General features: G+C 42.5%; 57 protein-coding genes, 1 other RNA gene, 2 pseudogenes and 1 other annotated feature (2 of these 61 running past the window's edge). Of the genes and pseudogenes, 10 read left to right on the top strand and 50 right to left on the bottom strand.

Translation table 11 applies throughout. From position 1 onward, the window contains the following. The 3 genes from NSQ99_RS08730 to NSQ99_RS08720 all read right to left on the bottom strand — a co-directional run. On the bottom strand, positions 1–423 hold the start of the coding sequence (locus tag NSQ99_RS08730) for a M24 family metallopeptidase (protein ID WP_285855650.1). It extends 648 nt beyond the left edge of the window; 423 of the gene's 1071 nt are visible here — the first part of the coding sequence; its start codon is at positions 421–423; its stop codon lies off the left edge, out of view. A 30-nt stretch (positions 424–453) separates the two neighbouring features. Continuing rightward, positions 454–891, bottom strand: a complete 438-nt coding sequence (gene aroQ / locus NSQ99_RS08725) for a type II 3-dehydroquinate dehydratase (protein WP_251666700.1) — start codon at positions 889–891, stop codon at positions 454–456. A 94-nt stretch (positions 892–985) separates the two neighbouring features. After that, positions 986–1483, bottom strand: coding sequence for a YqhR family membrane protein (locus NSQ99_RS08720; RefSeq protein ID WP_251666701.1), 498 nt, complete (start codon positions 1481–1483; stop codon positions 986–988). A gap of 214 nt (positions 1484–1697) precedes the next feature. Here NSQ99_RS08720 and NSQ99_RS08715 point away from each other — a divergent pair, with 214 nt between their 5' ends. Beyond that, on the top strand, positions 1698–2624 hold the full coding sequence (locus tag NSQ99_RS08715; RefSeq protein ID WP_432806912.1) for a DUF1385 domain-containing protein: 927 nt from the start codon (positions 1698–1700) through the stop codon (positions 2622–2624). A gap of 18 nt (positions 2625–2642) precedes the next feature. Next, entirely contained in the window at positions 2643–2948 is a 306-nt protein-coding gene (locus NSQ99_RS08710; RefSeq protein ID WP_251666703.1) for a hypothetical protein, read from the top strand. Between the two features lie 83 nt (positions 2949–3031). On the opposite strand, the gene mntR is transcribed toward NSQ99_RS08710, so the two are convergent. The 11 genes from mntR to NSQ99_RS08655 all read right to left on the bottom strand — a co-directional run bounded on the left by mntR (position 3032) and on the right by NSQ99_RS08655 (position 11563). Continuing rightward, positions 3032–3454 (bottom strand): transcriptional regulator MntR, encoded by a 423-nt coding sequence (gene mntR / locus NSQ99_RS08705; RefSeq protein ID WP_251666704.1) that lies wholly within the window; start codon positions 3452–3454, stop codon positions 3032–3034. A gap of 504 nt (positions 3455–3958) precedes the next feature. Continuing rightward, a complete protein-coding gene (locus tag NSQ99_RS08700) occupies positions 3959–4672 on the bottom strand; it encodes a cytochrome c biogenesis CcdA family protein (RefSeq protein WP_340836211.1) in 714 nt (237 codons plus the stop codon). 24 nt (positions 4673–4696) lie between these two features. Beyond that, positions 4697–5494, bottom strand: a complete 798-nt coding sequence (locus tag NSQ99_RS08695; protein ID WP_445670496.1) for a metal ABC transporter permease — start codon at positions 5492–5494, stop codon at positions 4697–4699. Between the two features lie 16 nt (positions 5495–5510). Continuing rightward, entirely contained in the window at positions 5511–6296 is a 786-nt protein-coding gene (locus NSQ99_RS08690) for a metal ABC transporter ATP-binding protein (protein WP_340836208.1), read from the bottom strand. Positions 6297–6366: 70 nt separating this feature from the next. Continuing rightward, a complete protein-coding gene (locus NSQ99_RS08685; RefSeq protein WP_340836207.1) occupies positions 6367–7428 on the bottom strand; it encodes a metal ABC transporter substrate-binding protein in 1062 nt (353 codons plus the stop codon). A gap of 151 nt (positions 7429–7579) precedes the next feature. Continuing rightward, positions 7580–9541, bottom strand: coding sequence for a methionine--tRNA ligase (gene metG, locus NSQ99_RS08680; protein ID WP_340836206.1), 1962 nt, complete (start codon positions 9539–9541; stop codon positions 7580–7582). Between the two features lie 39 nt (positions 9542–9580). Beyond that, positions 9581–9824, bottom strand: a binding site (T-box leader). Positions 9825–9876: 52 nt separating this feature from the next. Continuing rightward, positions 9877–10143, bottom strand: coding sequence for a membrane protein insertion efficiency factor YidD (gene yidD / locus NSQ99_RS08675; RefSeq protein ID WP_251666710.1), 267 nt, complete (start codon positions 10141–10143; stop codon positions 9877–9879). A gap of 1 nt (position 10144) precedes the next feature. Continuing rightward, positions 10145–10573, bottom strand: coding sequence for a Fur family transcriptional regulator (locus tag NSQ99_RS08670; protein WP_251666711.1), 429 nt, complete (start codon positions 10571–10573; stop codon positions 10145–10147). 70 nt (positions 10574–10643) lie between these two features. Continuing rightward, positions 10644–10868 carry a hypothetical protein gene (locus NSQ99_RS08665; RefSeq protein ID WP_251666712.1) on the bottom strand — a complete coding sequence of 75 codons (225 nt, stop codon included), beginning with the start codon at positions 10866–10868 and terminating at the stop codon, positions 10644–10646. A gap of 14 nt (positions 10869–10882) precedes the next feature. Then, entirely contained in the window at positions 10883–11086 is a 204-nt protein-coding gene (locus NSQ99_RS08660; RefSeq protein ID WP_251666713.1) for a hypothetical protein, read from the bottom strand. Between the two features lie 66 nt (positions 11087–11152). Then, positions 11153–11563 (bottom strand): Hsp20/alpha crystallin family protein, encoded by a 411-nt coding sequence (locus NSQ99_RS08655; RefSeq protein WP_340836203.1) that lies wholly within the window; start codon positions 11561–11563, stop codon positions 11153–11155. A gap of 134 nt (positions 11564–11697) precedes the next feature. Between NSQ99_RS08655 and NSQ99_RS08650 the strand changes: the two genes are divergently transcribed. The 5 genes from NSQ99_RS08650 to NSQ99_RS08630 are packed head-to-tail and all read left to right on the top strand — an operon-like array spanning position 11698 to position 13661. Continuing rightward, positions 11698–11919 carry a spore germination protein gene (locus NSQ99_RS08650; protein WP_251666715.1) on the top strand — a complete coding sequence of 74 codons (222 nt, stop codon included), beginning with the start codon at positions 11698–11700 and terminating at the stop codon, positions 11917–11919. After that, positions 11919–12125 carry a spore germination protein GerPB gene (locus tag NSQ99_RS08645; RefSeq protein ID WP_251666716.1) on the top strand — a complete coding sequence of 69 codons (207 nt, stop codon included), beginning with the start codon at positions 11919–11921 and terminating at the stop codon, positions 12123–12125. The genes NSQ99_RS08650 and NSQ99_RS08645 overlap by 1 nt, the downstream gene beginning before the upstream one ends. Positions 12126–12146: 21 nt before the next feature. Continuing rightward, on the top strand, positions 12147–12974 hold the full coding sequence (gene gerPC / locus NSQ99_RS08640; protein ID WP_340836202.1) for a spore germination protein GerPC: 828 nt from the start codon (positions 12147–12149) through the stop codon (positions 12972–12974). Between the two features lie 9 nt (positions 12975–12983). Beyond that, positions 12984–13190 carry a spore gernimation protein GerPD gene (locus tag NSQ99_RS08635; protein WP_340836201.1) on the top strand — a complete coding sequence of 69 codons (207 nt, stop codon included), beginning with the start codon at positions 12984–12986 and terminating at the stop codon, positions 13188–13190. 48 nt (positions 13191–13238) lie between these two features. Further along, the gene (locus NSQ99_RS08630) at positions 13239–13661 is read left to right on the top strand and encodes a spore germination protein GerPE (protein WP_251666719.1); all 423 of its coding nucleotides are present in this window, start codon (positions 13239–13241) and stop codon (positions 13659–13661) included. 26 nt (positions 13662–13687) lie between these two features. Here the strand turns inward: NSQ99_RS08630 and NSQ99_RS08625 are convergent, their stop codons facing one another. The 5 genes from NSQ99_RS08625 to glgB all read right to left on the bottom strand — a co-directional run bounded on the left by NSQ99_RS08625 (position 13688) and on the right by glgB (position 21426). Beyond that, entirely contained in the window at positions 13688–15652 is a 1965-nt protein-coding gene (locus NSQ99_RS08625) for a glycoside hydrolase family 15 protein (RefSeq protein ID WP_251666720.1), read from the bottom strand. 19 nt (positions 15653–15671) lie between these two features. Continuing rightward, positions 15672–17099, bottom strand: coding sequence for a glycogen synthase GlgA (gene glgA / locus NSQ99_RS08620; RefSeq protein WP_340836200.1), 1428 nt, complete (start codon positions 17097–17099; stop codon positions 15672–15674). 102 nt (positions 17100–17201) lie between these two features. Beyond that, positions 17202–18317 carry a glucose-1-phosphate adenylyltransferase subunit GlgD gene (glgD, locus tag NSQ99_RS08615; protein ID WP_251666722.1) on the bottom strand — a complete coding sequence of 372 codons (1116 nt, stop codon included), beginning with the start codon at positions 18315–18317 and terminating at the stop codon, positions 17202–17204. Next, positions 18318–19478: a glucose-1-phosphate adenylyltransferase gene (locus NSQ99_RS08610; RefSeq protein WP_251666723.1), complete on the bottom strand. Its 1161-nt coding sequence runs from the start codon at positions 19476–19478 to the stop codon at positions 18318–18320. A gap of 13 nt (positions 19479–19491) precedes the next feature. Beyond that, positions 19492–21426 carry a 1,4-alpha-glucan branching protein GlgB gene (glgB, locus tag NSQ99_RS08605; RefSeq protein WP_340836198.1) on the bottom strand — a complete coding sequence of 645 codons (1935 nt, stop codon included), beginning with the start codon at positions 21424–21426 and terminating at the stop codon, positions 19492–19494. Between the two features lie 482 nt (positions 21427–21908). Here glgB and NSQ99_RS08600 point away from each other — a divergent pair, with 482 nt between their 5' ends. Then, positions 21909–22232, top strand: coding sequence for a hypothetical protein (locus NSQ99_RS08600; RefSeq protein ID WP_340836197.1), 324 nt, complete (start codon positions 21909–21911; stop codon positions 22230–22232). An 85-nt stretch (positions 22233–22317) separates the two neighbouring features. On the opposite strand, the gene helD is transcribed toward NSQ99_RS08600, so the two are convergent. The 7 genes from helD to NSQ99_RS08565 form a co-directional block, all read right to left on the bottom strand. Then, entirely contained in the window at positions 22318–24624 is a 2307-nt protein-coding gene (helD, locus tag NSQ99_RS08595; RefSeq protein ID WP_340836196.1) for an RNA polymerase recycling motor HelD, read from the bottom strand. Then, positions 24605–27133: a poly(ethylene terephthalate) hydrolase family protein gene (locus NSQ99_RS08590; RefSeq protein ID WP_251666727.1), complete on the bottom strand. Its 2529-nt coding sequence runs from the start codon at positions 27131–27133 to the stop codon at positions 24605–24607. The genes helD and NSQ99_RS08590 overlap by 20 nt, the downstream gene beginning before the upstream one ends. Then, entirely contained in the window at positions 27106–27888 is a 783-nt protein-coding gene (locus NSQ99_RS08585) for an ABC transporter ATP-binding protein (RefSeq protein ID WP_251666728.1), read from the bottom strand. The genes NSQ99_RS08590 and NSQ99_RS08585 overlap by 28 nt, the downstream gene beginning before the upstream one ends. Positions 27889–28153: 265 nt before the next feature. Further along, positions 28154–30154 (bottom strand): stalk domain-containing protein, encoded by a 2001-nt coding sequence (locus tag NSQ99_RS08580; protein WP_251666729.1) that lies wholly within the window; start codon positions 30152–30154, stop codon positions 28154–28156. A gap of 113 nt (positions 30155–30267) precedes the next feature. After that, on the bottom strand, positions 30268–30723 hold the full coding sequence (locus tag NSQ99_RS08575; RefSeq protein WP_251666730.1) for a hypothetical protein: 456 nt from the start codon (positions 30721–30723) through the stop codon (positions 30268–30270). Between the two features lie 5 nt (positions 30724–30728). Further along, a complete protein-coding gene (locus NSQ99_RS08570) occupies positions 30729–30941 on the bottom strand; it encodes a DUF1540 domain-containing protein (protein ID WP_251666731.1) in 213 nt (70 codons plus the stop codon). A gap of 53 nt (positions 30942–30994) precedes the next feature. Further along, on the bottom strand, positions 30995–31495 hold the full coding sequence (locus NSQ99_RS08565) for a YpuI family protein (protein ID WP_251666732.1): 501 nt from the start codon (positions 31493–31495) through the stop codon (positions 30995–30997). 151 nt (positions 31496–31646) lie between these two features. On the opposite strand from NSQ99_RS08565, the gene NSQ99_RS08560 reads away from it, so the two are divergent. Then, entirely contained in the window at positions 31647–33512 is a 1866-nt protein-coding gene (locus NSQ99_RS08560) for a S8 family peptidase (RefSeq protein WP_251666733.1), read from the top strand. 123 nt (positions 33513–33635) lie between these two features. Here NSQ99_RS08560 and NSQ99_RS08555 read toward each other — a convergent pair whose 3' ends face one another. The 23 genes and pseudogenes from NSQ99_RS08555 to yqfC form a co-directional block, all read right to left on the bottom strand. Next, positions 33636–34157, bottom strand: coding sequence for a DMT family transporter (locus tag NSQ99_RS08555; RefSeq protein WP_340836192.1), 522 nt, complete (start codon positions 34155–34157; stop codon positions 33636–33638). 94 nt (positions 34158–34251) lie between these two features. Then, complete coding sequence (locus NSQ99_RS08550; RefSeq protein ID WP_251671616.1) at positions 34252–35580, bottom strand: IS3 family transposase; 1329 nt, start codon at positions 35578–35580, stop codon at positions 34252–34254. Between the two features lie 94 nt (positions 35581–35674). Beyond that, positions 35675–35983: pseudogene (locus NSQ99_RS08545) on the bottom strand (EamA family transporter); the annotation flags it as partial. A gap of 224 nt (positions 35984–36207) precedes the next feature. Then, an RNA gene (gene rnpB, locus NSQ99_RS08540) (RNase P RNA component class A) lies at positions 36208–36608 on the bottom strand. Positions 36609–36707: 99 nt separating this feature from the next. Next, positions 36708–37826, bottom strand: coding sequence for a Nif3-like dinuclear metal center hexameric protein (locus tag NSQ99_RS08535; RefSeq protein ID WP_251666735.1), 1119 nt, complete (start codon positions 37824–37826; stop codon positions 36708–36710). Then, on the bottom strand, positions 37802–38596 hold the full coding sequence (locus NSQ99_RS08530) for a tRNA (adenine(22)-N(1))-methyltransferase (protein ID WP_340836189.1): 795 nt from the start codon (positions 38594–38596) through the stop codon (positions 37802–37804). Before NSQ99_RS08530 ends, NSQ99_RS08535 begins: the two co-directional genes overlap by 25 nt. Beyond that, positions 38575–39423 (bottom strand): hypothetical protein, encoded by an 849-nt coding sequence (locus tag NSQ99_RS08525; RefSeq protein WP_251666737.1) that lies wholly within the window; start codon positions 39421–39423, stop codon positions 38575–38577. Before NSQ99_RS08525 ends, NSQ99_RS08530 begins: the two co-directional genes overlap by 22 nt. A 79-nt stretch (positions 39424–39502) precedes the next feature. Further along, positions 39503–40633 carry an RNA polymerase sigma factor RpoD gene (rpoD, locus tag NSQ99_RS08520; protein WP_251666738.1) on the bottom strand — a complete coding sequence of 377 codons (1131 nt, stop codon included), beginning with the start codon at positions 40631–40633 and terminating at the stop codon, positions 39503–39505. A gap of 33 nt (positions 40634–40666) precedes the next feature. Beyond that, positions 40667–42499, bottom strand: a complete 1833-nt coding sequence (gene dnaG / locus NSQ99_RS08515; RefSeq protein WP_251666739.1) for a DNA primase — start codon at positions 42497–42499, stop codon at positions 40667–40669. A gap of 40 nt (positions 42500–42539) precedes the next feature. Beyond that, complete coding sequence (locus tag NSQ99_RS08510; RefSeq protein WP_251666740.1) at positions 42540–42995, bottom strand: YaiI/YqxD family protein; 456 nt, start codon at positions 42993–42995, stop codon at positions 42540–42542. Between the two features lie 79 nt (positions 42996–43074). Then, positions 43075–43890, bottom strand: a complete 816-nt coding sequence (locus NSQ99_RS08505; protein WP_432806913.1) for a pyruvate, water dikinase regulatory protein — start codon at positions 43888–43890, stop codon at positions 43075–43077. A 66-nt stretch (positions 43891–43956) separates the two neighbouring features. Beyond that, positions 43957–46041, bottom strand: a complete 2085-nt coding sequence (glyS, locus tag NSQ99_RS08500; RefSeq protein WP_340836187.1) for a glycine--tRNA ligase subunit beta — start codon at positions 46039–46041, stop codon at positions 43957–43959. A 1-nt stretch (position 46042) separates the two neighbouring features. Then, positions 46043–46921: a glycine--tRNA ligase subunit alpha gene (glyQ, locus tag NSQ99_RS08495; RefSeq protein ID WP_251666743.1), complete on the bottom strand. Its 879-nt coding sequence runs from the start codon at positions 46919–46921 to the stop codon at positions 46043–46045. 307 nt (positions 46922–47228) lie between these two features. Beyond that, entirely contained in the window at positions 47229–47972 is a 744-nt protein-coding gene (gene recO / locus NSQ99_RS08490; protein ID WP_251666744.1) for a DNA repair protein RecO, read from the bottom strand. Positions 47973–48012: 40 nt separating this feature from the next. Further along, positions 48013–48162, bottom strand: a complete 150-nt coding sequence (locus NSQ99_RS08485) for a YqzL family protein (RefSeq protein WP_340836185.1) — start codon at positions 48160–48162, stop codon at positions 48013–48015. Positions 48163–48295: 133 nt separating this feature from the next. Further along, positions 48296–49207 (bottom strand): GTPase Era, encoded by a 912-nt coding sequence (gene era / locus NSQ99_RS08480; RefSeq protein ID WP_251666746.1) that lies wholly within the window; start codon positions 49205–49207, stop codon positions 48296–48298. Then, positions 49204–49653, bottom strand: a complete 450-nt coding sequence (cdd, locus tag NSQ99_RS08475) for a cytidine deaminase (RefSeq protein ID WP_445670544.1) — start codon at positions 49651–49653, stop codon at positions 49204–49206. The genes era and cdd overlap by 4 nt, the downstream gene beginning before the upstream one ends. A gap of 21 nt (positions 49654–49674) precedes the next feature. Beyond that, positions 49675–50031, bottom strand: a complete 357-nt coding sequence (locus NSQ99_RS08470) for a diacylglycerol kinase family protein (protein WP_340836179.1) — start codon at positions 50029–50031, stop codon at positions 49675–49677. Beyond that, positions 50031–50528, bottom strand: a complete 498-nt coding sequence (gene ybeY / locus NSQ99_RS08465) for an rRNA maturation RNase YbeY (RefSeq protein ID WP_340836178.1) — start codon at positions 50526–50528, stop codon at positions 50031–50033. The genes NSQ99_RS08470 and ybeY overlap by 1 nt, the downstream gene beginning before the upstream one ends. A gap of 1 nt (position 50529) precedes the next feature. Continuing rightward, positions 50530–52791: an HD family phosphohydrolase gene (locus NSQ99_RS08460; RefSeq protein WP_340836175.1), complete on the bottom strand. Its 2262-nt coding sequence runs from the start codon at positions 52789–52791 to the stop codon at positions 50530–50532. 29 nt (positions 52792–52820) lie between these two features. Next, complete coding sequence (locus NSQ99_RS08455) at positions 52821–53792, bottom strand: PhoH family protein (protein ID WP_340838765.1); 972 nt, start codon at positions 53790–53792, stop codon at positions 52821–52823. Between the two features lie 6 nt (positions 53793–53798). Then, the gene (gene yqfD / locus NSQ99_RS08450) at positions 53799–54992 is read right to left on the bottom strand and encodes a sporulation protein YqfD (protein ID WP_340836173.1); all 1194 of its coding nucleotides are present in this window, start codon (positions 54990–54992) and stop codon (positions 53799–53801) included. Between the two features lie 21 nt (positions 54993–55013). Further along, the gene (yqfC, locus tag NSQ99_RS08445; protein ID WP_251666752.1) at positions 55014–55292 is read right to left on the bottom strand and encodes a sporulation protein YqfC; all 279 of its coding nucleotides are present in this window, start codon (positions 55290–55292) and stop codon (positions 55014–55016) included. Between the two features lie 321 nt (positions 55293–55613). On the opposite strand from yqfC, the pseudogene NSQ99_RS08440 reads away from it, so the two are divergent. Beyond that, positions 55614–57167, top strand: a pseudogene (locus NSQ99_RS08440) (IS1182 family transposase); the annotation flags it as partial. Between the two features lie 146 nt (positions 57168–57313). Here NSQ99_RS08440 and NSQ99_RS08435 read toward each other — a convergent pair. Continuing rightward, on the bottom strand, positions 57314–57671 hold the 3' portion of the coding sequence (locus NSQ99_RS08435; RefSeq protein ID WP_340836170.1) for a hypothetical protein. Its footprint extends 125 nt past the window's final position; only the last 358 of its 483 coding nucleotides appear in the window; its start codon lies off the right edge, out of view; it ends in the stop codon at positions 57314–57316.

Raw genomic sequence — 57671 nt, 5'->3', positions numbered from 1 at the left:
TTCTTGAATAACGCTAATTTCCTGATCATCTTTAATCTCACGAAGCTGCTCCACAAGACCTGAAGTTCCGACTAGCTCCACTCCATGAAAAGCTGCTTCATAGCGTTTATACTGAGCGAAGGAAACGATATCCTGCTCAAACGCAACACGAGTAATACCATGCTTACCGAATAAGCTTTTCAGCTCATCGAAAGGCTGCGTTGCATATATACTTACCTGGAAGCCAGCTGCCTGATCTACCGCTTGTGTTTCGTAGCGAAAGTCAGTCAGCAAATAGCTTTGCTCTAAAGTAATAAGCAAAGTGCCTGCCGAGCCGGTAAATCCGCTTAAATAGCGGCGATTGATGGGGCTGTCGATGATGATTGCTTCAAGCTGCTTTTCCGAAAGCATTTGTTGCAGCTTCTCTACTCTATTCATTATCATCTTAATCCCTTCTTTCGAATAACTTCAATTCTACTGCTCAAGCTGAGCAATTAGTGCTTGTAGCGCTAACCAATAACCTGTTGGCCCAAATCCTGCAATTTGTCCAATTGCAATCGGAGCAACAACGGAATGGTGTCTGAAGGCCTCTCTTTTATGTATATTCGAAAGGTGTACCTCTACTACGGGAAGTGATACTGCTTGAAGTGCATCCCGAATCGCATAGCTATAATGCGTCCAAGCACCAGGATTAATAATAATTCCGGCTGCTTGACCATGTGCAGCGTGTATACGATCGATCATTTCACCTTCATGATTAGTTTGGAAAAAGTTAAGCTGCACGCCTAGCTCCTTAGCCTTTTGCGTCAGCATTTCTTCAATTGCAGAAAGCGATTGACTGCCGTAAACGCCTGGCTCGCGAATGCCCAGCATATTCAAATTCGGTCCATTAAGCACTTCGATTCGATGCATGTCCAGCACCTCCCAACTTGCATATCTTAGCTCATACGATAAGCCTTTGACATTTTACCACAATCCATGCAGTTTGAGAAGTGCAAGTTCAAGCTTACGTAGAGCTAGCAGGCTCACGTGAAGCTTCATCTGTAAATTCGAAAGCTATCGAATAGCCTATGAACATCCCCCAAATAATAAAGAAGCAAAAATCTGTTGCGGCGATTGTAAATGTAACGTTCGTTGTGAGCTTCGTAAAGCCAAGTATAGGCCCAAGACCGAAAAGCAATCCCCACCATCCAAGTCCATACCATATACCAGGCCATGGTCCTTCCAGCGTTCTAAAGAACCACATATAAATAAATGATGCAAGCATCGAAAAGATGATAAAGGATATCGTACCAACCGTATGAGCGAATGGCGTATTCAGCTGATCTTCTGCAATCCACATCTTAATTAGAAATGCTGCAGGCTGGTTGGTGAAATTACAATAGTACGCAATTAGCCTTAAAGCTCCCCATATGAGTCCTGCAAAAAAACCGATTTTCAAGGCAAATGGAAGCGGCTTTGTCACACCTGTTTGCTGCAAATTTTTAAAGATAAATTTATTCATTACGAATATGGCCTCCCTTCATTCTTATAGCAAGCTGTAATGGTAGTATAAACAAGATGCGCTAGCCTTATCCGTGTCGTTGGCTTTCCATCTGCCATAAAATCAAGTACAATAAAGCTATAGAAGCGAAAGCAAGCATTAAGGGGAAGGAGATTTATACTTGTCAGACAATTCTCGTAATATATATGGTGGTCAAGCTGTTATTGAAGGGGTTATGTTCGCCGGAAAAACAGTCAACGTTACTGCTGTTCGACGCAAAAATAATGAAATAGAATATCTCGAAGTACCTAAAACGACGATACCTTGGGTACAAAAGCTCAAAAAGATACCTTTAGTACGAGGTGTCGTAGGCATAGTTGAATCCAGTGCGAAGGGCTCCGTGCATCTTAACTTCTCTGCAGATAAATACGCTGAGGACGAGATGGAGGATATGACCGAGGAGGAACGCAACAAGGAGCTTGAGAAGGCAAAGAAAAAAGAAGGAAAATGGGATTTGACGATGATTTTCAGCGTAGCTGCCATCGGGGTGCTTTCCTTTATTTTCGGTAAGCTGATTTTCACTGCAGCACCTGCTGCGGTAGAGGAGCTGCTATTCAGTAATCTTTTTACGAATAAAGTTGCTCATAATTTACTTGAAGGACTTATCAAAATTATTTTTCTACTTGTTTATTTATACCTAATGACACTAACACCGATTATTAAACGGTTGTTTCAATACCATGGTGCCGAGCATAAAGTCATCTCAGCTTATGAAGCTGGAGTTGAGCTTACTGTAGAAAATGTGCAGCGCTTCAGCAGACTGCATTATCGCTGCGGCTCAAGCTTTATTATTTTCACGGTCATTATCGGTGTAGTCATCTATTCCATGCCATTCTTTACTTGGGATTCCATCTGGGAACGGATATGGATTCGTATTGTACTACTGCCAGTTGTATTAGGTGTTTCCTATGAGGTACTACGTGCGACGAATGCTGTACGTGATATTCCTGTTTTACGCTTTCTAGGCTTTCCTGGTCTTTGGCTACAGCTGTTAACAACAAAAGAGCCACAAAATGATCAAGTCGAAGTATCAATTGCTTCATTTAATCGTATGCTAGAATTAGAAAAGCAAAATGCTAACGGTACGATTCAACCATCGTAAGGAAAGGAGCAACGCAGCATGAGATCCAAAGTGATCAGCTACATTGTCCTAACACTGATAGCTTTACTGATATTGATTGGTATTATCCAAACATGGCAGGATAACAAAATGTTTATCATTATTCCAATCGTGCTATTCGGATTAATCTTTTACTTCCTTAAACGGCCTCCTGCTTTCCTTAGCAAAGAGTCAAAAACTCGCGGTACGTATCAAAGCGCCGTAAGACAAAGCAAAGCAAAAAAGGAGCGCCCTCGTTCAAAAACGGTACCTTTTAAAGTCATTGAGGGCGGAAGAGACGATAGCGACACACCACGTTACCACTAAAAGCATCAGCCTTCACAGCAAAAAGCCGAGCGATTGTATCGCTCGGCTTTTTGCTGCAATTAAGTCTATGACTACCTATGCCATTATTCTGTATCCATTTCCTTACGAATTTGCTGCAGCTCTTCCAATCTCGTAGCATCTCTTCGGAAATATTCTACTAAAGATTCAATACATGTAATAGAGTCCCAGCTTAAATGATGCTCGATGCCTTCAACATCATGATATATATTTTCATCCTGTACACCAATCGTTGTTAAAAAAGCCTCTAGCAGCTGATGTCGTTCCATCAACCGTTTGCCCATTTTCTTACCTTTGGGTGTTAAAATCAATCCACGATACTTCTCATAGATTAAATAATTATCCTTGTCTAGCTTCTGAATCATCTTGGTCACAGAAGAAGGATGTACGGACAAACCTTCTGCAATATCCGATACACGAGCATATCCTTTTTCTTCCATAAGCTTATAAATTCGTTCCAAGTAGTCTTCCATGCTCGGAGTGGGCATTGAAGAACCCCCCATCATTGCTTCATCACCGTTGTGTTGGTGTCACTTGATCTATCATACACTTATACTGTATAAAACTGCAACTTTTTGTAGGAAAAAGCTGGATACTGTAACCAGTTAAACGCTCCGGAACAAAGAGTTCTTACACTCTCGTTTTCCAGATTCTCTTTCTTCCTCCGCTGAGGGTCAGCTTCATTGAGACACCCACAATTACCCCACCAATCCTGCTTTGCTTGAGCAAAGCAAGACTCACACAGCTTCCCTGTACTCACTCACTCAAGCTCTACATCAAGCGGAGCAGCGGTGCTTGGCGGAAAAGCGCCAGCGGGCGGCCTTGTTCGAGGATTTTTACCACTCGGTATAAGTTTAAAAAAATCCGAGAACAAAAGCCGCTTGGAGCCAAGCAACGATGCGCAGCGTATGTGTAAACAAAACAAAATGCTCCAGCGAATTACATATGTAAGCTTCTTTGCTTATTGCTACGTTCGAGCAAAGCACCACAACCTAGAACTTCAGCCATTCCGGTGTAATCATATTTAGCCAAACCGTAATTCTCGTCATCTGATCTGTAAACAACAAAATCCCCATAAGAATCATAACGGCTCCACCGATTTTCATCACGCGTTCTGAATACTTTAACAGCCAACGAGCTTGCCCCAAGAAGAATGCCATAACGAAGAATGGAATAGCAAAGCCTAGCGAATAAGCCGTCGTTAACGAGAACCAAGTGCCAGGCTCTACTGCCGCCATACTGATAATAGCCGCAAGTGCTGGCCCCATACATGGTGTCCATCCAGCAGAAAACCCGATTCCAAAAAGATACGAGCCAAGGTAGCTTGTCTTTTTAGGAATCAAGTTAAATCTTGTATCCTTTAAAAGTAGCTGTGGTTGAAAAATTCCAAGAAGAAAAAGTCCCATTAAAACGACTAAAATTGCTGACAGCATTCGGATTAGATCCTGATACTCGCTAAAAAACTCACTGAATGCATTTGTACCATAGCCTAAAGCGTAATAGATCGTACTAAAGCCTAGTATAAAAAAGAATGTATGACTAACCATTAGCCAACGGCTTTTTCTGTTCTTTTCTGTATTGGTTAATTCAGCTACCGATATCCCCGTAATGTAAGACAGGTAGGACGGATAGAGCGGCAAGCAGCATGGAGAGATAAACGAGGCAACTCCAGCTGCCAAGGCAATCCATAGCGTGATCTCATTCACTTCGTTCACCTCATATCTACATAATTAGGCAATACGTGAAAAAATATTTCGACCGAGTAAAATAAGCAGCAAAAATGCGATTAGGACTAGCACAATCGTACCCCCAGCTGCCAAATTCCAAACTCCTGCAATTAATAAGCCACAGATGACGGCTATTTCTCCTACGAGTACTACAATGACGATGCTTTGCTTAAAGCTTTTTGCAAGCAACAGGCTACAAGCAGCAGGTATGGTCAGTAATGCGGAGACGAGTAACCCGCCGACAATTTTAATCGAAATGCTAATCACTAACGCAGTTAGTACACTAATAAGTATATTGTAATAGCTGACAGGCATTCCACTAACTGAGGCAGCTTCTTCGTCAAATGTAATAAGAAACAGACCATGCAAATGCTTTCCTACAATTAATAGAACGGCCACCGTAACGCCCAGCATCGTCCACAGATCAATTGGTGTTAACGTATAAATAAATCCGAATAAAAAGCTATTTGCATCCATGCTTAAATCTCTGCCTAGAGTGAAGAATATAGATGCAAGCGCAATTCCTCCAGACATAATAATAGCTAATGAAAGCTCGGCATATGATTTATACGATTTACGTAATTTTTCAATCGCAAAGGATGCAAGCAATGCAAAGATAAGACCGAATAATATTGGGAAATCACCGATAACAAACCCTAAGGCGACTCCAGCAATTGCCGCATGGCTTAACGTATCACCGATCATGGACAGTCTTCGCAATACTAGGAAAATGCCCATTAACGGAGCAGTAATACCTATCAGCATTCCTCCAATTAATGCACGCTGAAAAAAACCACTCATAATTATGTCCAAGCGCTTAACCTTCTTTCTGACTTTCCATCTGAGAGCGTAAATGCTTCAGACTATGTGCTAAATTGTCTTCAATACAATCTTGTGTTTCATGGGAATGTCTTATATAGAAGTTCAGCTTCCCTGCAGTTGAAGCGGGGCTTTCACCTAAGTAGCCTTTTATCATTTCCATATCATGCGAGACCATTAAAAACGTCATATTATGATGCTGGTGCATATGTTTAATCATATGAAAGAAGCTTTCCTGCGTTTCATAGTCAATTCCAACGGTCGGCTCATCTAGTATAAGCAGCGACGGAGTATTAATAAGTGCACGAGCTAGAAATACACGCTGCTGCTGTCCCCCAGAAAGCTGACCAATTCGTTTTTCAGCAAGATCCTCTACTCCCATCGCCATAAGTGCATCATCACACTTCTGGTAGTCCTCGCGAGAATGACGCCCGAACCATTTACGCTTTCCTGACAGTCCCGACAAGACAACCTCTTTCACAGTCGCTGGAAACAAAGGATTAAGATTGTTTCTTTGAGGTACGTAGCCGATTCGATCCCACGCCTTAAACTGTGAGATCGGTTCACCGAACAACCTAACCTCGCCAGACGTCGGCTTGAGTAGTCCAACGATGATTCGAAGCATCGTCGTTTTACCAGCACCATTGGTTCCAATTAATCCAATAAAATCCCGTTCCATAACGCTAAAGCTAACATCCTTAAATACATCACGCTGCTGATAGGAGAAAGAAACCGAATCGACGGTTATAATGTCCCGATGACATGCCTCTGTTCCTATATTCATAACATCCTCCTTCACAGCAAAACGGAGCTTCTATAAGCAAGCTCCGTAGCCATTCCACTTTCCAATATATCTATTGTAATGCTTCAACTATATTTTGCAAGTTTTGTTCCATTAAAGTGAGGTAGTTCTCACCCGCTTGCTCCTGCTTCGTCGTTAAGCCTTCCAATGAATAAATGACATTCGTATCAACCTTAGCCTCGGAAGCTAGCATTTTAGCTAAATTATCTGAAACAAGCTCTTCGAAAAATATTACCTTAACACCTTGCTCCTTCACAAGCTCTGCAATGCGCTTAATATCCTGAGCACGAGGCTCTGCACTTGGTGATAAGCCCATAATAGAGATTTGCTCCAAATTGTAATCTCTTGCTACATAACCAAATGACTGATGGGAAACGACGATCGTGCGTCTTTCTACTTGTGCTAGCTGTTCCTCATATTTTGTATCTAGCTCAATAATATCGGATTTTAGCTTTTCATAATTTTGCTCGTATGCTTCTGCATGCTCCGTGTCTACTTCCACTAAACTATTTTTTATGTTTTCTGCTAGAATTAAAGCAGATTTGGGTGAAACCCAAGTATGAGGATCTAATCCATGGCTATGGCTGTGACTATGACCGTGATCGTGATCATGCTCTTCAGCTGCTTCCTCATCGGCATCATGGTTGTGATCTTCGTGGTCATGCTCTTCATGCTCATCCAATGTAGTTTCTTCATCTCCATGACTATGTTCACCTGCAGTCGTGTCAATCAATTCTATGCCTGTACTAACTTCCTTTACAATGACATTGCTGTCCTGCTCAAGTCCTTGCTTAAAATTATCAATCCATGTCTCTAGTCCAACACCATGATAGAGTAATAGATCGGCTTTCGATGCGGTTAACAAATCCTTGCTCTTAGGAGACCAATCATGTGGTTCGATTCCCGTTGCAATTAAATTTGTAACTTTTACATGTTCTCCGCCTATTGCAGATGTCATATAATAGATGGGATAAAAGCTGGTTACGACACTAATCTTGTTATCCTGTGCATCCTGTGCAGCTTCTGGCTCGTTATTTCCACATGCTGTCATAAGAACAAGGATCATAATGATGAGAAATGATAAAGCTTTGTTTTTTACGTTTCTCTTTTTCACGGTTCTCTTCTCCTAATTTTCATCTCTAATAGTAATCGTTACTATTACGATTTTGATTATATTCTCTCTTAATCGTAATGTCAACTATTAAGATTAAAAAAAATGAGTATACTGCCAGCTTTGGCAATATACTCATTTTTCATACTGTTTCTTATTTTACGATTGCACCGTTAGGCATGCTATCGGGAACCGTTGCAAGCGTTAGCTGATCATCCTTCGATGCAGCTAAAATCATACCTTGAGACAGCTCGCCACGAAGCTTAACTGGCTTCAAATTGGTAACACAAATCACTTTTTTACCAACTAGCTCTTCAGGCTTATAAAACTTAGCAATACCTGAGACAACCTGTCTATGCTCATAGCCAAGATCAAGCTGCAGCTTTAATAGCTTATCAGCTTTAGGCACAGGCTCAGCTGCTAACACTTGAGCGACACGAAGCTCGACCTTAGAAAAGTCCTCAATGCCAATTTCATCTTTTAGATCATCTGGCTTAGCTTCTAGCTCTGGCGCTGACGATTTTTGACCACCACTCATGGACTCTGCGATAAAAGTAACCTCTTCCTCAACATCAAGGCGTGGGAAGATCGGTGCAGACTTAACAACCTTCGTGCCACTTGGAATCGTACTATAGCTTCCGATTGTATCCCAAGAGGTTGACACACCCTCTGCAATACCAAGCTGCTCCCAAATTTGACGTGGTGCATGAGTAAGGAACGGCTGTAGCATAATGCTGATCGAACGAAGTGATTCTGCAAGATGATTCATTACAGATGCAAGCTGGTCGCGCTGCTCTTCATCCTTGGCAAGCGTCCATGGCTGTGTTTCATCGATGTACTTATTGGTACGGCTAACGAATTGCCAAATTGCCGTCAAGGCAACGGAAAACTCCATGTTCTCCATCGCAGTCTCAACCTGTAACAAGGTTTGCTTTGCAAATTTCTCAAGCTCAGCATCAAAGGCAGTCGTAGCTGTAATCGTTGTTGGAATAACTCCATCAAAATACTTCTCGATCATCGCAATGGTACGGTTGAGAAGATTCCCAAGGTCATTTGCAAGATCAAAATTAATACGCTCAACAAAATTCTCAGGTGTGAATGCACCATCTGAACCAAATGGCACCTCACGCAGCAAGTAGTAACGAAGCGCATCCAAGCCGTAGCGATCAATTAATACAACCGGATCAACAACGGTGCCCTTGGACTTCGACATTTTCCCTTCCTTCGTCAAAAGCCAGCCGTGAGCGAATACTTTTTTAGGAAGCGGAAGTCCTAATGCCATCAGCATAATTGGCCAGTAAATCGTATGGAAGCGTACGATTTCCTTACCAACCAGATGCACATCAGCTGCCCAATATTTCTCATACATTTGCTGTTTTTCTTCATCACCATAGCCAATGGCTGTAATGTAATTTGTTAACGCATCAATCCAAACATAGATGACATGCTTCGGATCATTCGGTACTTTAATGCCCCAATCGAACGTTGTACGTGAAACAGCTAAGTCCTCTAGGCCGGGCTTAATGAAGTTGTTAATCATCTCGTTACGACGGGATTCTGGCTGAATAAATTCAGGATGCTCTTCATAATGCTTCAGTAAGCGGTCTGCATATTTGCTCATACGGAAGAAGTAGCTTTCCTCCTTAACAAGCTCAACTGGGCGTCCACAGTCTGGACAGTTTCCATCCTGCAGCTGGCGCTCAAGGAAGAAGGATTCACAAGGTGTACAGTACCAGCCTTCGTAAGTTCCCTTATAGATATCGTCTTGATCTAGCAGCTGCTGAAAAATTTTCGCAACTACCGTTTTATGACGATCCTCTGTTGTACGAATGAAGTCATCGTTGGAGATTTCAAGCTTCTTCCAAAGCTCTTGAATCCCTTTAACGATATCATCAACAAACTGCTTAGGCGTTTGACCTTTCTCTTGTGCCTTGCGTTCAATTTTTTGACCATGCTCATCCGTACCTGTTAAGTACCATACATCATAGCCACGCAGACGCTTATAACGTGCAGTCGCATCCCCTGCTACTGTTGTGTAAGCATGACCAATATGCAGCTTATCACTTGGATAGTAAATTGGTGTCGTAATGTAAAAGCTTTTGTTATGGCTCATCATAACCCCTCCTTATTTTTAAATACAAAAAACTCCCGTCCAACATGGGACGAGAGTTTAACTCACGTGGTACCACCCAATTTCCAAGACACTGCAAAGCTGCAGCGCTTGCTCATTACACCGATAGGTATTGTCTTTAACGCAGACCTACGCTTTTCCCTTACAACCTATGCTCGAAAAAAGTGCCTCCAAGACCATCTTCCATTAGCATTGCCCGTCGGCTTCCACCAAGCACCGTACTCTCTATACGGCTCCTCTAATGTACTCATCTCTTCATTGGCTCATGATATAAATTAAATATAGAAAATATGTGTATGAAAGTCAAGTCAGGCACATAACTAGTTGTTATGTTCTTGCTTAGTCTTAGGCTCTGGTACGTAATCTATTCCACCAGGATGAAAAGGATGGCATTTACAGATTCGCTTAATCGTCAGCCACGAGCCTGCGAGCACACCATGCTTGTCGATCGCCTCAAGTCCATAAGCTGAGCAAGTTGGATAAAAGCGGCACGTTGGTGGCTTTAACGGCGATATAAACCGGCGATAGCCATAGATAGGTGCCTTTGCCAGCTTTGCTGCAAGCGAGGAAGCGTTAGGTTTACTCACCTTACTGCTCTCCTTCTTGCAAGGCACATGCCTTACATTGACCGAAAACTTCAAATTTATGACGCATCACTTTAAAATCTGCTGGGACGTCCGTTTGCTCCATCGGGCAGAACTTGATTGGATACGTTGCACCACAATCCAGGCAAATCATATGGTGATGGTGATCATGCTCACGGCAATGGATTTTGAATTTAACGCCATCCTCAAACATCACCTGTTCAATAACACCTAGCTCCTCCATCACCCTCAGATTGCGGTATACCGTATCAAAGCTAAGACCAGCATACGTTTTTCCCATATAATCATAAACATCCTTGGGGGATAGATAGCCCTTCGTCTCAAAAAATAATTTTGCTAACGTTTTCCGTTGATCTGTTACTCTTAAGCCTTGCGATGACATAAGAGAAACAATTTCTTCTATCGTCTGCATAACGGTTCCTCCATCAAAATTCACGTTATATTCTATCATTAACAAAAAGCTCTCTAATTAGAAAGAGAGCTTAGCCATTAATATACATATTGCTGATGAAAGTCGCACTCATCGCTACGAATAATATTGCAGTTGCTACAATAAAGCTGTTGCGAATTATTTTAAGCTTTTTGTTACGGCTAGAATCGCCGGGTGACGTAGCAGACATCATTACAGCACGATGCATAAAAAGCGTAACAATAAACGAAGCGACAAAAAAGATATTAATAACAAACCATGCGGCTGTTAAGTTCATAATGCCACCTCCGTCTATTGCACATACCATACATTAATGATTACGATAAATACGATAGAGCTAACGATCGCACCCGCAAAGCTGAACCAACCTGTACGGAAGCGCTGTTGAAACATCTTTAATATCCCAAAGCTAAGCAAACCAAAAATAAGCAAAATAAAAACGACAGCAAGTATAAAAAAGTCCGCTGATACAGCACTAACATCTACGACTGACAATGTGTACACTCCCTCACATTACGTATGACAATCACTAGACATTATACTAGATCATGACTTTAATAGCTAGTTTTGAATGTGATGCTCATAAAATTTTCTTGACCTTGGTCTTTTCATTAGTCGAATATACAGCTCACCGTTTACTAGCTTGGCTCGACAATTCCTTGCCTTTACGAGCCTTGGCAGCTTAATCATCTCAATCGTTTCATCTGGCAATCCTTCAATCCGTACATAATCCTCACGAATATAAAGCCTTATATCCTCGATATTGGTATGAGCAGGCAGCTCATATAGCACATCAAGATACTCTTTTCCTTCTTTAAATCGATAGTTTTTTAGAGCGGATCGCTCTTCATTCGAGCCAGACTTCATATTATTAAAAAACTGCTCTACGATTGGTATATCCTTTAATGCCTCCATACTTTTTTCAAAGTTTGTTGTCGTTAACCATTTCTGCAATTCAGACCAATTATTCATTTCCTCACCTTCTTTTGATTAATGTTTATATAGCATATGCATGTCGCTTGGAGTGGGCACCTAACCTTCAAACATTGTCACCACTAGGCATTTGATGCATAGACTACTATAAAATATGGAAAGCAGGTGAGGCTATGCCAGCCTTTGTAGGATTCGTCAATATCGTCAGTAACGGTTCTGGAGGAGTGGTTCAATTCGGAGATGCGGTTGGAGTCACACCTAATAGTGCGTCAAAAACATTTGCAGGAGCTGGTTCATTTATAACAGGAAGCCTAGCGAACTCCAATTCGGGGATGAGTGCAACGAATACGCTCGATAATGAAATTGATTCGAACCTGGGAGGAGCTTCTTCATAATGTTTAATGTACAGCAGCATATCTATGTTGGAACGATACGAATTGAATCGGTAAGTAATAGCTCGATGCTTCAAATTGGTACATCTGGCGGGATAAATGCTGCCTCCTATGTAACGGGGCAGCCGATTCCCGGTTCAACATACGACGAATTTGAACCTGAAGATTTTTTCAGTCCCTCACTTGTACCTTTGCCGAATCCAAATTAATACAGAAGGGCTCTGATTGATATGTACAACTCTGATCCTCCTTCTAATCCGCTTCATGCTTGGCAGCAATGGGCCATTCGCATAGAACAACGCATGCAAGAGCAGCAGCAGACGATTGAAAGACTGGAGCATGAGCTACAACGAATCAAACAGCAGCTTGCCATGCAAGAGCATTCTTCACCGATATATCATGTAGAAAAAATCGAATATCATTTTGACCAATTAAAGGTGGATACATTAGAAGGCTCATTGCAAATTGGATTATCCACTAGCAATCCCGAGCAATTGCCGATGATGATCGAGGACTTTGTCATGCAGCAGCAGAACGCCAATGCTGCACCACCTTTCCCCTACAATACCAACGGCAACGATTCAGCTAATCCATCATTCAAAAGATCAACACCGAGCTCACCACGTGATGTAGCCAAGCCCAATACAAGATTAAAGAACCGACTGCATCAACAATATGCTGCGGGTTCAGCAGAGCCAAAAAACAAACGACAGTCTACAGTAGAGAATGATGATACGTCGTCAAGTGATGGGCAGCTCATTAATACATGCATCGAGCATATACGCTTGTCGCTTCAACAGCGCTTCGACTCTTACATTGACAGACAGAGCTCCCTGCTTCAGCTCGAAATCAATGAAGAACATAAAAAGCTTATTATCGAAGACCTGGATAGACAGCTGCCAGCTCGTGTTCATTATTATTTTGATGTGCAGCAAAGCAAAAACGAGAGTATAGAGATTGAAGAGCTCCAGCAGCAATTAATTAAGCTCACCCTCGCTGACATTGAAAGTGCGATCGATCAATATTTGTATCGATTAAGTCAGGAAAATAAGGAGTAGATCATTATTATGAATATTCATATTCATCAGCAACAGCTAAAGGTCGGGGCGATCGATGTGCTCGACTTGTCCGCAAGCTCTAATTTACAAATTGGGGACAACGATCAAGTGATGCTTTATTCAACACTTGAGACACCGCAGTCTGGCATTCAGATTGGACCTTTCCCTTCATTAAACAGGAGTGTGAAGAATGGACATAAGAGAAACATCAAATAGAGTCAGCACACATTCATTTTCATGCACTGACGCCTTAATGGAGGAGCTATGAGTAAGGATACGATTGTTAACGTAAAGCTATTAAATGTTTTAAGTAATTCAACCAGCTCTATCATTCAGGTAGGAGATCGTGATCATAGCTATTTATACAATCAATCGATGTCCATTGAGCGTAATCGTTCGGTCTATGGAGCCGATGAGCCTCTATTTGAGCACTATTCTCTATTTACTAGGCCTGTAGTTGAACTGGAATCACTGCTGCCACAGGGAAAAACAGAGCACGCTTATATGGCACAGCTCGCCCCGCTTCCCAATCAACTTCATACAATTGAGGTTGACACGATAAAGGTGATATCAAACTCTCAAGCAGGCAATATTCAGCTTGGCAATGGCCGAAGACTAGTTGCTGAAAACCGGCAAAAGGCAATAATCCAATACGTATTACCTAATAAAAGGGATGCGAACCAATAGCTTGTATGGTTCGCATCCCTTATTACTTATAACCGCTTCAGTTCTTTATATTTAGCAGCGTACTTGCAGACAGATTGAACAAGTGTCGCATGCGACCATGTAAGTGGTGCAACAGATAACGGACTCCCATCGAAGGGGTTCAGCTGTTCAGGTAGAATACCACTCGGCAGCGCATGCTTAGTCACCCATTCGAGTGTGCGCTTCGGACTTTCCAAATCCGCTAGACTAGCAGCTGTTTGAATCTCAAAATTCGCAACCCAAAGCGTACAAATAATCCAAGGATTGCCTGGAATACGATCAATATCACTCGTTTGCTGGAAGTAATAATCGTTTTTGTAGCGTGCAATTCCGCCAATTTCTGTTTTCACTCTTAAGCCTTGCTTTATTGACTTCATCGTTTTTTGCACACGCTCATCATCAACGGCCAATACTCCAAAATCCAGCACTCCAAACATACTGCTTTCCAGCGTCATATCCTTTACCCACTTGCCATCCTTATAAATCAAGCCTCGAGCAAATCTTCCTGCTTCCTCATTCCATAAATGCTCCAGCATTCCTTGCTTCATTCTCTCTGCAGTGCGGCGATAATGATCGCTTCGCTCGTAATCACCGAACAAATCCGTGAAATTAGCTGCTGCCATTAATCCGCCATACACACTTGCAACAGTGTATGTCCATATGCCGTAACGCTCTTCCCATAGATCATAGCTTGGCTTAGGGAGATTCAGCTCAGGCTCTATAAAGCTGCTTAGGAAATTAGCCGCGTGACGAATAAGCTTCGAATATAAGCCTTGAGGAAGCTCAATAATTTGATGTCTAGTGTAATCCTGCCATAAAGCAAATAACACAAGTGCGGTTTCATCCTCTTGAATAGGCAGTCTTTCACTCCCTTGAACGATGAATGGATGCCAGCTGGAGCCAACGGTGCCGTCAGGATTATACTTGTGGTTCAAATAACCTTCACTAGTAATGGCATTGGCACAGAAGGTGAAGAACGGGGCAATCATGCTTTGATACCCTGCTAGTGACATCGCATCAGCAACAAGTGCGCCATCTCGTGGCCACATATAGCTGTAATGATCACGATTGTACTGCAGAATATCAGTATCATTCGCTGCAGTTATCGCGCCATGCTCATCCGTCTGTGTTCGAACGATCAGTAGGCTGAGCTTAAACAGCTTCGCAACCTGTGGAGGCAGGTCGCCCAGATCGGATTCAGCACGCTCCAGCCAGTGGCGCCAATATACTACGACACGGCTAAGCAAACGTTCTGGGTGATGCTCCCTTACATAATGATCGAGCTCCTTTACCTTATCAAGGTTTTGTGCAATCGACATCCAGTAAAATACTGTTTTTTCATTCTCGCCGTCTACCGTAGTTTTTAGACACAGTGTACTGTCTACTGAGCCTTGTGCAATGCCGTTACCCATCAGCACGCCATCCTCTGCGTCTCTCCATGTGCCTTCCGCCGTATTGAATCGTTTCACCCCTGTGGAGTACTGCACGATTCCTCCCTCATCCGTTAAGCCGTTAAACATAAAGTAGTTCGATCTTTTATAATGAACGATGGTCTGATTATCAGGGTAATACAGTGCGGTATCACCAACCTCTGTTCCTTCAATCATCAAATCCTGATGAAAGAACAGCCTGACTTCGCGTGCTTTATCTCGGTGGTTGCGTATCGTGATCTGCTTTAGATATATGCATTCCCTCTGATGAATACCATCGTTGATCTGAAGCTCGATCCCCAGTCGATCATGCCTAGCTCGAATATTTGTAACAAGAGAATCCTCTACATAATCCAGCTCAAACTTCCATTCCGAGTGATCGAGCCAGCTAAACTCTCCCTGCACCCAAATACCGACTCTGCAATAATGTCCCCCGACATGATTTAATTGACCTACATATGGATAATAAATATCGCGAATAAAGCCATGCTGATCCATATTTATGAGCATTTTACCGTTGCCAATGACCAAATGTCGAGCCATACCGACTTTCCCCCAATTCTTATGATATAAGCTGTTCGTACAATGTCTTATATTGCTTCGCGGAGCTGCTCCAGCTGTAATCAACACGGGAGCCATTGTCTACAATGCGCTGCCATACCTTAGCATCTTGATAGATGCGGACAGCACGTTGAACAGTAAATAAATACTCGTGTGCATTGTAATGGGCAAATGTAAACCCGCTACCCTCTGCTGTGAATTCATTGTAGGGTAAGACGGTATCCTTCAGTCCTCCTGTTTCACGTACAATAGGGACAGTTCGATATTGCAGAGAGATTAACTGACTAAGCCCGCATGGCTCAAATCTCGATGGCATCGCAAACATATCAGCTCCTGCATAGATACGACTTGCGACTCGATCACTGTATCCAAGCCAAAACCGAAACTTCGTTGGATGGCGAAGTGAGGCCTCATAGAAGTAGCGCTCATACTTTTCATCGCCCGCTCCAAGCACCATCATTTGCACATTGTCCTGAAGCAGTTCATCGAGCGTAGCAATGACCAGATCAAGCCCTTTCTGCTCGACTAATCGAGATACTAAGCCAATCAATGGAATCGTCTCATCTAGTGGCAAAGACATCTCCTCCTGCAGATCGAGCTTATTTTTACGCTTGCGTTGCAAGGAATGACGATACGGTAGCTTAATATGAGGATCATTCATTGGATTAAAAATAGAGGTATCAATGCCGTTAACAATACCGATTAGATCTTCTCTACGATAACTGAGCAAGGAATCCATACGCTCGCCATAATATGCGGTTTGAATCTCTAATGCATACGTCGGACTTACCGTTGTTAGCTTATCTGCGAACTGCACTCCTGCTTTCAAGCAGCTAGCATCACCGTAGAACTCCAGTCCTGCTGCAGTAAACCATTCGTCACCAGCTCCTAGCAGCTCCTTCAATTGTTCGATTCCGTAAATCCCTTGATACATCAAATTGTGAATTGTAAACACACTCTTTGCCTTCGCCCAGTATTCATGATCCGCAAAACGCTGCTTTAATAAAAATGGTATAAGTCCGGTCTGCCAATCGTTGCAATGAACAAGCTGAAAGGTTTGCTCATAATAGAATGCAGCTGCTAATACAGCAACACTAAAAAATACGAATCTTTCCGCATCATCCCCATAGCCATACAAGCCACCGCGTTTGAAATAATACTCATTGTCGATCAAATAATAGGTGATGCCGTCAAGCTCACCCTTCCACAGGCCGACATACTGATTGCGCCAGCCAAATCCGACCTCAAAATTGGCGATTTGAGTAAAATGCTGCAATACTTCATCCTTAATTAGTCCGTATTTGGGCATGACGACAGATACATTGACCGACAGCTCCTTAAGTGCCTTCGGAAGAGCTCCTGCCACATCAGCAAGTCCGCCTGTTTTGGCAATGGGTACAGCCTCGGATGTTGCAAACAGTACATTCATCCACACTGCCCTCCTATTCTTATCTCTATAGCCGCTACGCAGTACACGGCAGTTATTGCTAGGAATACGTTTCGAGTCAATTGATGACTTTCATATCATGCGCTAGATGACCTTTCTTTTCCCTGCCAAGTATGGGCCTGAGCTTACGCCCTTCACTTCACGATTCTCCTCAAGGACAACGTCCTTATCGAAAATGCTGCATTTTACTGTACTGTTCGGTAGTATGATTCCGTTCTGCATAATGATGCTATCCTCCACAACAGCCCCTGGGTGAACATGTACTCCTCTGAATAGGATGCTGTTATGCACCTTCCCTTCGATGAGGCAACCATTTGCAATAATCGATCGTGACACATCAGCATTATTCGTATATCGTGCTGGCGGCCCATCCTTTACTTTCGTATAAATAGGCGCAGGCTCAGTAAATAAACTACGCCAAACTTCAGGCTCAAGCAGCTTCATACTATTGCCATAGTAGCTATTTATCGTATTGACAATAGCGAGAAAGCCATCATGTACATAGCCATAAACGTTAAGCTCGTTCAGTCTAGAGAAAATTGCATGGCGAACCAAATGATCCTGCCCCTTCGCTAGCGATGTCTCAACCAGGTCCATTAGAAGCTCCTTCTTCATGAGGTACATTTCCATATTGTAATGATCACTAACCATTCTGCCGTAGGAATCTTGAATTTCCGTGATCAGCCCATTTTCATCCATTCGAACCTTTCTTGCTTTTCCAAGCACTGGCTCCGTACTATGAGAGCAGACGACGCTAATATCTGCCTGTTTAGCAATATGCTGCTCAAGCACTCTGCGATAATCTATATTGCATACCATATGACTTCTTGTAATTAATACGTATTCCGGTGCTGACCGTAAAAAATAGTCTCGATTTTGATAAAAATGAAACAAATCCCCTCTGCTTAGCTCCTGTACATCGTCTGTAATGGGAGGCAAAACAAACAAACCGCTCTTTCTATGCTGCAGATCCCAGCTCTTCCCGCTACCTATATGATCCATTAATGAGCGGTAACGTTGATGAACAAAGATACCAACCTCACCAATGCCCGAGTTAACCATATTGGATAAAGTGAAATCTATTAATCGGTAGCGAGAGCCGAATGGAACAGTAGCAGTGCAGCGCCCGTGTGTTAATTTATCCAGTTCATCTGTTTCATGGATAAGATTGATAACACCCATAATTTTTTGCTTATTCATTTATTCCACCCCCATTAAATTCTCTCGCGCTTTTACATGCTCTCCAACAGGAATAACGGTTATCTCTTTGCTATCCGGGGAGCCGATTACGGCATGATCCTCAATAATCGCTCCATCTCCGATGATGGCTCGGTGGATTTGGACATGCTTGCCAATCTTCACTCTTGGCATAATGACAGACTCCGTTACCGTCGAATGCTCGCCCAAGCTTACTCCATAAAATAGAACGGAACGATTAATGTCTCCTTCTATTAAGCAGCCTTCTGAGACTAGACTGGATGTAATGCTTGCATTTGCTGCGATAAATTGTGCAGGTTGATTCGGATTAACGGAGTAAATTCGCCACTGCGGGTCGCCTAGATCAAGTGAAGGTTGATCCTCTAGCAAGTCCATATTCGCTTCCCACAGGCTGTCAATCGTACCGACATCCTTCCAATATCCGTCATAGATATAGCAATTTAGCAGCAAATTATCGTTCATCATAGCTGGAATGACATCCTTGCCAAAATCATTCGTGGACATCGGATTATTCTCATCCGCAATTAAATAGCTTTTTAGTATTTTCCAATCGAAGATATAGACACCCATCGAAGCGAGATTGCTCGTAGGAATTTTTGGTTTCTCTTCGAATCCAGTAATATGGTTATGTTCATCGATATGCATCAGCCCAAAGCGACTGGCTTCCTTCCAATCCACTTCGATGCCAGCAATGGTGACAGCTGCATTCCTCTCCTTATGATGCTGCAGCATTAGCTCATAGTCCATTTTATAGATATGATCACCTGAGATAACGAGCACATATTCTGGTTCGTAGCGTTCAATGTAGGGGATATTTTGATAGATAGCATTTGCCGTTCCTTTATACCAAACTCCTCCTGCTTTTTGCATATATGGAGGTAATATCGTCATACCGCCGTCTCTTCGATCTAAGCCCCAAGGCGAGCCTATTCCTAAATATCGATTCAGCTCGAGCGGTTGGTATTGAGTAAGGACACCTACCGTATCCAATCCTGAATGCACACAGTTGCTTAAGGTAAAGTCAATGATCCGATATTTCCCACCAAAATATACGGCTGGCTTAGCCAAATCCTTTGTCAGCACACCTAATCGTTTTCCCTCCCCACCAGCCAACAGCATTGCGATCATTTCTTTACGAACCATGAACATCATCCCCTTACAAATTAATTACGTTATTTTTATCTTCCACTTGCTTCTCCTTCTCTTGAAAGGAATAAAGCAAACATGTAAATGGAGGCAACTCTATTGAAATACTGTGCGGTTGACCGTGCATGGGCACTTGTTCACTATGAATTTCTCTATGTACAACCGTTGTCGTGCCACCATACTTGACTTCATTACTATGCAAAAGCAGCTCATATATACCTGACAAAGGTGCTCCAATTCGATAATGGTGATAATGGTTCTCCGAAAAATTGGCCACGATGAGCAGAAGACCATGTGAGCTTTTGCGAATAAAAGAAATTTGTGATTGAGCTGCATTATTCACATCTATCCAATGAAACGTTTCCGGCTCAAAATCGTTCTCCCAAAGCAAAGGCTGATTACGGTATAGATGGTTCAGTTCCTTAACATAGCGATGCATGCTTTGATGCGATTCATATTGCAGCACCTCCCAATCCAACATATGCTGATCCTTCCATTCATCAAACTGGCCCCATTCCCCACCCATAAATAGCAGTTTTTTACCTGGGTGAGTGATCCAATAGCCGTAAAACATTCTAAGCTGGGCAAATTTCTGTTCATAGCTGCCCCACATTTTATTTAGCAATGATCGTTTTCCATGTACGACCTCATCATGTGAGAGTGGAAGCACAAAGTTTTCTGAAAATGCATACCAAATCGAAAAGGTAATGAGATGATGATGTGTTGTACGCTCCTCTGGAGACATGGACATGTAACGCAGCATATCGTTCATCCATCCCATATTCCATTTATAGTTGAAACCGAGTCCCCCCACATCCGTTGGCTTCGTCACAGCAGCAAAAGAGGATGAATCCTCCGCAAGCATCAATATGTTGGGGTAATAATGAAAGATGGTTTCGTTCAATGTTCTGAGAAAGCGTATAGCGTTCAGATTGAGTCTTCCGCCATCTTCATTTAAGGTGTGAAGCTCTGGCGGCTTGTCCATATGGAGATCAAGCATTGTTGCAACAGCATCCACCCGTAAACCGTCAAAATGAAACGAATCTATCCAATAGATGGCGTTAGATAGTAAAAAGCTGATTACTTCACTTCTCGCGTAATCAAAGCTAAGCGTTCCCCATAGCGGCAGCTCCGCCCGCTTCCAGTCAGCCCCTTCATAGATCGGACTGCCATCAAAGCATCGCAGGCCATGATTGTCCTTGCAGAAATGGCCAGGGACCCAATCCAAGATGACACCGATATCTTGCTTATGACACTCATTAATGAAATGCTTCAGCTGATCTGGATTACCGTAGCGGCTTGTTGGGCTGTAAAACCCCGTCACCTGGTAACCCCATGACTGATCAAGTGGATGCTCCATTAACGGCAGTAATTCAATATGCGTATATCCCCATTCGATCACATAAGGAATAAGAAGATCAGCTAGTTCTTCATAGGTATAGTAATGCTCCTTTCCTTTTATCCTCCAGGAGCCAGCGTGTGCCTCATAGATTAATAGTGGTTGTTGATAGGAAGGAGCTTGCTGCAGCTTTTCATACCACGCTTGATCGGACCATTCAAAGTCATTCAAGCCATAGACAATCGATGCCGTATTCGGTCTTCGTTCGCTATAGAATGCATACGGATCACTTTTTAGCAGAACATCTCCGTTAGCCGTAAGGATTCGGTATTTGTAGCGTGTGCCTTGCTGCATGCCTTCTATAAAGCCAATATGTATGCCTGTGCTGCCTACCCGTGTCAACGGTATTCCTTCGGTATCCCAGCCTATTTCATCTGTGACTATTGCTACTTGCCTTGCCTCCGGTGCCCAAACAGCAAATCGGACGCCCTGCTGACCATTCCAGCTCATCGGATGCGCCCCCATGAATCGGTAGCTATGGTGTGATAAGCCGCAGTTAAATAGATACAGCTCATCTGGTGAGATACCCCAATACGATTTTTTCATTCATTCTCCTCCATGCCAACTTACAAACTTACCCATACTGATGTATATTATGATAAGCAGCAATACATGAAGGTTTGTTACATATATTTTCAGCGCTCCGTAAATGATGAGGCTACAATTGCTGTTGTCCACTGATTTCAGCGCTCCGTACATGGTGAGGTTACAATTGCTGTTGCCCTCCGATTTCTAGAAGTGAATTAAATGTAGAAATCGAAGGACAAAGGCAACCGCTGCGCTTTTCCACTCTCACCATTACTCCGCTGGAGCTTTTTTGGGGTGTCGCTGCGATGTTCTCACAGCATTATTCCTTTGTAGTGGTATCTTCGTGGGCGTTTCTGTGATGTTCTCACACCATCACTTGGCTGGAGCTCATATTGGGCTGTTTCTGCGATGTAATCTCGCCATTACTCCTTAGAGTGTTTGGACATTTGAGTTCTTTTGTTAGTAGATTTCGAAGCTCTGTGATTCAGGGGGGATTAAGAATGAAGCATAAAATTATTATGATCATTATTGTTACGATGATGCTTATGATACTTACTTGTTGTGCTCGTGGAGTAGAGGATTATCCTGCAGCTGTACAGTGGAATGACAATGTTTACTTGGGATCAGGTGACTTTATTTCTGAAGCTGAAATCGGAGATAAAATAGGAATGATTAGTAAAAATGTATCAACTTTTCCGAAAAACAACGGAGAAGCAAATGCTTATCCAGCTGGTAGCAATATTTATGAGATCAGGGGATTCTCTTCAAAGGAGTCCATCGCAATCGAAGATATTGGACAGTATCGGATATTCAACCATCATTAGTGCTTGCAAGGTTGTAGTAAACAAATACAAGCCGCTGACGATACGACATTGTATCGTTAGCGGCTTGTTAATAGATTAGCTTTATTTAGTTTGTTAAAAATGGGGTGAGCTCGCCTGAGGAAAACAGCACTAGCTCGTGCATCGCACGTGTACATGCGGTGTAGAACAGCTTACGTTCACTTTCAAGCTCGTAGCTGCTTCTGCTTGCATCATATATGAGCACACAGTCGAATTCTACGCCTTTGGCTAGATAGGTTGGAATAACCATAATTCCTTTTTCGAACGTTGCTGTTTCTTGATCAATAAGCTTAAGTGTCTTCCAGCGATCGGAGTAGCGTTCATACACTTCGCTGCACTCCTGAGCTGTTTTGCATATAATCGCAATCGACGAAAAGCCTTCTCTTAACCAGCGCTGTAGCAGCTCATCTACCGCTTTATCATAGGCGTCATCATTTTCAATGATTGATACGACAGGCTCTTGCCCATGTCGATTGAATGGAATGATTTGATCCCCGCCATCAATAATTTTAGATGTAAATTCTACAATCTCCTGGGTTGAGCGATAGCTTCTAAGCAGTGACATATATTCCGTCTCGCTAGCATCAAATAAGCCATCTAATGGATTAAATTGATCCAGCATACTCGTATTAATGAATATTGCTTGATTGATATCTCCGACGATAGTCATTCGGCTCCGTGGAAATATTCGCTTCAAATAATGAAGCTGGAAAGGCGAATAATCCTGTCCTTCATCAATAAAGACGTATTTAACCGAAGTGTTTGTATGAAAACCTTCCAATCGTTCCTTTAAATATAAATATGGCGTTGCGTCTTCATAAGGCATCTCTTTGTTAATAAGACGTTCCATCGTTAACGTAGAGATGCTTTGCCATAGTTCTGGCGAAACTCCACTTGGAACCTGCTCCTGCTGGAACATTAAAGTATAGATCATAGGCATATCGATATACTTTAACAGCTTAACCTGTCGACGAAGCTTCTTAAATTTTTCCTGCACAATTCGAGCGGCTAGAAAGTTACGCTCTGCCTCATAATCATTAAAGGATTGCTCCGTAAATTTCTTCTTTTGTCGTAGATGCTGGAACGCTTCTACATATTGCTCATTATCTAAAAGCTCTAATGCTTCATCGACCCAGCTCTCCTTTTGCTCCTCCTTTGACAACGCTGTAAGCTCTTTTAGGAGCATATTCGTCAGATCACGCAAACGAATCGGTATATTTAGCTTTGAATCAAGCGCATAAAACATCTCTGTAATTTTCTTCTTGGAGATAAGCACCTTTCCTCGGAATACAATACTCTTAAACTGCATTCCTTCCTGTCCAAGGCTCTCTACATATTGATCGATGTAGGTCATAAAGCTTGCTGTGCCCTTGAGCTTTATGCTTGCAATATTCGATTCATAATCTGGGTCGTCATAAGCGGTTAGACAATACTCCAATTGCTGAAATTGATCTTCAAGCTCAAATGCTTTGCCTAAACGATGCTCTAGATATTGACCGTACGTCGTTTGCTCCATATTTTGCTCACCAAGCTCAGGCAATACGGTCGATACATAGCTGTTAAACATCGGATTAGGAGAGAATAGAACAATTTGCTCAGCAGTTAAAGACTCACGAAAACGGTAAAGTAAGTAAGCAACACGCTGAAGCGCTGCTGACGTTTTTCCACTTCCCGCAGGTCCTTGAACAACAAGCAGCTTTGCATGCTCATTACGAATAATAGCATTTTGCTCCTGCTGAATTGTAGCAACGATGCTTTTCATCTGTGCGTCTGAATGCTTGCCAAGCACATCCTGCAGGATTTCATCACCAATCGTCACACCTGTATCGAACATGGAAAGGAGCTTACCATATCGAATAATATATTGTCTTTTTAGCGTCATCTCGCCCCTAATCGTTCCATTCGGCGTTCGATAGGAGATTGGGCCGGGGCCATAATCATAGTACACGCTAGAAATTGGTGCACGCCAATCATATACTAGATACTTATCATTTTCATCATCCAGTAGAGAGCCAACACCAAGATAAATTGCATCTACCGGCTCACCCTCCTCAGCCACATCGATACGTCCAAAATAAGGGGACATTTCTAGCTTATGAAGAAGCTTTACTTGATCATTTAACAGCCGTTCACTGCGCTCACGCTCGGAAAGCAGCTCTGCCTGCTGCTTCATGCTGGCATATGTTTCTGCTGTCTCCGCAGCATCCTCGAAGTTTACAGTTACATCCTCCCAGAAATTGCGTTTAATATCTACGATCTCAGATTTAATATCTCCGGTTACATCGGTAATTTTCTCTAATCGACTACGTATCAGCTCCGTCACTTGCTCTACTCGTTGCTGTTCCTCAACATAATCATCTGGCATATTCGACATAAGTACCTCCTTCTGTGATATAGCCTAGTGCGTCTATTATCATGCTTCCCTGCTCTTGCTTAAATATAAATGAAATTGATTCTACATCTGACGCAAATAGCACACCATCTCTTGGGTACTCTTGCTCAATCAGTGAAATCGGAATGACGTACGTCTGTAGTAAAGGTTCGACTGAAACATCGTATTTCCCTTTCTTTATATTCTCTTCCAGCCATTCTTGCTTCGTAAAATCATGTGCGGCAGGATGTAAAATATGATAAAAGGGCTCAAGATCAAATGTTTGCTCTCCCCAGTGTCCAGCCTTTAGCTTCAGTTGAAGCTGAAGTCCTGTGTAAGCTTCTGCATCATCAGCTTGCTCTATGTTATCATTATCACGATTTGCCTCAACGACACTATTCTCCGAATCAGCAGCATTTATACTTTTTAAGTTCATTGAATTTTGATCCGCTAGGTTCTGCGAATTCTGCAATTCTTCAGAAAGTTTCTCTTCCTCTTCGGGGTCCATCATTCTTTCTGCCCTAGCTAGCGAAACAACAATTGAGCTGATCTGACGCTCATGGTTAGTGTACGGCAAATGCTCAATAGGGAGAGTTAGCACACTGTCCGCCTCTTCCCAGTTCACCCATAATACGCGATTCTGCTTATCTCCGCCACTTCTGCCCTTCAGATCAATGGTCTTCGCCGTCAACGAGGTATCGTTATCTGCGCCGAGCGTGAAAGGCTTCTCAAAATCATACCATTGCTTCGTATTCGAGCTGCTATAACGACTCACATAGCCTGTTAAAGGCAGCTGTTCACCAATTGTCCGATAATCCTGGAATACTGCCTCGTACTTCGTATCGCCAGTAAAGCTTGCCTGTAGAAAGCTGTGTATGAACAGCTTGGCAGCCTGACGTTGATCCTCACCATTCATGAGATCTGCAGTATTAAGCGCTAATGCACCCGGAAAATTTTCGTCGTACTTTCCCCACACCGTATTAAACTGTCCATGATTCGCATGATATATCTCAACACTCGCTTTAAAATGACCAGCCCTAGAAAACGTCGTTCGTTCATACTGACGCTCACCATAGGACTCGGTTAGATCGGCATCCATCGTGCCATGCAAGTTTAAATAGTTAACATTACGCAAATAAGCCTGCTTACTGTCAACACGATAATCTGTAGGTGCTACGGCAACGACCGCTTGAATGTTCACCTTATCCAGGACTGATACGACCGGAATGTCATCGATTAGCCATTTACGAGCATCGACAGCCATCGCAGCTGCCTGACCGCCTCGCGAATGTCCAATTAACGCGACATGATTCCAATCTGCAGGAAATTCTTCATCATATAAGCTATTCATATGAGCAAGCATTAACCATGAGCGCAGCAGCTGATCATCATCAACGATTCCAGACCATACAGAATAATTTAAAAAGTTTGCATCGATTGAGCTGACGATCATCCCATGAGATGCAAGTAATTCTGCAAGATATCCATATCCATCAGAGGAGTCCTCCTCACTTAGATGGTTACCATGCATAATAAAAACGATTGGAAAAGGTCCTTCTCCTTCTGGAATCCACAGCTGTCCCTTCATTGGAATCTCCTGCTCTGTAAATCCCCAATACTGTTCCTTCGTCCATGACCAATCCTTTAATACGGTCGATCCATCTGTTGATGGGACATAGAGCGTAGAAGAATCATCATCCGTGTCCCAGCTTGGATCAGAATGATAGCGATAATGAGTAAAGGAATATTCACCTTGCTCAGCCAGCTGTATACCTAGCGGTTGAAGCTTTAATTGCTGTTCTACCTCTTCTTCATCTACGGATAGATCTACTTTATCTGAATCTTCCGAATCCATTATCGCAGTTTCTTGATCTGCATCACTATATTCTTCCATTGCGGAAGCATCCTGCAGCAATACAGCAGAGTACTGCGCGATGTATTTTGCTTTCTGTACGTTATCCCAGTAGCTTTTGATAGCAAGCCCAGAAAAGACAATACATAGTAGCGAGGCTACCGTTGCGATAACGGTAGGCAATGATTTTTTTCGATATGCGTATAAATATGAAACAAGCAATGCAAGCAAACCAAGTGCACTAACAATGATGATGTTCGTGATCGATATGGCTTTCCATCCCCAATTGCTTCGCTCAAAAATAATCGTTGTTTGCAGAATAATCCCTAGAATTCCCGTTACCCAACCAGCTATTGACCTCAAATAAAAAAACGAAAATATAAAATAAAGTCCTAACACTAAAACTGCAGAAGCTAACACATAAATTGTACCGATTATCGCATAATCAGCCCATAGACCAAGTCCTGTCGGTAGACCTGGAATGGTTAAGGCCATCTCCATACATAATCCTGCATAAAAAACGGTCAAAGCTGCTTGATTCGCCCTGCTTGGGATGGCAATTGCTATATGAAACCTCTTCTTAATCCATCGAATCAACCTTTGCTTACGCGACAAGGAAGCAACTCCCTCTTCTAGGATGGCTTCTTGATCGTTAACCAATATCTTTCATTCTCCTTTTCAAGATGGATTGGCACTTCATAAAAGCTCGACATCGTATGCTGAGTAAGCACTTCCTCAGTTGTTCCGCTCGCAAAGATTTTTCCATCCTTCAATAACAACGTATGTGTGAAGCAAGGTAGAATTTCTTCCACATGATGGGTTACATAGATTAACGTTGGGCACTGCTCTTGACCTCTTAGCTCTGTAATCATATTAAGCAGCTGCTCACGTGCAAGCAGATCCAAGCCTGTACACGGCTCGTCAAGTATAAGCAGCTTGGGTTTATTCATTAAGGCTCTAGCGATTAGTACTCTTTGCTTCTCTCCTTGAGACAATGTACGATAAGGTGATTTTGCTAAATGCTCACAGCCCATAGAAGACAACCACTTCAATGCAGCGTCACGTTCGTCAGCAGTTGGTGTGTCATATATGCCAATGGATGCGTCTCTGCCACTCAGCACGATATCGACTGCCATGTCGCTGCCATATAATCTCTGCTGCATAGAGGTACTGACCCAGCCTATCTCTTTACGGAGCTCTCTTAAATCGTAGGTGCCAAATTCATGACCTAATACTGAAATTTTACCGCTTGTCGGCCACTGATAGCCGTTCACCATATTAAGTAAAGATGTTTTGCCAGACCCATTTAATCCAAGCAAACACCAATGTTCTCCTTCTTTAACCTGCCAATGAATTTGCTGCAGAATTGTACGTTCTTCACGTTCCCAATGAATATGCTGTAAATCAATTATCATATAATGTGCCTCCTTAACAAAAGCTCTTCTTATTCTACCACGTTCACTGTGTAGTCACTACTTTTCAAGTCCTTATGCAACACAAAAGAAACTGCCTCATAGATCAGTTAGATCTAGCTAAGATGCAACTCATCTAAAATAACTTTATTTACCCTTCGATTAGTTACTCATAACTAATCGAATAAAAAAGCAAGTATTGAGGATGCATATCAGCATCCAGCAATACTTGCTCGCTAATGAATGGGATTAGTGCAAAAAACGTTCATTACGACTTCGTTACAATAATTTGACCTTTTTTACTATTATAGCTCACTTTACCACCAAGCTTATCATTGACAAACCGGAGTGGAACAAATGTCGTGCCTTTAATCGATACAGGCGGAACCTCTAATTGACTTTTCACTCCATCAACCGTTACGGTTTGACTACCTTCCGTTAGCACGATCGTTGATTTCCCTTTAATCGTAATCGACTTGTCTTTGCTGTTCCACTTCACATCTGCACCTAACGTATTGCTGATGAAGCGCAGCGGCACAAGTGTACGGCCTTGGCTAGTATATGGCGCAACTGGAAGCTTTATTTTTCCATTTGCCGTATACACATATTTTTCATTAATATATAGTGCGTATTGATCCTTACTAAGCTTGTCAGCAGAGGTATCGACCATAATGGTACTCTGCTTGCTAGATGCTATTCGTCCCTTTGAGTCATATACGGTAACCTTTAGCTTATGAGCACCTGGAGACAAGGTTGATGTGTCAACTTTCCATTGATATGGATATTGCTTACTCTCAGCCACTTGTTTGCCATCAAGTGAGAAAACAACCTTACTAATGTAAGGATCGTATGTTTTTACCCATGCAATCACTTTACTATTCGTGCCACGAACCGCTTGATCCTCAATAGGAACAACACTTTGAGCTAATACCTTCTTGGATTCAGCTAATGGAGTCACTCGACTTAGATAATATGGATCTTTAATCATATTTTTATATGCGCCTAGTAATGAGCTGTTTTCTGTAAGACTGAAATTGTTTAAGCTGCGCTCAGCGCTATGTGAATCCGTTAATGTATTCAGGCTAAACCAATTGATATTTTTCAATCGTGGATATTTTAATTTCGCACCATGATAAAGCATATTCATCTTTGTAATGGCAAAGTTAACCGTTGAGGTATTGCCAGCCTTACTGAAATGTGTAGCTCCATACTCACTTACCATTATCGGTTTGCGGTCAGCATACGCTTGATATACATAATCCAAGGAATCAAGCGGATTCACATGATCAGCAGGACTCTTAACATCACCATTAAAAAACTTAACTGAATAAATGCTTAGCCCTACCCAATCGACGTAATCATCTCCTGGATAATAATCATGAATATTATGCTTCGGGTTAGCCGCTGGAGACCACACCATTGCAACATTTGGTGCCTCTTCCTCCATAACTTTGGCAACTAGTCGGAACTTCTCAATATAAAGCTTAGGATTCCCGCTCCACGTTACCCAGCTCCCGTTCATTTCTGAAGCAAAACGAAGAAATATAGGAACACCTGCCGCTTGTGCATCCTTAGCGAATTTTCGCAAGCTAGCATCGTCCTTTACTTCACTAAGCCCGCCCTCGGGCTGTACTGCCAAATGAATCGCACCACCCGCTGCTTTAACCTGTGACGCCCATATATGGGGGAAATTAGCTCCGTAGCGATGGTAGTTAAAATAAATCGCGTGCTGCTTTCCTGTTAATTCGTTAAAGGCTGCAAACTTTTCGCCTTTCTTAGCCTCTACTCCGCTATCTTTTTCAATAAAAGCACCAATGTACATGCCGTTATCAGGCTCAAACTTCGCTAAGCTGCCTGACTCCTGCACGACTTGCACTTGATCCTCGATAAACAGCTCAATTTCTGTATTTAGTGCATCTGCCATAGCTAGTACTGCAAAGTATGTATTCATATCTCCACTTTTTAAGCCTAGTGCATAATGAATATCTGCTTCAGCATAGTAAGTATCTGCAGCGTTTTGGTACTGTCCATCCTTCTCGTAGGCTTCAGCCAGCTTTCGTAAATAGCTTCCATTTTTAGTTTGCTTTACAGCTGCTTTTAATTTTACTATCGCTTCCTTATATTTACCCTTGTCCATTAGCTTGACAGCCTCTGTATAATGCTTCCAATGGTGTACTTCCGCTGCATGAACGCTTGAATTAGGAATATACATCGCCAGTAACATGATCACAACCATCAAACTCATACATAATTTTACATTTACCTTCATGTTTTTTATCTCCTCCCTGTAAAATTATATTATAAAGCGGAGTTTTTTTATATAACAATAAATAACCCGTCTTAGCAAGCAGGCTAAGACGGGTATCCAACATTTTATTAGTTCTATACATAAGAAAAATATTGTATGATGCTCATCATGATTGCTACGCCAGCTAACGTGCCTGACACCCAAGCAATTGAACGTGTTCCCTGCCTGTAAGCTAGTACTGACAGTATTAATCCAGATAGGCCTGTCCAGAATGGCCATACAAATAAAGCAATAACAGACACGACAAGTGCGATCATACCAACATACCAGCCAATCGCAGCATTCACCTTTGTATGACGGTCACCATCATCATCATAAGTGGTGAATCGATGGCCGGACGGGGTATTCAATTCCTCATACGTTATATCCGCACCCATCTCCGTATAAATCCCGCCATGCTCAATTGGCGGCAGGGGCTGATGTTGTAACGCAATGGCATCGTTATGAGGAAACTTACCTTTGTAGGTTTCTACAGGCAGCTCACTCCGATAAATTTTATTGCCACGTGAAAAACGTTTGCCTTTACCCATTCTAATCACCTCTTAGCGACAAAGGTTAGGCAGCATGTTTCTGCTGATTGCTTCGCAACATCCTTATGCTCAGACTCAATTAGCTCGGTAGAAAATTCTTCATTCGTGTTGATTTTTGAGTGCGCATCAATTTCAATCTTAATCTCATCGGCAAAGCATCGATTATTTTCTCCCCAAAAAGAGCAATTGGACACAGTACAAGCTACGCCTTTAGGCATAAAAAATCACCTCCATCAACAGTTTGCCCTGTAGATGAGGTGACTTATTCTCGTTATTTTTTTCCCATCATACGACGCTGGGTCATATAGTCACTTTCGTAATATGCAAGCTCGTCTCGAAGCTCTTCGTAATACTTGGTAACGCTCATTACAACATTTCTTGCCTCTCGTTTCGGCTTATAACGAAAGCGAATCGCATCTTGACCTGTATAAGCGTAACGACCATCCTCAGAATAGCATTCATTTTTAGGATAAAAGAAAGCGTTAACACCGTTATGATACACCTCATAAAGAGCACGCTCTGCAAAGTCTACGTCAAAATTCGGTCTTCTTAGAAGAACACCAAGCTTCTCATAAGAAACTTCAGAAAAAACGAGCAAATGACGAAGATCAGCCAAAAAGCCTCTATAAAACTGCTCCTCTTCCTCTTTTTTGTCCTCACTTACAAGATGCTCTAATGCGTGCGTATTTAAGAAGTTTTCTAAAATCGCTATCGCATCTTTTAGCTTCTCACGTGTCGATTCACTAAGCGACTTCACATTAGTCGATGGCATGTCGGTAGATCCCCTTTCATTTTCCAAACGAAAAAAAACTATAACATTTACATCGTAACATAAAAGTGTATAAAACGGTACTATTTCAGGCTCGAACTGTATATTTTACGACCTTTTACGAAAAAGTAAAAGAAAAGGAGTGGTGATGATCATGAAGAAAAAATGGCTGATACCGATCGTTGCAGCAGCTGCTATATTTTTAGTGTTGCAGCTATATCAGTCGAATTCAAACAACAATACAGAAACACCGGAAATCGCGGAGCTGTCGCAGCAGCAACAGCAGCAAGCATCCATTCACGAACAATTAAGCAATAACCTAGAAGAGAAGCAAAAGCTAAGTATTTTGCAGAAGGATATGAACAATAGCGACTTACTTGTTCTTAGTGAAATTGAAGCCGATTTAGATAAACTCATCTCGTTAACGGACGCTAAGCAAGCGAAGCAACAAATCGCTATGCTGCAGGAAGAACATCCTCATTATGTGTACGTAAAATGGGAACGAGATAAAGCTAAAATTCAGCTTGGTAATTTCCCTGGCTCTGACTCTGATGAAGCGAAGTCATACTTTAAGGATGCTGAGCGCTTTTTTATTCCTGGTGACCGTTATAGCTCTAAGCTGTATTACGGCAAAGATCATCATCAGTATCGTGTCCTTGCTCGAGTGGGAGACGAAGTTAAGCTTACTGCGGTCGTCAAAGCCTCCATTATCCCGCAGGTCGAAGACCATCAACGTAAAAACCTTCGTCTTGTGCCTTACCCAGCTGAAGGAACAATGAAGGTTGAATCGGTGAAACCTAACTCTACCGTAGATACTACCGTTATCACTGGAGAGGATAATGGAAACGTAAGTCACTATTACGAAAAAGAGGTTGTCGTTAAATTTAACTCTACGTTAACGGATGACCAGATCAAAAAACTAAAACAAGAAACGCATTGTATTCGCGCTGAAAAAATAGGCGAAACCTATATTTTAACGTCAGACAAGCTTTCAACAGAGGAGCTAATTGCTTACTTAAAAGAAAATTGGCCCGTTTCATTTGTAGAGCCTCACTATATTTACTTGACCAATGAAGAAACAACGGCAACCTTTATACCTAATGATTCACTGTTCTCCCGTTATCAATGGAACATTACCAATATTCATGCTGAGACAGGCTGGAACATTAGCCGAGGCAGCGAGGATGTCATTATAGCCGTATTAGACTCAGGCGTTCAGTCCAATCATCCTGATCTAAGTGCAAGACTTCTTGCGGGCTATAACGTGAATGATGGGTCAACCAACGCAGCAGACGAACTAGGTCATGGTACACATGTGGCCGGAATTATTGGAGCTTCAGTAGACAATCAGGAGGGAATTGCTGGAGTTACTTGGTACAACTCTGTATTGCCAGTTAAAGTACTGAACAGCTCAGGTGCAGGTTCCACATATAGCGTAGCGCAAGGAATTATATGGGCAACAGATCAAGGTGCCAAAGTCATTAACATGAGCCTTGGTAACTATGCTTCAGGTGATTTCCTGCACGAAGCCATCAAATACGCCTATGAACGTGATGTTGTTTTAGTTGCAGCAACGGGTAATGATAACACCAATCGTCCAGGATATCCTGCAGCCTATCCAGAAGTTTTTGCCGTTGGAGCAACAACAAGCGGGAAACAGCGCGCAGCGTTTTCCAACTATGGAGATTATGTTGATGTCGTAGCACCAGGCGATTCAATTGCGAGTACCTATATTGGGGGACAATATGCTGCCCTATCCGGTACTTCAATGGCTTCACCACACGTTGCAGCCTTAGCAGGGCTTATTCGTTCTGTTAATCCTTCGCTTACGAATACGGAAGTAATGGATATTATGAGGCAAACAGCAACTGATCTTGGTGATCCTGGTTACGATCAATACTATGGCTATGGCGAAATCGATGTGCAGAAGGCTTTAAATACAGCTGCGAGCTATGCAGGCACGCTGCAGACCTATCCAAAAACAGTCAAGAACAAGCTTGATCAATTGATTAATGATTGATCATGTACTACTCACGTAATATGTGAATGGCTTAGCTATATTGAAAAAATCGTCCCAAAGCCTTTAATGCGCATGGGACGATTTTTTTGCATTGATTAGCTATTACTGCTTAACATTTAATAATCATTCGCTGCGCACTTTGATGTTTCGCTGGAAAGTGGACAGCACGACACCACCGATAATGAGCAAGGATCCCATTAGTTCAACTTTTGTCACGGGCTTGTACAGCAGTATTAATCCCATAAGCATAGCTACAAAAGGCTCTAAATTAGATAAGATCGACGCTTTTGACGCATCCACATAACGTATATTCTGATTCCATATAAGCGCAGAAATCCCATGCACAACAATCGCTGTTACAATTAGAAAAGTCCAATCAGATAGATCCGTACTGACTCGGATCGGATGATCTAGTACAGCTATGAATGGTACTCCTACTGCAAAGCCAATAATATTCGAATACAATGTAATCGTTAGGGGACTCACTCTTTTGGAAAGCACTCGTGTCATTATAATCATGATCGCGAATGTTACCATTGTGACAACGATCCACAAGAGTCCACTATCAACAGCTATAGCTACAAATTCCCCTTTAGTTACTACGAAATAAATTCCTACAATTGCGATCACTGAGCCGATCAACATTCGAATCGTAAATTTCTCCTTTAAAAATAAAGCAGCTAACACTCCCGCTAGTATTAAACTGGTACCCTTGTCAAGGACACTAAAAAAGAGTGAGCTAGGCCGTCTTCAAAAGATGATTCCTGTACTGAACAGGGGTCATCTTTTTTAATCCCCATTGATATCTGTAATGGTTGTAGTATTTCATGTAACGATCTATTTCTCGTCGTAGTTCATCTAATGATGAGCAGTTCCTGCTTATAACATGATCTTTCATATGACCAAAGAAGGATTCCTGTGGGGCGTTATCCCAGCAGTTTCCTCGCCTAGACATGGATTGGCCTAAGCCCTTTTGTTTCAATAGTTTTTGATATTTAGGGCTTGTATAATGCGAACCTTGATCGGAATGGATAAATGCATCCTTATGCAATTTCAAACGACGTTGTTTCGTAAGTGCCTGAATCGTATCCATCGCTACAGATAACGTGAGACGTGTGGAGAGATTGTAAGCCAGAATTTCACCCGTTGATGCGTCCAGAACAGTCGATAAATAAGCCATTCCTGTGCGACCATACGGGAGATATGTAATGTCGGTGAGCAACACAAGGCCAGGGATTCCTTTCTTGAAATCCCGTTGTAGCTTATTCGGTAGTGTTCGATGTTCTTGTGTGGCTTTGGCCATACGTCTGTAGGGATTAGGTTTTCTGAGTGGACAAACGAGGTTTAACTTCTTCATATGCCTTCGAATCCGTTTTCGACTGTAGATAATGCCAAGTTCATTTTCTAGTATCATTTTGATGGAGCGAGAACCCTTTTGGAAGCCTCTTCGATGAAACGCCTTCTTTATCAATTCTCCAATTTTGGCATCTAAACGGGCCCGCTCTTCGCGCGCACCAGTGGCTTTTAGGTAGCTATAATATCCCGAACGAGAGACGTTAAGCAATTCGCATAGGTAGCGTGTCATACGTCCTAAACCTTGATCTACAGCATCTTTAATTAGCTTAAAGAGTTTGCTCTTACATAATTTATTTCCTTGGTTTACCAGCAACCTTTCTGTCGAGTCTAGCTTTTTTAGCAATTCGACTTGGGATTCGAGAAGTTCTATTCGTGCTTCTTGCTTGGCGATAATTTCATCTGTTGTCAATTCCCGTTTTCGAGGGCGTCCGGAAGTCCCTTTCCGGGAATCAGTAAGTCCGACGAGGCCGTCTTTCCCGTAGGCCTTCTTCCATCGACCAGCACTCGTCTCGACGCGCTTGATACCGAGAACATTTACGTCAAATCCATTATCCTCAAAAATTTCTCTAGGTGTCTTCCCTAACATGTATTGATCAATGAAAAGCTGCTTAAATTCGTCCGCGTAGGTTATTGCCTTGTTACTTACTTTGATTACATACTTGTTCTCCGAGAGTTGTTCCCGTTCTATATCAGTGAATTGTTTCTTGCTCATGATTTCATCCCCCCGCTACTTATACCAGTGTACAAAAAAATACCCATAGCTTAAACACTTTTTTCAAAGTGTCTAGTCTATGGGTACCAGTTTATATAGGGGTTGTTGCTAGTATTAATGCAGCGGTAGTCGGATCAGCAGTTTGTAAGCCTGCGAAAAAGGACCATTGATTAATAAACACACCGACTACACCGAGTACAAATAGCAGCATCAAGTCTATTTTGTTGACTCGTCTAAACTCCTTCTTAATAGCAGCTAATCCAACTAAAAACAGAACGATAAAAAAAAGTCTCAACTCTGTTAGCATCGTTGGAGAGAAATATTGAATTAACATTTTTCCAAATACAAAATTACTCCCCCAGATTACAACGCATAAAGTGAGCCATGAATAAGCTTTAATCATATAATCAACCACTCCTAACAAGATCGCGCTAAAATTTCTTTTTGGATTTTTCGGTCAAAGTTTATACTCTGCTTACTATATCCACGCACGTAAAAAAACCTGCATTTGCGCATGTTACATAGCGCAAATGCAGGCTATTCATTGCACAGATGCATATCAACATCTACAACTGACATTGCTTGTAGATATCGTTGCATCCATTCGTATCATCAATCAATGCTCGTTAGGAAAGCTTGCCATAAGCCGGGTTCTGTACTCGTAGTGGTCATAGCGGGAACGACCCTCCCACGATGAGCGACAATCATCTATCTAGGCTACATATTGCTACGTAGCTCAAGCAACTCACCCGAACACGCCTCAGGCTAAGGCTGCAGCATAAGCTGCTGTGTTCTCTCGGTTTTGCTCCAGATGGGGTTTACCAGGAACACAGTCACCTGTGCTCCTCGTGGTCTCTTACACCACGGTTCCACCCTTACCTGTGCTGATTACTCAGCCATCGGCGGTCCATTTCTGTGGCACTATCCTTCGGCTCGCGCCGACTGGACGTTATCCAGCATCCTGCCTTGTGGAGCCCGGACTTTCCTCTCGCAGCATCTAGGCTGCCAGCGATTGTCTGTCAAACTTTCCAATGCACATAACAGTATATCGAGTTTTAACAAAGAACTCAAGAGCAAATCATTCCCATGATCGTGGCTGGTGCAAAATTTATCTATTTACAACCCGCTTATAAAAATTGAAATGGGTCTGTATTGATCGTGGAAGCGATAATTTCTACCTTTGCTTTTTCGGCATCACATTTCGCAGTCAACCAAGCCTGAACGCCTTGTATCATTACCTTTTCAATATGATGACCAGGGTCAATGATGCTTATGCCATCTGCGAGCGCATCCTGTGCTGTATGAAAATCTATATCACCTGTAATGAGAACATCTGCACCTGCAAATTTAGCAGATTTCACATATTTTGCACCCATCCCGCCAAGCACAGCAATTTTTTTAATCGGCTTATCAAGTTCCCCTACAACACGCAGTGCTGGGACGCTGTACGCCTGTTTTAGCTGCTCTGCGAGCTCACCTAGTGTTGTTGACTCTATTAAGCGTCCAACCCTTCCTAGCCCGTACACCTTGCCTTGCTGCTGAAGAGGGATAAGATCGTATGCGACTTCCTCGTAAGGATGTGCTTTAATGATGCTGCTCACAACCTTACGCTGTACACTTGCCGGTACGATGCACTCAAAGCGAATCTCCTGCTCTCTGTGCACCTTATTCACTTCACCGACATACGGATTGGCACCCTCCTCAGCCATAAATGTGCCCGTGCCTGAGCTTTGGAAGCTGCAGTGACTGTAATTTCCAATATGACCTGCACCAGCACGCCACGCTGCTTGTTCCACTGCTGTGAGTGATTGCTCCGGGACATATACAACCAGCTTGCTCAGCTTATCAATATAGACGGCTTCTAGCGGTTTTCTCTCTTGCTCCATCCCTGCCAGATCTGCAAGAAGATCGTTCACACCTCCAACAGCCACATCCAAGTTAGTATGTGAAATATAGACCGCGATATCATGCTTAATCAGCTGCTCATACAGTTTTCCAGCTGGAGTAGAAACATCAATACTGCCTATGGGCCGAAATATAATTGCGTGATGTGCAATAATGAGATCGACCTTCTTGTCGATCGCCTCTTGTACGACCTCAAGCGTCACATCCAACGTAACAAGTACACGCTCCACCATCTTATTCAAGGTGCCCAGCTGTAAACCGATACGATCGTGTTCTACCGCATAGTGCTTAGGGGCAAGCTGCTCCATATACTGAATTAATGTCTGTCCGTGTATAGCCACTTTAGAACCTCCCTAATGAGCTGTTGATCCTGCTTTACAGCAGCAAGCTTTGCTTTGGTTTGACTTAGCTCAGATTGAGAAAGCGAAGCGATAATATAATCGAGCTTCTCTATTTCAGCTAGCCATTTTTTATGCAATATATCCCCTTGCTTTTTAAGGAGATATGGTCCCATTCGCAACGCTAATGCTTCTCTTATCGGTTCTGCATAAGGAAACGAAAGCTCGTCTACTGAAAACAGCTGCTTGTTCCATTCCTTCGCTCCAGCAATTTTTTTTGCATGGAGAACCTCGTAAATTTTCCCATCCTCTTCAAGAATGGTCTCGTCCATTAGTGCCCAATCATGCTCGGTCAGCCATGCTCGTACAGCATCCTCACCAACATTAGGCTGCAGCACCAGCTCCGTAACTCCCTCAAGCTTGCCTTGTTTATATCCCTCTTCGAGAATTGTAGAAATGAGTGCACCACCCATTCCGCATATCGTAATGCTGTCAACCTCATGTGGAGCAATAACCTCAAGACCGTTGCCACGTCGCGCTTCGATCGTACTTGACAGATTGGCATGCGCAATCTGCTTTGTTGCTGCTTGCCAAGGTCCTTCGTTTAGTTCGCCTGCAATAGCAAACGGACAAATTTTCTGTTGAACGAGATAAACAGGAAGCATGGCATGGTCTGAGCCAATGTCAGCCACACGATGTCCTGTTGATATGTAATGAGCTACAGTTTGTAAACGTTGTGAAAGCTGAATCATTAAATTACCCACACCATCCATTGTTTTTTCAATCCAAATAATAAACAGCCAGCGATGAGAACTTTGGCAATGAGCTGCAGCTGCAGCCATAAAGGGTCATCTATAAACAAATATTGAAAGATTTCTGGCATAAACCATGTAATAATACCAACGACAAAAATGATTGCAGCTACTGGCTTGAACCATCGATGGATAAACCAGCATATCCAAAAAAATAAAAATGATAAAGGCAGCCAATAGAATTGAACTTCATACCACTGCTGTCCAGTTGTCAGCTGATGCAGCAGCATTGCATAAGCCATTAGAAATGCGAGCCACCCGCAAAGATGCAGCATACTTAGCTTGCTTTTAATTCCGTAAATCATCCATATTATTGAACAAAGTGCAATGAGTGCAAAATTCCAATACCATTGTTCCAATTGGTGCTGTGCAATTATATATAATCCACCAGTTAATAGCAATAAATGACCAATGAAAATACTCAAGAATCCAATAGGGGCATGATTTACACGAATTTTTTCGCCTAGCCAAAGCAAAATAATCGTCCCTAACAGTATTGACGCAATTTGCATTACAGGATGAAAAACGCTAAAATAAAGCACAACAAACGAAATTAAGGTTAGAATTCCAATTGTTAGGAACCACTGTTTACCAGTAGCTTTCGAGACAGCGACAATCGCTTTTCCGACTAGATGCTGAGGAGGCTCTTCTTCGTTGTCTGATTTGGGTGCTAGCACAGGATCAGCATATAAATTTAGCAGAAAGTCGCAATAGTGATCAGGCAGTAGCTTCGATCGTCGCCAATGCTCAATTTCACGCACGATAATCGTTCTACGCTCTGCTTTCATAGGCAGCTTCCTTTCTATTTGGTTCCTTGATAAAAATGACCTTACTGCGTTAACGCAGAAAGGTCATCCTAAGTTCTAGTTATTCAAGAAAATCTTTAAGGCGCTTACTTCTGCTTGGGTGACGAAGCTTTCTTAACGCTTTTGCTTCGATTTGACGAATACGCTCACGAGTTACACCGAACACTTTACCAACCTCTTCCAGTGTACGCGTGCGACCATCGTCTAGACCGAATCTTAAACGCAGCACATTTTCTTCACGCTCAGTAAGTGTGTCCAGTACATCCTCAAGCTGCTCTTTGAGTAACTCATAGGCAGCCGCATCTGCTGGAGCAAGTGCCTCTTGATCCTCAATGAAGTCGCCAAGATGAGAATCGTCCTCTTCGCCAATAGGCGTTTCCAAGGAAACAGGCTCCTGCGCGATTTTCATAATTTCGCGAACCTTCTCTGTGCTTAGCTCCATCTCTGCAGCGATCTCCTCAGGTGTCGGTTCACGCCCGAGCTCTTGCAGCAGCTGACGAGAAACACGGATAAGCTTGTTAATTGTTTCAACCATATGGACAGGAATACGAATCGTACGTGCCTGATCGGCTATTGCACGGGTAATCGCTTGACGGATCCACCACGTTGCATACGTACTAAACTTAAATCCTTTTTGGTAATCGAATTTTTCAACAGCTTTCAATAATCCCATATTTCCTTCTTGAATCAAATCAAGGAACAACATCCCACGTCCAACATATCGTTTAGCGATACTTACAACGAGACGTAGATTCGCTTCAGCTAGTCGCTTCTTGGCTTCTTCATCACCGTTCTCAATACGTATAGCTAGCTCGATCTCGTCCTCAGAGGATAGAAGCGGAACTCGCCCAATTTCTTTCAAATACATACGAACAGGGTCATTAATTTTAATGCCAGGCGGCAACGCCAAATCATCATCAAAATTAAAGTCGTCCCCTTCTCGCTCCTGATCATCTCCTGTAGGCGAAAGTGGATTGTCATCTTCGGCTTCGTTTAATACCTCGATGCCTAGATCATCGAGCTGCTCGAAAAACTCATCGATTTGTTCTGGATCCTGATCGAAGGGAGATAATTTCTCCATAATTTCTTTATACGTAAGAGAAGATCTTTTCTTCCCTTGATCAATCAGTTGATCCTTCACTAAATCCAACTTTTGCTCAGTATCTAATTCAGTATGCTGATCATTCGCCATTTTGCGACTCCCTCCTCCCTAGATCATTGAAGATTAGTTCTTCAGTTTTCTCTCCAGGGAAATAATCTCAATACCTAATTGCGCTGCTAATAACGCATCTCCAGCACGTTCGGCACGTACCATTTGCTCTTTCTTTTTTTCAATTTCCTGCAGCTTCGGGACTTTCAATATATCCTGAATCCAAGCATCCATAATATCCTCATCAAAGGGAAATCCACCGTCCATCATAAGCAGCTCGGTAGCTGTGCGTTCCAGCTTTTCGTCTTCCAGTGTTGCAACGAAACGAGCAGCGTCCGCCTCATACCCAGATGCATAATACGCATACAAGTACGCAGCGATCGCTTCATGATTTTCGATATTAAAAGCGTCACCCAATTTATCATGAACCGCTAAAGCAACGTCTCTATTACGCATCATGACATGCAATAATCGCCGTTCAGCATTAACATAGGCAGGTAAAACTGTCGAGCTTCTTTCGGTTTTCCTTTTTTCATTCCTACCATTATTCCACGAAAATTGGTTATTATCCCTTTGATGCTTGAAATTTTGCTGCTGCACGCGAAATTCATGGCAATCCTGCTTCAGCGCATCCAATGAAATATCAAATTCCTTTGATAATTCCTTTAGATGAATTTCTCTCTCTGTAGATGAATCTAATGTTGCAACAATTTTAACTGCTTCAACGATGTATTGATTCCGACCTTCTTCTCTTGACAGTATATGGTTTTTCCTTAAATATATAAGCTTGAATTTTGTTACAGATACGGCCTGTTCGATCACCTCGTGTCGGAACGCATCGCCGCCATGTGTCTTAATATATTCATCAGGATCGGTACCAGTTGGAAGAAGCGCAACGAGCACCTTAAATCCGGCCTGCTCGAGCAATGGAATCGATTTATATGCTGCAGCTTGACCTGCTCCGTCACCATCATAGCAAACAATAATTTCATCACTATAACGCTTTAACAGCAGGCAATGCTCCTCCGTTAATGCTGTTCCTAACGTCGCTACCCCCGTTTGAACGCCAGCAGACCACGCCTTGATTACGTCCATAGAACCTTCGAAGAGAACGATTTGCTTCGCTTTTTTAATGGCAGGTCTAGCAAGATTCAAATTATAAAGTATGCGACTTTTTGTAAACAGCATCGTTTCAGGAGAATTTAGATACTTTGGCTGACCTTCACCGAGAATTCTCCCGACAAAAGCAACAGCCTTACCGTTTCTGTCTCGAATTGGAAACATAATTCTGCTTCTGAAACGGTCGTAATAACCCTCACTGTCATTTTTGACAGAAATTAAGCCACCCTTCTCTAACAACTGCGGATCAAATTCTCGATTGATTAGAAATCGAGTCAACACATCCCAATCCCCTGGAGCGTAACCAATCATAAATTGATCAATTAACTTATCCGTCAATCCTCGCTCAATCAAATAGCGCTTAGCTTCATCACCTTGCCGCGTATTGTTCAATATATAATGATAGAACTTAACTGCCAGCTCATGTGCCTCTATGATTTTATTGCGAACATTGTCTTGTTCTTGAGAGTGACCGCTTACGTTAGAAGACCAGGTGACTGGAATTCCAGCATCTTCCGCAAGCATTCTTACTGCTTCCGGAAATGTATATCCCTCCATTTCTTCGACGAATCGAATAACATTACCGCCCTTACCACAGCCATAGCAATGATAAATTTGCAGCTCTGGAGTAACGGTGAACGAAGGAGTCTTTTCAGAATGAAAAGGGCATAACCCCTTCATATATTTCCCATGCTTAGTCAGATGAACATACTTCCCGACTACTTCTACGATGTCATGGTGATTTCTGACTGCATCTATTACTTCATCTGGTATTAATACTCCAGCCATTGACCATCACCTTCAATTTGTAGCACTATAATAATATTCGCTAAACTTCACGTTTCTCCTGCTTTTCTTGTAAAAGTTTTGTCAGGTTTTGTTGAAATCTTTTGCGATCATCGGCAGTAAGTGCTTTCGGCCCTTTCATTCGTTGGCCTTGCCTACGTCGCTTTGCCGCTTCTGCACGACGTTCCAGCAAGTAATCAATATTATCATCATTATAGACTTCACCACGAAAGGATAGCGTATAGGCTTGTTTTGCAATTGCTAAGCAAGCAAGTCCAAAATCTTGTGTAATAACAAGATCGCCTGACCTCGCCCTATTAATAATGAACATATCTGCCGATTGACTGCTTCGATCGACTTGAACCATTTCGACATTCTCAACTTGAGGAAGCCTATGATCAAAAGAAGCAACCATACAAACAGGAACATTAAAAGAGCGGGCGATTGCTATGATTTCGTCTTTCACAGGACATGCGTCTCCATCAACGATAATCTTCACATTGCCCCCCCTTTTTTTGCCGCTTGTTATTAGGTACTAAGTATTATATACGCTATATCGTCAAAAAATCCTTTAATTATTACTCTTTCTTTACTTTCTCCATAATTAGGCTGGCTGTTTCCTCAACTGCACGATGCGATACATCTATTATGGTACACTGGAGCTTTTCCATAATGGTGTTCGCATACTGAAGCTCATATTCGATGCGCTCCGTAGATGCATACGAAGCAGTATCTGGCAGCCCAAGCGCCTTTAACCTTTCTTTTCGAATTACGTTCAAGTAATTCAGGTCTATGGTTAGCCCAATTATTTTATCTCGTGGTACTTGATACAATTCTGCTGGAGGCTTAATTTCTGGTACGAGAGGAACATTAGCTACTTTATATTTTTGATGAGCTAAATACATCGATAACGGTGTCTTGGACGTACGGGAAACACCAACGAGTACGATATCCGCTTTTTTTACACCTGACGGATCACGTGCATCGTCATAGCGTACAGCAAATTCGACCGCTTCGACCTTTCTGAAATAATCAGCGTCAAGAACATGGTTAAGACCAGGCTCTTGACGAGATTTTTTTCCGGTACGATGCTCGAGTAGATCAATAAGGGAGCCTAGCAGATCAATCGCTTGAACGTCATATTGCTCAGCAAGCAGACGCATATACTCACGAAGTTCTGGCTTCACAAGTGTATACATGACGATTGCATCAAGCCTTTTTGCCTTTAACGTAACATCCTCAAGGACCTTTTTGCTCGTTACGAATGGAGCTCTGCGAATATCTGTTGAGATAGGATGAAACTGAGCAATCGCTGCACGAACGACATATTCGCCTGTGTCTCCTGCTGCATCCGATATAACATATACAATGACGTCTGAATCTCTAGTCAAGATGCCCCCTCCTTTTGTTATATTTGACTTTATTTTGTTCCATGCTAATGACGCTGTAGAATAACTGCTCTACGCCCAGACAAGCTTGGATAGATCCGCAATCGCCTGGATATCTTCTGCAATGGATGCTAGCGTTGCCAGACGATTTCTCTTAACTGCTTCATCCTCAGCCATTACCATAACAGAATCAAAATATGCAACGATCGGTTCACGTAATGTAGCTAGCTGCTCATATGCACGCTCCACTTCGCGAGCATTCAACGCATCTACAAAGCCATTATGAACGGCAGTCCACGCTTCATAAAGTTTACGTTCAGATTGTTCTTGGAATAATGCTGCATCAACCTGCTTGCTTTCTGCTTTTGCAGCTAAATTACATACACGGTTAAAGGCTTCAACGGTAAGCTTAAATTCAGCTTTATTGTCTTGCTCCAGCTGGTGAGCTAGCAGCTCTGCACGCTTCTTCGTTAATAGTAGATCGCTGAAGCCAGCTGCCATTACCGCATCAATTACATCATATTTCGCCCCGTGCTCTGACAGCCAATTCTTCACGCGCAATGCAAAGAAATCGTTAAGATCTTTAGATATTTCTTCTTTGTTTCGTTTCGTACCACGATCAAGATGCACACTAAGGCTAAGTTCAAACAACTCAGACAGCGATAACTGCAGATCATGAGCGAGCAGTATTTGTACAATTCCCGTTGCTTGTCGGCGTAATGCATAAGGATCCTGCGAGCCTGTTGGGACAATACCGATAGAGAAGCAGCCCACAATTGTATCTATTTTCTCTGACATGCTAACGATAGCTGAAACGATATGTGAAGGCACCGCATCTCCGGAATATCGAGGCTGATAATGCTCGTTAATTGCTTTAGCAACTATCGGGTCCTCGCCTAGTCTTGTTGCGTAATCCTCACCCATAATCCCTTGTAATTCAGGGAATTCATAAACCATCTGAGAAACGAGATCGAATTTGCATATAGCGGCAGCACGCTCAGCTTTTGCTGCTGCATCTGCATCGACACCTAGCTTCGCAGCGATTAACGACGCTGTTTGCGTGACACGACGCACCTTATCACCTACAGAGCCTAGCTCCTCGTGATATACAATATTCTCTAATTTGGAGAGAGCTGCTTCAATCGTTAGCTTATGATCTTCCTCATAGAAAAACTTTGCGTCTGATAGTCGAGCACGTAGAACCTTTTCGTTCCCTCTTGCTACGACATCTAACGAACGCTGATCACCATTACGAACAGTAACGAAGTAAGGTAGCAGCTTACCCTCCTGATCAAGCACTGGGAAATATCGCTGATGCTCACGCATAGAAGTAATAAGCACTTCCTGCGGAATATTTAAGAAGGAGTCATCAAACTCACCGAAAAGTGTACTTGGATATTCAACGAGGAATAGTACCTCCTCCAGCAAATCATCCTTCATTGCAATTTTCCAGTTTTTCTCTGCTGCAAGTGCTTGGATTTGCTCAACGATCAATGCTTGACGTTCATTCACATCAACAATGACTTGCTGCTTGCGAAGCTGCTCAACATATTGCTCAGCTGATTCAATAACTGCTTCATCTCCAAGAAAGCGGTGTCCACGAGATACACGTCCAGATGTTACACCAGCAAGCTCAAGCGATACAACCTCATTGCCATATAGCGCAACTAGCCAGCGAATCGGGCGTACAAATCGCATTTCGTAGCTGCCCCAGCGCATATTTTTAGGGAATGACATTGAAGTAATAACATCTGTAAAGCCTTGAGATAGCATTGCTTGAGTCTCCACGCCAATACTGCTTTTTTTAGCGTAGACATATTCAACTCCAGATAGCTCCTTAAAATAAAGTGATTCTGGCTCTACACCCTGACTGCGCGCAAAACCAAGCGCCGCTTTACTCCAGTTTCCATTATCATCCTGCGCAATTTTGCGTGAAGGCCCCTTTGCTTCTTCTTCCACATCTGTCTGTTTTTCAGCTACTGCTGTAGCTAGAATAGCAAGACGGCGTGGTGTAGCAAATGCTTGAATCGTCTCATAGGAGATACGATGCTCTTGAAGCCACTTTTCGAATTTATGTTTAAGCTGATCCATCGCATCACGTACGAAGCGAGCTGGAACCTCTTCTAAGCCAATTTCTAATAGTAAATCCTTTGCCATCTTAGTTTTCTCCTTTCTTCAATAGAGGGAAGCCTAAACGCTCACGCTCTTCGAGGTATGTTGCAGCGATTGATCTTGCTAAATTTCGAACTCGACTGATATAGCCCGTTCTTTCTGTAACGCTTATCGCTCCACGTGCATCAAGCAAGTTAAACGTATGAGAGCATTTCAACACGTAATCATATGCTGGAAATACAAGCTGCTGCTCCATCGTTTTTTTCGCTTCTTCCTCATACATATTGAATAGAGAGAACAGCATCGCTGTATCCGAAGTCTCAAACGTATATTTTGAATGCTCAAACTCAGGCTGATGGAACACATCACCATACGTTACACCGTCAACCCACTCAAGATCGTAAACATTTTCCTTCTGCTGAATATAGGAAGCAAGTCGCTCCATACCATATGTGATTTCTACCGCGATTGGATTCATATCAATCCCGCCAACTTGCTGGAAGTAAGTAAATTGAGTAATTTCCATGCCATCTAGCCATACTTCCCAGCCAAGTCCCCAAGCACCTAACGTCGGAGACTCCCAATTATCCTCAACAAAGCGAATATCATGATCCTTTGCATCAATGCCTAATCTTTTTAGACTCTCAAGATAGAGCTCTTGAATATTGTCAGGAGACGGCTTAAGAATAACTTGGAACTGATGATGCTGATATAAGCGGTTCGGGTTTTCACCGTAGCGGCCATCTGCTGGTCGGCGAGAAGGTTCTACATAAGCAACATTCCATGGCTCAGGACCAATAGAACGCAAAAATGTCATAGGGTTCATCGTTCCTGCACCCTTTTCGACGTCGTACGGCTGTACGAGAATACAATTCTGCTCAGCCCAAAACTGCTGAAGCGTTAAAATCATGCCTTGAAAGTTCATTCCAATACAACTCCTATCGATTTATTCTCCTAAGACAGGCATCACCACCCGGGCATACAAAAAACTCCCGTCGCTACGCCTGTTTACAGACGTAGGGACGAGAGTTATTCCCGCGGTTCCACCCTACTTGATTATTCCTTCGAATAATCCTCTTTCGATTGTCTCGCTCCAGAGTGCCATGCTTGCATACTCTATACCTACTGGGCTTTCACCATACCCCAGCTCGCTTATCGGTAGAATTTATGCGCAATTCTCTTTCATCGCTCATATTGATATTCTCATATTCTATTCAAGTATTGAACAATTGTCAAACTAAATTACCTAAATTATCTAAAAAGCTTCGAGTCTTAAACTTTATCGCTAGTTGCCCATCAATAAGCAGCCGAATGAGCCTTGCAACCTCTTGCTTTACATCGTTAGAAAGGCTAATATTGCCAACCTGCCGTAGGTCAATACGCTTGTATAAGCGAAGCAGCTTTAGAGCTGTTTCGCTTATTTCCTGTAAAGAAGCATCTTGCGCTGAGCATCTGGAGCACACGATTCCTCCTGCGTAACCTGATAATTTAAAAGGACCAATATGGTTGCCACAATGTATACATTCTTCAACGACCGGGCTGTAACCGCTCATCATAAGAACCTTCATCTCAAAAATCGAAGTGATTACGACTACGTCCTTGCCCTCATCCAAGTTGCTAAAGCATGCCTTTAGCTGTTCAAAATGAATATGACCGATCTCCTCATCTTGAATGCCGCGATCGATTAGCTCAGCTATATAGGAGGCATGGGCAGTAAGATCAAGATCAGCCCTCAGTTTATGATTCGATGTAATAAGCTCTCCATGTTGTAAAGTGCCAAGACCCGTATTTTTCGTAAAGGTGTACTCTCCATATGTAAAAGGCTGAGCAAGCGAGGCGTGCTTGCTCCTAACCTTTCTCGCACCACGTACGAGCACTCCTACTTTTCCACTATTATTCGTTATTAAGGTTACAATTTTATGATTTTCACCGTAATCAACTGTTCGAACAACGATACCTTCCACGCGATAAAGCATTTATATTCCTCCATCTGGCTATGATGAGGGAAGAAATTAATTATCGCTCCACTTCAATCGGCAGCTCTTCATCATCATCACCTAAACCTATAGCCTCGATCGAATCTCCAGAACGCTCTACTTCTTTGTAGAGCAGATAAGATTCGACATCCCCGGTTAACGCAAAATATTTCCACGAAAAATCCCTCATTCGTATCCATCCTTCCCGCCTCGGAAATGCTGCTCCAGATGGTTATAGGATGAGCACTACGGTGAATTCTATCCGTAGAAAATATTACTGTCTCCTTGTACTTGACATCCTAACTTTTTAGGCTCTATTGCATCTATTCATGCTTGAAGCCAAGATCATTTAGCACTCTATCTTGGTTACGCCAATCTTTCTTTACCTTCACCCACAGCTCAAGGAATACTTTAGAGCCAAGAAGATTTTCGATATCAATGCGTGCTGTTTTACCTACCTCTTTTAGCAGGGCACCGCGCTTACCGATAATGATCCCTTTCTGAGAATCACGCTCTACAAAAACGACAGCACCTATATAGACTACTCCGTTATCCTGTACGCGCATATCCTCAATCTGCACTGCAATAGAATGTGGAATTTCCTCACGCGTTAGGTGTAGGATTTTTTCTCGAATTAGCTCCGCACATACAAATTGCTCAGGATGATCCGTTACTTGATCGGCTGGATAATACTGCGGTCCTTCAGGCAAGTACTTGCTAATCTGTTCAAGCAGCGTTGTAACATTATTCCCATTCATAGCAGAGATCGGTACTACCTCAGCAAATGGATATAGATCCTTATATTGAACAATTTTATTCAGCACAGCCTCCGGATCGATTTTGTCAATTTTGTTGACAACTAGAAACACAGGAGTTTTCACACGTCCAAGCTGTTCGATAATATAACGATCACCTCCGCCAATATCCTCGGAACCATCGATTAGAAATAGAACAGCTTCAACCTCCTTCAATGCACTTTCGGCAGACTTCATCATATAGTTGCCAAGCTTGGAATTGGGCTTATGTATACCTGGTGTATCAAGAAAAACAATTTGAATATTGTCCCCAGTGTATACACCGTGAATTTTATTACGTGTGGTTTGCGGCTTGTCCGACATAATAGCAATTTTTTGACCGATCAAATGATTCATCAATGTTGATTTACCAACATTAGGTCTACCGATAATGGCCACAAACCCTGAGCGGAATTTGTTGCTTTGTTCTTGCTGACTCATTGTTGTTCCTCCTTCTGTAGCGACGCTGGTGTGAAGGCGCCGGGTAGTAGCTCAGCTACTGTCATAATATGATAATCACCTGTTGTATTTCCCATAATTACTTTTGTATCTGGTGAGCATAATTCTACAAGCACCTGTCGGCAAACACCGCATGGTGCGATTGGATCTGACGTGTGCCCAATTACAGCAATTGCTGGAAAGCTGCCTGGTTTAGCACCTTGCGCAATGGCACTAAACATAGCCGTTCGCTCCGCACAATTTGTTGGTCCATACGCTGCGTTCTCTATGTTACAGCCAACGTAGATATCCCCAGATTCATGAAGCAGAGCAGCACCTACTCGAAACTGTGAATACGGTACATAAGCATTCGTCATAGCTTCTCTCGCTTTATCTAATAATCGTATATGTAGCTCCTCTATGACCATTCCCTCCTTCTTTTGACTGATATGAACATGTGTATCTAATTTTTATAATAATCTGTACAGCTTCGGTAAAAATATTAGAAGTCCAATGAGAACGGCACCGATCGACATAACGAGAACCGCACCAGCAGCAGAATCCTTTGCGAGCTTAGCTAGCGGGTGACGCTTCGTTCCGTGCATATCAACTGCAGCTTCAATGGCAGTATTGATAAGTTCTAAGCTAATGACTGCACAGATGACGATGATCACGATCATCCATTCCATCCTAGTAAGTGAAACGATGGCACCTAGTATAAATACTAATAGTGCCACCGCTACATGGATTTTCATATTTCGTTGTGTACGAAAACCGCTCCAAATGCCGGCAAACGCATAGCCAAAGCTTTTAAGCAGCTTTTTCATTAGCGTGTCAAGCCTACCTGCTGCAGCACAGCTTCCTGTTTAGCTGTCATCTCAGCTTCAGTTTCCTCGTCTTGATGATCATATCCCAGCAAGTGAAGAAAGCCATGAACAAAGAGAAAGCCGATCTCCCTTTCGAGGCTGTGCCCATATTCCTGACGCTGCTCCTCGGCACGCTCAACGGATATGATAATGTCACCCAGCATTCCAGAGATCGGATCAACCTCATCCTCGCTATCAACCTCAAATATAATGTCCAGCTCATCCACACCATCATCATTCATCGCAAAAGACAATACATCAGTAGGTCGATCGATTCCACGGTATGTTTTGTTCAACTCGTGAATTTCTTCATTGTCGGTAAATGTAAGGGTCACTTCTCCTGAGGTTAGCCCTTCGTTTTTAGCAGCAAGCTGCAATATCTTATTAAGCATAGCGATCCAGTTCTCTGGAATATCAAATTTGCTTTGGTTATTGTTCCAATCAAGTACTAGACTCATGTCATGACTCCTTATCATTATCTTTTGCTTTGGTGTCTTCAGGGTATTCAATGCGTGAATGGAAAATCCCCATTAAGCTTTCTTTAAGTGATTGTGCGATTTTATCCAGCTCTTTCATCGTTAGATCGCATTCATTATATTGATTGTCATCCACTCTGCTTTTAATAATTTTGTGGATCATATCCTCCACTTGATTAATGGTAGGATTGCGAAGACTTCTTACTGCAGCTTCAATACAATCGGCTATACCGACAACCGCTGCTTCCTTCGATTGTGCTTTAGGCCCAGGATATCTAAAATCATCCTCTGTAAAGTCAGGCTCCACACCTGCTTCTTCAGCCTGCTTAAGTGCCTTGTAATAGAAAAACTTCAACGACGTTGTGCCATGATGCTGTTCAGCAATATCTCTAAGCGGCTTTGGAATATTGTAAGCCTTCAGCATGTCGGCACCATCCTTCGCGTGCGCAACGATAATCGATTTGCTAAGCATCGGATCAATCGTATCGTGAGGATTTTCCATATTGTTTTGATTCTCTATAAAGTAGCTTGGCCGCTTCGTTTTCCCGATATCATGGTAAAACGCACCAACACGGCAGAGCAGTCCATTCGCCCCGATCGCTTCCGCAGCTGCTTCTGCCAAATTACCAACCATCACGCTATGATGGTACGTACCTGGTGTTTCCGTAAGCAGCTTGCGTAATAACGGATGATTGGGACTCGACAGCTCAACGAGCTTAAGGGCTGACAATATGCCAAAAGAAACCTCGAAGAATGGCATAATACCGATCACAAGCACGGACGTTAGTAAGCCACCTCCAAATGCTAGTCCAATGGAGTACATTAACGGCATCCGTTCTAGCTGCTCCATCATTAAGTATAGCGTGAGCACGCTTAACGAGCCGATAATACTGACCATAATGCCGGCCTTCAAAATAGCTGAACGCTGTGACGCATGCTTGATCGAATAAATAGCAGCTAACGATATGACCGTAATATAAAAACCAAACTTGTAATCGAATAAGCCTGTGCTTGAACTATTTAATATAATGGCCCCACCAATACTGGAGATAAAGGTAGAAGCCAATGCCAAATGCTCATCAATTAACAGCGTAATTAGCATCGCACCTAATGCTGCAGGTACTAAAAATCCAGCGATATTGTTTGTTTCACTCTGAATGAGCGCAATGATTTGCATAATACCTAAATTCAGTAGTGTAATAAGTAACAGCATAAACAGCTGGGAATTGCTATACTTCACATGCTGTTGATGTGTTCCTATCTTTTGCGTAAAGTAAATGTACAAAAATGTTGCAATCAATAGCGCTACAAGAAAAACGCCGAGCTTTGCCCAATTATGCTCTGTATCCTGCAGAAGATTAGCTTCCACAAGAAGATTATATGTATCCGGAGTAATGGTTTCGCCCCGCTTAACGATCACTTCATTCTCCTTATAAATGATCGGTTGCGTATTAAGGCGTGCTTCCTCACGTGCTTCATCCGTAGCTGTTCGATCTAAAAATTTGTTAGGTGTTATGGAAAACCTAGCCATTTCAGACACAATTTCCCTTGCCGTACGATTTGAAATTGAGCTTAAATTAACTAGCTCAGCAACCTGCATACGCGCTGTTTCTGCGTCTCGCAACTCATCTATCGTTAGCTTGCGAACGATTTCTTTAGCTACTAGACGCATTTCTACAAGCTCCTCTTGCGTTAGCTTAGGGAGCTTATAGAAGGTTTCCTCAGGAATGGTGTACTTTTGATCAGCAGTTAATCTCTGCATTTCCTCTAGGAGCAGTTCGTTATATGTCTCGTTAGCAAGGCTTGTCTCCACGAAACTAGCAATATGCTTATCGTAAAAACTAGGAATTTCTGTACGATAAATATCGATCTTATTTTGCTCGGTCACCTGATCATCAGCATTTAAGCCTTCGATTCGCAAAAATATCGATTCGACAAGCTGTACATTACGCAACCCGACATTCGAATATATATCTTCAATTGCGTTAGCGGCCTGTTCTTCAGCCGCTCTCGTCGCCTTCTCGTCACGAATTTGCGTTGGTGCCTTAATATCTTTATCGCTGATTGAATTTTCAGTAATGTTGTACGTTTCAGGGATGATATGCGGTGCTAAGTTTAAGTAGAACAGAATGACGAATAGCGCCATGAACACCCATTTCATAGCCTTACTCTGTCTCCAGCCTGTGGCTGCCACTAAGAGGCGTGATTTGTTTTGCTCCTGGTCACTCTTCGTTGTCTTAGACATCGCTATCAATCCTTTCTTGGTTCGTTGAGCTATGATCTTGATTCCACATCACGATCATAAGCCATGATGATTTTTTGGACAAGGGAATGGCGTACGACATCCTGCTCTGAAAAGATCATCATTCCTATCTCATCAATCTCACTCAAAATACGTTTAGCTTCAATTAATCCAGAGTTTTTACCTCGAGGTAAATCGATCTGAGTTACGTCACCTGTAATAACCATTTTGGATCCAAAGCCCAAACGTGTTAAAAACATTTTCATTTGCTCTGGCGTCGTATTTTGTGCCTCATCCAATATGATAAACGCATCGTCCAGTGTTCTGCCACGCATATAAGCAAGTGGGGCAATTTCAATGATGCCTCTTTCAATTGCTTTAACCGTTTGCTCTGCACCAAGCACATCATGAAGCGCATCGTATAACGGTCTCAAGTAAGGGTCTACCTTCTCTTGTAAATCTCCCGGTAAAAACCCTAGGTTTTCTCCAGCTTCGACAGCTGGCCGCGTTAATATAATACGTTTGACTAAGTTTTCTTTCAACGCCGTTACAGCAAGCACAACGGCTAGATAGGTTTTACCTGTACCCGCTGGTCCAATTCCAAATACGATATCTTGTTTACGAATGAGCTTAACATAGTGACGCTGCCCAATCGTTTTCACTAATATCTTCTTTCCACGATAGGTCGTAGCAATAGGCTTTTTGAATAGGTCCAGCAGCTCTTCAGCTTGCATCTTCAGCGCAAGATCAAGAGCATACGTAATATCGCGTTCAGAAGGTGTATAGCCTTCTCGAACAAGCTGCAGCAATACCTCATACAGCTGCTCTAAGGAATCGACCTGCTGAGCTGGTCCGCTAATTGTAATTTCTGCATCTCGTGAGCTGACCTTTGCATCAACTCTCTCTTCAATTATACGTAAAAACTTATCTTGTGGTCCAAAAACTGCTAAAGCTTCAGCTGTATTTAGGACTGGAATCTTTACTGTTTTCAATTCATTCTGCAACAATACTCAATCTCCCTGCATATGGACTATTGGTTGTTCCTTCGTAATCGACTGGTTTACTTCGTAAAGAACTTTCATTATCACTTTACCATTCTCTGTCGCTTCATGCAAAACAATTTCACTAACAATTTCAGCTTCTTCGCCCGCATGTGCCAAAATTCGTAGCCTTGCTTGCTGAAGACTCTCTTCTCTAGCTTGCTCTGTCGTCAACTCACGTTGCTCGAATGCAGCTTCTTGTTCAAGCTCCTTCATCTTACCTATAGGCAAAGAGAAATTCCCGATCGTTAGCATATCCGTTGTCGTCACCGTTTCAGATTTTTCATAAGGCTCTTGATTAAAGCCACTAATCTGTAACGCACGATTTCCTAGGACGATATAGGAGCGTGACTGACGCTCTCCTGTAAGCACACGATATTTTTGTGTTAACGGCGCACTCACCTCGTATTCATACCATACTAAGCCTTTCACTGTACCTTTCGCCACAACGATGTCAGAGTGAGCCTCACTTCCAATTATACCTGAAATGAGCATATCACCTTTCTTCACTCGATTATTTTTACGTACAAGAGGCTTTCCTTGCTCGGCAATAATGTAAGTGATCACTGCATCGTTTGATGCAACTAGATGTCTTGGACTGTTGAGCTCCCTCGCATCGGGATTTGTCGACTCTACAACCTGAATATTAACTTTCGTACCAACCTTTTCAACGCCTATCCAAGTTGTACCTGGAATCGAATTTACAAGTTTTTTGGACAGCACATCCGTATCCTGAAGCCTGAAGGACCATTGATAGCGGTACAGACCTTCTGTTTTTGCAGCAGCTAAGATGACATCATTCGGAATTCGTTTATTGCCTGCAATGTCGATAGACCAAACAAGTGACGACAGTAAAAAGATGACCGTAAAAAATATTCCAATGCCTATCGTAAACCATAGTCTTTTCTCCATGATCGACAGCAGAAATGGAAAGCCTTTTTTACTCATCACCTTTATCTTACCACCAGAGGCTCGTACATATTTTCGGAGTAAAAAATACTGCTCAACACTAATTTCAAAACGCACGCATTGTGAGCCTGACCAGCGGATATTAAACAATTCAAGCTTGTCTCTTGTAGCTTGGTTGAGAAACTGAGCGATTTGACCGCCCCGCAGCTCAACCTCAACCGTACCTTTTAACCATTCCATAAACGATTGACGCATAACAATTCCTCCTCTAACATTTTAAGGAAACAGCTCTATACCTGTAATAATCCCTTCAACAAATACCTCATCCGTCCATATCGTTCGAATAATGAGCTCACGGCCACGTACCTCAAGCTCTCCCTTGCTAAGCGATAATCGAAGCACCTCTTCTGTAAAGTTAATAACACCACGATGATTCTCAATATATAACTGGCGATCGCCAATCAGCGTTAATCTTGGCAATTCAAATACAACATCCTGCGGCATATCAAGCCAGGACGCCGTCAGCTTGTGAAGTTTGCGTTTCATACGACCCATTGATGTTAGCTCCCCTTTCCAAAACCAGTGACATCCATGCCGCTTCCATACTCTATCAACGTATGCGCTAAATTAGCCAATTATGAGAAAATCAAAGCAACTCCGAGTGAATGCCAATTGTGCAGCATACAATCCAATTGAAACTAAAAAATACGACAAAAAAGAGGCTGGGACAAAACCCAGCCCTAACAAACAAAGAAAGCCGTTGAAATTTTACGACGAGTAAAATTTCAACGGCTTTAATATTTTTAAATACAAAAAGAACACCATCTGTTAAAATTGAATCACCACAAAACAAATCCAACAGGAAAGGTGTTCCTTATGTTTAAAGATTATAACATGAATCAATTAGTTTTGCCTCTAGATTTAGAAGTTAAATTACAAGAAAACGACATTGCGTTTCATATCCATCATCTTGTAGAAACTATTCCAGATGAAGCCTTTGCTTCATTTCTTCGTCATTCAGGTTGTCCAGCTTATCATCCACGCATGATGCTCAAACTTATTTTATGCGGCTATACTCAGTCTGCTTTTTCAGGTCGAAAAATCGAAGCATTAACGAAGGACAGCATTCGTATGATGTGGTTAGCCCAAGGGTATGAGCCTAGCTACCGCACCATTAATCGTTTTCGTATTCATCCCGAAATGAAAACTCTTATCCGTCAATGTTTTATTCAGTTTCGTTGTCAATTAGTTGAAGAAAGGCTCATTGATCAGGAGGCTATTTTTATTGACGGTACAAAGATCGAAGCCAATGCGAATAAGTTTACATTCGTTTGGAAAAAAGCCATCGAAAAGCATCACCGTAGACTCATTGAACAATCCAATCAGCTCTACAATGAACTGCTGAACAACAAGATCATTCCTGAAATGGCTCGTGAACAGGATGAGCAGCTTTCCAATGAACAACTGCGAGAAATTGCAGAAAAACTAGAGGAAGTTGTAGAGGACTATACACAAACCATCGCTCATACAGAGGACGTCGCTGAGCGTAAGCAGCTACGCCGTCAACGTAAAACGCCTAAGCAAATGGTCAAGCAGGTTCGAGAATGGATTGGACGTAAACAAAAATATGAAAAGGATCTAGACATTTTAGGTGCACGCAACAGCTATTCTAAAACAGATCATGATGCCACCTTCATGCGTATGAAAGACGACTACATGAAAAACGGACAACTCAAGCCTGGTTACAACGTCCAAATTGCAACCGAAGGGCAATACACGTTGGCCTATGGCATTTTCCCTAACCCAACCGATACAAAAACGTTGATTCCATTCCTACATACCATTGAAGAAGAATACTTTGAATTACCTCAACATATTGTTGCGGATGCAGGCTATGGCAGTGAACAAAATTATGATCATATTTTAACGAAGATCAACCGTACACCTCTGCTCACGTATGCTCATTACTTGAACGAGCAAAAAAGAAGATTCAAGACAGACCCTTTCCAAACGAGTAACTGGGTATACGATGCGGAGCAAGATGTCTATCTATGCCCGAATGAAAAGAAACTATGGTTTCAGCGCAAGGTGACACGAAGAGATCGATCAGGCTTTACACGTCAATTCAAGTTGTATGAGTGTGAGGATTGTACCGACTGTCCATTCCGTTCTACCTGCACCAAAGCACAAGAGGGAACGAATCGTACGCTCATGATCAATGAAACATGGGAGCAGCAAAAAGCCTATGTGAGAGAGAAGCTTTCAGAAGACAAAACAAACAAGCTCTACCGCCAACGAAAAATTGACGTAGAGCCAGTTTTTGCCTTCTTGAAGGCTAATTTAGGTTTCACTCGTTTTATGCTTCGAGGGAAATCTAAAGTCGAATATGATATTGGTCTAGCATTATTGGCTGTTAACTTGAGAAAGTATGCGGTGAGGACGTAAGTTTTCACCCATAAGTAACAAGCAATATGCAACAGGGATGAAATCTGAATCGATTTCATCCCTGTTTTGTTTATGAGAAGCTAGTTTTGTCCCAGCCTCTTTTTTAATATATTTTGTTGTAGATTAGTGTTTTATCTGCTTCGATATGGACGCTTCGCTCGCGGTTTTCCTAGAATTTCACTCCAGATGACAGCCTCACGTAGATCTTTCGTTCCGAGCTGAGCGGACTTTGCAGGAGCCTCCATCAGCTTCTGAGCCGCAGCGACACGCTTCTGGGCGAGCTCCTGCCTACGCTGCTGTTCTCGTTTAATATCCTCAAACGATCGGGCAGTAGGCTCTGATGGATAGTTAACTCTCTCCACTTCACGCTGCCTAGCTCTTGGTGGAGAAGTTGTATCAATATGACCTGTTACTGGCGCTGGCTCTCTATTGTAAGAGGGTGATGGCTCAGTCTCGAGCTCGTTATCATCCCACTGATTTGGCTGATCA

Source organism: Paenibacillus sp. FSL W7-1287, assembly GCF_038004245.1.
GTDB lineage: Bacteria > Bacillota > Bacilli > Paenibacillales > Paenibacillaceae > Pristimantibacillus > Pristimantibacillus camelliae.
The sequence above is the reverse complement of the archived record's forward strand: the minus strand, read 5'-3'. Positions and strand labels throughout refer to the sequence as shown.

What these genes read in the sequence shown, in the direction of transcription:
- aroQ (WP_251666700.1), bottom strand. Translation starts at nt 891, where the DNA reads ATGCATCGAATCGAAGTGCTTAATGGACCGAATTTGAATATGCTGGGC.
- NSQ99_RS08720 (WP_251666701.1), bottom strand. Translation starts at nt 1,483, where the DNA reads ATGAATAAATTTATCTTTAAAAATTTGCAGCAAACAGGTGTGACAAAG.
- NSQ99_RS08715 (WP_432806912.1), top strand. Translation starts at nt 1,698, where the DNA reads ATGTTCGCCGGAAAAACAGTCAACGTTACTGCTGTTCGACGCAAAAAT.
- NSQ99_RS08710 (WP_251666703.1), top strand. Translation starts at nt 2,643, where the DNA reads ATGAGATCCAAAGTGATCAGCTACATTGTCCTAACACTGATAGCTTTA.
- mntR (WP_251666704.1), bottom strand. Translation starts at nt 3,454, where the DNA reads ATGCCCACTCCGAGCATGGAAGACTACTTGGAACGAATTTATAAGCTT.
- NSQ99_RS08695 (WP_445670496.1), bottom strand. Translation starts at nt 5,494, where the DNA reads ATGAGTGGTTTTTTTCAGCGTGCATTAATTGGAGGAATGCTGATAGGT.
- NSQ99_RS08690 (WP_340836208.1), bottom strand. Translation starts at nt 6,296, where the DNA reads ATGAATATAGGAACAGAGGCATGTCATCGGGACATTATAACCGTCGAT.
- metG (WP_340836206.1), bottom strand. Translation starts at nt 9,541, where the DNA reads ATGATGAGCCATAACAAAAGCTTTTACATTACGACACCAATTTACTAT.
- NSQ99_RS08670 (WP_251666711.1), bottom strand. Translation starts at nt 10,573, where the DNA reads ATGCAGACGATAGAAGAAATTGTTTCTCTTATGTCATCGCAAGGCTTA.
- NSQ99_RS08665 (WP_251666712.1), bottom strand. Translation starts at nt 10,868, where the DNA reads ATGAACTTAACAGCCGCATGGTTTGTTATTAATATCTTTTTTGTCGCT.
- NSQ99_RS08655 (WP_340836203.1), bottom strand. Translation starts at nt 11,563, where the DNA reads ATGAATAATTGGTCTGAATTGCAGAAATGGTTAACGACAACAAACTTT.
- NSQ99_RS08650 (WP_251666715.1), top strand. Translation starts at nt 11,698, where the DNA reads ATGCCAGCCTTTGTAGGATTCGTCAATATCGTCAGTAACGGTTCTGGA.
- NSQ99_RS08645 (WP_251666716.1), top strand. Translation starts at nt 11,919, where the DNA reads ATGTTTAATGTACAGCAGCATATCTATGTTGGAACGATACGAATTGAA.
- gerPC (WP_340836202.1), top strand. Translation starts at nt 12,147, where the DNA reads ATGTACAACTCTGATCCTCCTTCTAATCCGCTTCATGCTTGGCAGCAA.
- NSQ99_RS08635 (WP_340836201.1), top strand. Translation starts at nt 12,984, where the DNA reads ATGAATATTCATATTCATCAGCAACAGCTAAAGGTCGGGGCGATCGAT.
- NSQ99_RS08630 (WP_251666719.1), top strand. Translation starts at nt 13,239, where the DNA reads ATGAGTAAGGATACGATTGTTAACGTAAAGCTATTAAATGTTTTAAGT.
- NSQ99_RS08625 (WP_251666720.1), bottom strand. Translation starts at nt 15,652, where the DNA reads ATGGCTCGACATTTGGTCATTGGCAACGGTAAAATGCTCATAAATATG.
- glgA (WP_340836200.1), bottom strand. Translation starts at nt 17,099, where the DNA reads ATGAATGTACTGTTTGCAACATCCGAGGCTGTACCCATTGCCAAAACA.
- glgD (WP_251666722.1), bottom strand. Translation starts at nt 18,317, where the DNA reads ATGAATAAGCAAAAAATTATGGGTGTTATCAATCTTATCCATGAAACA.
- NSQ99_RS08610 (WP_251666723.1), bottom strand. Translation starts at nt 19,478, where the DNA reads ATGGTTCGTAAAGAAATGATCGCAATGCTGTTGGCTGGTGGGGAGGGA.
- glgB (WP_340836198.1), bottom strand. Translation starts at nt 21,426, where the DNA reads ATGAAAAAATCGTATTGGGGTATCTCACCAGATGAGCTGTATCTATTT.
- NSQ99_RS08600 (WP_340836197.1), top strand. Translation starts at nt 21,909, where the DNA reads ATGAAGCATAAAATTATTATGATCATTATTGTTACGATGATGCTTATG.
- helD (WP_340836196.1), bottom strand. Translation starts at nt 24,624, where the DNA reads ATGTCGAATATGCCAGATGATTATGTTGAGGAACAGCAACGAGTAGAG.
- NSQ99_RS08585 (WP_251666728.1), bottom strand. Translation starts at nt 27,888, where the DNA reads ATGATAATTGATTTACAGCATATTCATTGGGAACGTGAAGAACGTACA.
- NSQ99_RS08580 (WP_251666729.1), bottom strand. Translation starts at nt 30,154, where the DNA reads ATGAAGGTAAATGTAAAATTATGTATGAGTTTGATGGTTGTGATCATG.
- NSQ99_RS08575 (WP_251666730.1), bottom strand. Translation starts at nt 30,723, where the DNA reads ATGGGTAAAGGCAAACGTTTTTCACGTGGCAATAAAATTTATCGGAGT.
- NSQ99_RS08570 (WP_251666731.1), bottom strand. Translation starts at nt 30,941, where the DNA reads ATGCCTAAAGGCGTAGCTTGTACTGTGTCCAATTGCTCTTTTTGGGGA.
- NSQ99_RS08565 (WP_251666732.1), bottom strand. Translation starts at nt 31,495, where the DNA reads ATGCCATCGACTAATGTGAAGTCGCTTAGTGAATCGACACGTGAGAAG.
- NSQ99_RS08560 (WP_251666733.1), top strand. Translation starts at nt 31,647, where the DNA reads ATGAAGAAAAAATGGCTGATACCGATCGTTGCAGCAGCTGCTATATTT.
- NSQ99_RS08555 (WP_340836192.1), bottom strand. Translation starts at nt 34,157, where the DNA reads ATGTTGATCGGCTCAGTGATCGCAATTGTAGGAATTTATTTCGTAGTA.
- NSQ99_RS08550 (WP_251671616.1), bottom strand. Translation starts at nt 35,580, where the DNA reads ATGAGCAAGAAACAATTCACTGATATAGAACGGGAACAACTCTCGGAG.
- NSQ99_RS08530 (WP_340836189.1), bottom strand. Translation starts at nt 38,596, where the DNA reads ATGGATGGTGTGGGTAATTTAATGATTCAGCTTTCACAACGTTTACAA.
- NSQ99_RS08525 (WP_251666737.1), bottom strand. Translation starts at nt 39,423, where the DNA reads ATGAAAGCAGAGCGTAGAACGATTATCGTGCGTGAAATTGAGCATTGG.
- rpoD (WP_251666738.1), bottom strand. Translation starts at nt 40,633, where the DNA reads ATGGCGAATGATCAGCATACTGAATTAGATACTGAGCAAAAGTTGGAT.
- dnaG (WP_251666739.1), bottom strand. Translation starts at nt 42,499, where the DNA reads ATGGCTGGAGTATTAATACCAGATGAAGTAATAGATGCAGTCAGAAAT.
- glyS (WP_340836187.1), bottom strand. Translation starts at nt 46,041, where the DNA reads ATGGCAAAGGATTTACTATTAGAAATTGGCTTAGAAGAGGTTCCAGCT.
- glyQ (WP_251666743.1), bottom strand. Translation starts at nt 46,921, where the DNA reads ATGAACTTTCAAGGCATGATTTTAACGCTTCAGCAGTTTTGGGCTGAG.
- recO (WP_251666744.1), bottom strand. Translation starts at nt 47,972, where the DNA reads ATGCTTTATCGCGTGGAAGGTATCGTTGTTCGAACAGTTGATTACGGT.
- NSQ99_RS08485 (WP_340836185.1), bottom strand. Translation starts at nt 48,162, where the DNA reads ATGAGGGATTTTTCGTGGAAATATTTTGCGTTAACCGGGGATGTCGAA.
- era (WP_251666746.1), bottom strand. Translation starts at nt 49,207, where the DNA reads ATGAGTCAGCAAGAACAAAGCAACAAATTCCGCTCAGGGTTTGTGGCC.
- NSQ99_RS08470 (WP_340836179.1), bottom strand. Translation starts at nt 50,031, where the DNA reads ATGAAAAAGCTGCTTAAAAGCTTTGGCTATGCGTTTGCCGGCATTTGG.
- ybeY (WP_340836178.1), bottom strand. Translation starts at nt 50,528, where the DNA reads ATGAGTCTAGTACTTGATTGGAACAATAACCAAAGCAAATTTGATATT.
- NSQ99_RS08460 (WP_340836175.1), bottom strand. Translation starts at nt 52,791, where the DNA reads ATGTCTAAGACAACGAAGAGTGACCAGGAGCAAAACAAATCACGCCTC.
- yqfD (WP_340836173.1), bottom strand. Translation starts at nt 54,992, where the DNA reads ATGCGTCAATCGTTTATGGAATGGTTAAAAGGTACGGTTGAGGTTGAG.
- yqfC (WP_251666752.1), bottom strand. Translation starts at nt 55,292, where the DNA reads ATGGGTCGTATGAAACGCAAACTTCACAAGCTGACGGCGTCCTGGCTT.